This window comes from Pseudomonas caspiana, from assembly GCF_002158995.1.
GTDB classification, from domain to species: domain Bacteria; phylum Pseudomonadota; class Gammaproteobacteria; order Pseudomonadales; family Pseudomonadaceae; genus Aquipseudomonas; species Aquipseudomonas caspiana.
Map to the genome: position 1 here is coordinate 1 of NZ_LOHF01000006.1, position 57671 is coordinate 57671.

Sequence of the window (57671 nt, forward strand, 5' to 3'; positions counted from 1 at the left end):
ACATCAGTGGACGGGGCGCATGTTAAGCGTGAGTGGCAAAGCTGTCAAATTTATTTTTAACAATTTCTAAAGTTTTTTGTCGGTAATACAACCACTTACCATTCAGCCCCCGGAAAACCGGGGGACTGACAGGCACAGGCATTGCCTCAGGCGATGGCGCCCAGAAGCTTTTCCCATTCCTTGTTTTCTTTCTTCGAGACGCCGCCCAGCAAATCAAGCGCCTGACGCAAGCGGAAGCGGGTCAGGTCCGGGCCGAGAATTTCCATCGCATCAGTCACCGACACGGAATTGGCTTGCCCGGTAATCGCGGCAAACATCAACGGCATGGCATCCCGCAGCTTGAGCTCCAGATGATCGACGACCGCCTGAATGCTGCCCATGATCCGGTCCTTCTCCCACTGACGCAGAGACTCCAGCTTCCACAGAATCAACTGCATGACCTGACGAACCTGATCAGCAGACAGCTTCTTGTGCTCAAACAGTTTGGCGTCCGGTGTCACGCCACCGGCAAAGAAGAAACCGGCCAGAGGCGCGACCTGACTGAAGGTCTCCACCCTGCCCTGCACGTGCGGCGCGATCTTCATCATGTATTCAGGATTCAACGCCCAGTGCTGCAGGCGCGACGCGAACTCTTCTACCGGCAGCTCGCGCAGCCACTGTCCGTTCAGCCAGGAGAGCTTCTCGATATCGAAGATCGGACCGCCCAGAGAAACCCGCGACAGATCGAAATGCTCAACCATTTCTTCCAGGGAAAACTTCTCGCGCTCGTCAGGCATCGACCAGCCCATACGACCCAGATAGTTGAGCATTGCTTCAGGCATGAAGCCCATGCGCTCGTAGAACGTGACCGAAGTCGGGTTCTTGCGCTTGGACAGCTTGCTCTTGTCCGGGTTACGCAACAGCGGCATATAGCACAGTTGCGGCTTGTCCCAGCCGAAGTATTCATAAAGCAGGATCAGCTTGGGCGCCGATGGCAGCCACTCTTCACCGCGCAGCACGTGGGTGATGCCCATCAGGTGGTCATCGACGACGTTGGCCAGGAAGTAAGTCGGCAGGCCGTCAGTCTTCATCAACACTTGCATGTCCATGCGATCCCACGGGATCTCCACTTCGCCACGCAGCATGTCCGGCACGATGCAAACGCCCTCGGTCGGCACTTTCATGCGGATCACGTGGGGCTCGCCTGCCGCCAGACGACGGGCTACTTCTTCTTTGGATAGCAACAAGGCGCGGCCGTCATAACGCGGCGTTTCGCCACGAGCGGTTTGCTCGGCACGCATCTGATCCAGTTCTTCTGCGGTGCAGAAACACGGGAAGGCATGGCCCAACTCAACCAGCTGTTGCGCGTACTTCTGGTAGATGTCGCCCCGCTCGCTTTGCCGATACGGACCATGCGGACCACCGACATCCGGGCCTTCACTCCATTCAATACCCAGCCAGCGCAGCGCGTCGAAGATCTGCTGTTCCGACTCACGGGTCGAACGCAGTTGATCGGTATCCTCGATACGCAGGATGAACTCACCGCCGTGCTGCTTGGCAAAGCAATAGTTGAAAAGCGCGATATAAGCCGTGCCAACGTGAGGGTCGCCGGTAGGCGAAGGCGCGATGCGGGTACGAACGGTGGTCATGAAAAATCCCGAAATAGGTCAAACAAGCCGTGAATCTTAACAGGCGCCGAGGATCATGTGGGAGCAGAGCTTGGTCTGGGCGGCTCCCACATGATCCCCGTTTCAACAGGTCGAATCGTTAAACGGTCAACAACCGCTCGCGCAGCTTGCCGATTTCGTCGCGCATCTGTGCCGCGGCTTCGAACTCCAGGTCGCGGGCCAACTGGTACATTTTCTCTTCCAGTTGCCGAATACGCTTGGTGATCTCGCTCGGTGAGCGCAGTTCGTTTTCGTACTTGGCGCTTTCTTCCGCAGCCTTGGCCATGCCTTTGCGCTTCTTGCTGCGCGAACCTGGCACCGTGGCGCCTTCCATGATGTCGGCGACATCCTTGAACACGCCTTTTGGGGTAATGCCATTGGCCAGGTTGAACGCGATCTGTTTGTCACGGCGCCGCTCGGTCTCGCCGATGGCGCGTTCCATGGAGCCGGTGATGCGATCCGCATAGAGGATCGCCCGCCCATTAAGATTACGGGCCGCACGACCAATGGTCTGGATCAGCGAACGCTCGGAGCGCAGGAAGCCTTCTTTATCTGCATCGAGAATTGCCACCAGCGACACTTCGGGCATGTCCAGCCCCTCGCGCAGCAGGTTGATCCCCACCAGCACATCGAAAGTCCCCAACCGCAGATCGCGAATAATCTCTACCCGCTCGACCGTATCGATGTCCGAATGCAGATACCGAACCCGCACACCATGGTCAGCCAGGTAGTCGGTCAGGTCTTCGGACATGCGCTTGGTCAACGTCGTGACTAGCACCCGCTCCTCCAGCGCCACCCGCTTGGTGATCTCCGAGAGAAGATCATCCACCTGAGTCAGCGCCGGACGAATCTCGATTTGCGGATCTACCAGCCCGGTTGGCCGCACAACCTGCTCGACGATACGACCAGCGTGTTCTGCCTCGTAATTGCCCGGAGTCGCCGAGACAAAAATCGTCTGCGGACTGACTGCTTCCCACTCGTCGAAACGCATCGGCCGGTTATCCAGCGCCGATGGTAGACGGAAGCCGTATTCGACCAAAGTTTCTTTACGCGAGCGGTCACCTTTGTACATGGCGCCGACCTGCGGCACGCTGACGTGAGACTCGTCGATGATCAGCAGCGCATCAGGCGGCAGATAGTCGTACAGGGTTGGCGGAGGCGCACCGGAAGGACGTCCCGACAGATAGCGCGAGTAGTTTTCGATACCGTTGCAGTAACCCAGCTCGAGAATCATTTCCAGATCGAAACGGGTCCGCTGCTCGAGACGCTGAGCTTCAACCAGTTTGTTGTTGGTACGCAGATACTCAAGACGCTCCTGTAACTCGACCTTGATGCCTTCCATCGCCTCCACCAGAGTTTCCCGTGGCGTGACGTAGTGGCTCTTGGGGTAGAAGGTAAAACGCGGCAGCTTGCGGATCACCTCGCCGGTCAGCGGATCGAATGACGAAATGCTTTCCACCTCATCGTCGAACAGCTCGATGCGAATCGCTTCCAGATCCGACTCCGCAGGATAGATGTCAATTACATCGCCGCGCACCCGAAACGTCGCCCGGGCGAAGTCCATGTCATTGCGGGTGTACTGCAAATCAGCCAGACGACGCAGCAAAGCGCGTTGATCGAGTTTGTCACCGCGATCCACGTGCAACACCATGCGCAAATACGTTTCCGGGCTGCCAAGACCATAAATGCACGACACCGTGGTGACGATAATGGCGTCCTTGCGTTCCAGCAAAGCCTTGGTAGCGGATAGACGCATCTGCTCGATGTGGTCGTTGATCGACGCATCCTTCTCGATGAAGGTATCAGACGACGGTACATAGGCTTCAGGCTGGTAATAGTCGTAATAAGAGACGAAGTATTCGACGGCGTTGTTCGGAAAGAACGCCTTGAACTCACCGTACAACTGCGCAGCCAGGGTTTTGTTCGGGGCGAGCACCAAAGTCGGGCGCTGCACCTGGGAGATCACGTTGGCAATGCTGAACGTCTTGCCCGAGCCAGTTACCCCTAGCAAGGTCTGGTGAGCCAGACCGGCGTCGATCCCTTCGACCAGTTGGCGGATGGCCTCGGGCTGATCGCCAGCAGGCTCAAAGCGGGTTACGAGCTGAAACTCGGACATAACGTACCTCTAGGTGGGCTCTCGCAACGTTGCAAGCGAAAACCGTAGAACTGCTATCGGCTAATCACAAAGGATCAGTCGTACAGAATATGAAGTGATGGGACTACAAATGGAGTCGCCATCGCAACCTTTCAACCCGCCGCCTTCAACCGATTAAATTGGCCTCAGGTACACGAAGCGTGTTGCAACACGACCATTGACTGACAATAACCTCAAAAAACCTTTAAAAAATCCGTCACGGGCTGTCGCCCCGGCCAGAGATGGCCTCTATACTGACTCCCCGTTTGTGCACCGCTCTGGCGCATTCGGGTCAGAGCGGGTTTCCCCTCACCTCTCACACAGAGCCGCCACAAAAATGAGCCTGTTCTCCGCTGTCGAAATGGCACCACGCGATCCTATCCTGGGCCTCAACGAAGCATTCAACGCCGATACCCGTACCACCAAGGTCAATCTTGGCGTGGGCGTCTATTGCAACGAAGAAGGACGCATTCCCCTTCTGCGCGCCGTTGCCGAAGCAGAGAATATTCGCGTGGCTCAACACGCTCCTCGTGGCTACCTGCCGATCGACGGCATCGCGGCGTACGACGTTGCCGTACAAAAATTGCTGCTGGGTGCTGATTCGCCGTTGATCGCCTCCGGCCGCGTTCTGACCACTCAGGCCGTGGGTGGCACCGGCGCCCTCAAAATCGGTGCTGACTTCCTCAAGCAATTGCGCCCTGATGCAGTCGTGGCAATCAGCGACCCAAGCTGGGAAAACCATCGCGCCCTGTTTGAAACCGCCGGTTTCCCGGTGCAGAACTATCGTTACTATGATGCGACCAGCCATGACGTGAACCGTTCCGGCATGCTGGAAGACCTGCAGAATCTGCCATCCGGTTCTATCGTCGTGCTGCACGCCTGCTGCCACAACCCGACTGGCGTTGATCTGACGCTGGACGACTGGAAAAAAGTGCTGGAAGTGGTCAAGAGCAAAGGCCACGTGCCTTTCCTGGACATGGCGTACCAGGGCTTCGGCACCGGCATTGACGAAGACGCAGTTGCCGTCCGTCTGTTCGCAGAATCGGGCCTGACGTTCTTCGCTTCCAGCTCGTTCTCCAAGTCGTTCTCGCTGTATGGCGAACGCGTCGGCGCGCTGTCGATCATCACTGACTCTAAAGAAGAGACCGCCCGCGTCCTGTCCCAGGTCAAGCGCGTGATCCGCACCAACTACTCCAACCCGCCTACACATGGCGCAACCATCGTTGCAGCGGTACTCAACAGCCCTGAACTGCGCGCCAAATGGGAAGAAGAGCTGGGCGAAATGCGCGTCCGCATCAAGAGCATGCGCCAGGCGATGGTCGAGCGTCTGGCCAACAACCCTGCGGGCCAGGACTTCAGCTTCGTCGGTCGCCAGAGCGGCATGTTCTCTTACTCAGGCCTGACCACTGAGCAAGTGCATCGCCTGCGTAACGAGTTCGGTATTTATGCCCTCGACACCGGCCGGATCTGCGTTGCAGCGCTGAACCAGAGCAACATTGATACCGTGTGCAAGGCGATCATCCAAGTGATCTAACGGTTGCGGCGGTGAAAAAAGGGAAGCAGACGAGAGTCTGACTTCCCTTTTTTTGGCCCAGCCGTTTATCTCGGGGCCCTGCGTTGCTCAGGAGCGCCCCTCAAAAGCAACTAGCTGATTTGGGATATTTTTCTGTCGAAGCGCACGAGCATCGCGGCCGCGATAGCGTCCTGCCTGATATACCGCTATCGCGGCCTCGCGATGCTCGTGCGCTCCTACAGGTTTTGTGTTTGCCGCTAAGTCAGGCAAAAGCATCAATGCGTCAGGGCAGACAGAAACGCGCCTGAAAACACATCCAGAAACAACTTTTAAATATGTAATGAGAATTAACACTGCGGGTATTTGATTCTCATCCGTCCTAGTAATATGCAGCAGTCGCGTCGGCAAAAGCCACGACTGCTTTTTATGGATACCGTAAGCCCGAACGATTATCGGGCTGCTCCACACCGTGAATCGAGACCGTTACTCCATGTCTAAGAAGTCCCGTTCGAAAATCTGGTTTCTTGTCCACAGCTGGCTGGCCCTGCCCATCTGGTTCTTTGTCCTGATCGTCTGTTTCACCGGGACGCTGGCAGTGGTCAGCAAAGAGATCATGTGGCTGGTTAACCCAGAGATGCGCGCCAACCCGCCGTCTGCCGATGCCCCGCGCCTGAGTTTCGAGACGGTCAAGGAGACCATCCAACGTAACGATCCACAGATCAAGGTCGGCAGGATTTCCGAGCCCGACGGTGACTATTTCGCGCTTAACGTTCGGGCAACCTATCCGGGCGGGCGCGCCGTTGTCGCTTATGCCAACCCTTACACCGGAGTTCTTCAGGGTATCGCGCCATCGTTCGACTTCCCTGCATTCACCCGGGCACTGCACGGCTGGTGGCTGGTCCCGTTTACCAACGGGTTCTCCTGGGGCTGGTACATGGTGTCGCTGTTAAGCATTCCTCTGCTGGCTTCGTTGATTACCGGCCTCGTCGTTTACAAAAAGTTCTGGAAAGGCTTCTTCAAACCCACGCTGCGCTTTAACCATGGAGCACGGATTTTCTGGGGCGACTTCCACCGACTGAGCGGAATCTGGTCGATCTGGTTCATCGCCGTCATTTCCATCACCGGGATGTGGTTCCTGATTCAGGCCATTCTGTTTGATAACCAGATCAGCATTTCCAGCCAGTCGCCCATAGCTTCAGTCATACCCCATGCCAGCGTGCCTCTGACTGCAGATGGCAGCCCGGCACCGATGATCAGCCTCGATAAGGCCGTAGAAATCACCCGAGAGAAGATTCCAGGACTGGAGCCCAGCTCCATCAGCATGCCGCTCAACGCCTACAGCAACATCAGCGTCGCGGGTCGCAGTTGGTACCCACTGATGTTCCAGACCGCAGAAATCAACCCGTACAGCGGCGAAATTGCCACTTCCCACCTGCTGTCGGATCGCTCGGCACTGGAGTTCGTCACTGAATCCATGCGCCCTCTTCACACGGGTGACTTCGGGGGGATATGGATCAAGCTGATCTGGACCTTCTTCGCCCTGATTCTGAGCATGATGGTCCTCAGCGGTTTGCTTATCTGGACCAAACGGACCGCTCAGGCAACCGTCAATGCGCTCAAACGCAGTGAAAAACTCGAACGTGCCAGCGTCAGTCAGCAAACGCTCGCGCCCGTGTCCACCAAGATTCCGGAGAGCACACTGTGAGCAAGGCCGCCGTGGCAACACAACCGTCGACCCTGAGCCGTTTCTGGCATAAATGGCGCTTTCACATCAACATCTTGCTGGTGCTGATCCCGCTGGGCTTCATGCCCAAGTACTTTACCGAAGTGGCCCTGTTCCGCGGCGACAACGGTCTGGGTCAACGTGAGATAGGCGAAGTCCCGGTCGGCCCGTGGAGCATCCGCATGGCGGAGTTTCTTGATGGACCGCCACGCCTGGAAGGCGCCTCCGGCTACACCAAAAGCTTTAATGCGGCGCTGTGTGCCGAATGTGCGGACAAGGTCAAGGCGACCTACCTGCGCATTGGCAAACCCCGCAGTCTGCGTGCCGCCGGGGTCATTTTCTTCGGCTCGCCCTATCGGATGAGCGCCTTCATGCAGATTCCTGAACGCACCGCCCCTGACGCCGACCTGTGGATCACCATGGAAGGCTGGGACGGCTCGATGCATCAGGCATCCATTCCGTTATCACAGGCATCCCCGGCCACCGTTGCCTGGCTGAAAAAACAAGGAGTCAAACCATGATCGGCAGACCTAATCTGCGCTGGCTCGGCGTCAGTGCCCGCCACCTCATTGCCGTGAGCTTGCTCGGCCTGAGCACACAAGCGCTGGCACACAACCCGATGTGCGAGTGCAAACAGATCGACAATGAACAGATCCGTTGCACCGGCGGCTTTTCCGACGGCAGTGGCGCGCCGGGCGTGACACTCGACGTAATCGGCTACGACGAAACCATTTTGGTACCTGGCAAACTGGGTGAGGACTCGACCGTCACGTTCAAGAAACCGGCTTCCGAGTTTTATGTGCTGTTCGATGCCGGCCCAGGCCATGTGGTCGAAATCGACCAAGCCGACATCGAGGCCCCATGAGTACGCCAACCCATCAAGTAGTCCGTCCGGCGGGTGCGGGTCATGAAACGCTTTATGTACTGGCGTTGTGTCTGGTGATCCTGCTGGTTGCCGGGACCGTTATCGGCTGGCACGGGGAAAGCCAGGACGTGCAAAGCGTCGCTGCCCATGAGCTGGATGCCCGGCGCGATCTGACCGCTTCAGAACAAGGTATCTACGCCGATTTGCGCGTCACGCTGGACGAGATTCGCCTGCTGGCACCCGAGCAAGCCACGCCGGTAACGCCGCAACAGCTTAGCGATGAAGGTCTCGCGCCTTTCGTAGAGGACGCCAGTTCAGTCAGCCGTGGCGGCCATGGCTGGCAGATGGTCGATAAGTCCTACGTTGGGCTGAGCCAAGACCCTGCCGTCGCCGGATCGTTTCTGTTGCGCATCGGAGCGGTCGATGACGCTCAGGCCGACATCTGGATCAATCGCAGTCCCTCGCTCAGTAATGGCATTACCGATATCAGCGACAAGGCCCTGATTGCTTCGGGCTGGAAGCAGGTCGTCGCCCAGTTCGATGCAGGTGTTACTCGCCAGCACAAACACTGATCTCCACGCACTCATTTTAAAGAAGACTGCTCGCCCATGCCTATTTCTCTGAAACGCCGACCTTTGCTGCGCGCGGTACTGGTCGGCCTGCTGGCCACCCTCCTCACTCCACTGGCCAATGCCGACGCCAAACGCTTGCGGATCGGCATCACCCTGCACCCTTATTACAGCTATGTCGCCAACATCGTCGGTGACAAGGCCGAAGTAGTTCCGTTGATTCCTGCCGGTTTCAACCCGCACGCCTATGAGCCGCGCGCCGACGACATCAAGCGTATCGGTTCGCTGGACGTCGTGGTGCTCAATGGCGTAGGTCACGATGATTTTGCTGACCGGATGATTGCCGCCAGTGAAAAACCGGATATTGCGGTGATTGAAGCCAACGCCGACGTTCCATTGCTGGCCGCCACCGGCGTGGCTGCGCGGGGCGCGGGCAAAGTGGTCAACCCTCACACCTTCTTGTCGATCAGCGCGTCCATTGCCCAGGTCAACAACATTGCCCGCGAGCTGGGCAAGCTTGATCCGGACAATGCCAAGACCTACACCGCCAACGCACGCGCCTACGGTAAACGTCTGCGCCAGATGCGTGCTGATGCACTGGCCAAGCTGACCAAGGCACCCAACGCCGATTTGCGGGTGGCTACCGTACACGCCGCTTATGACTATTTGCTGCGTGAGTTTGGTCTGGAGGTCACGGCAGTGGTGGAGCCCGCACACGGTATCGAGCCGAGCCCGAGCCAACTGAAAAAAACCATCGATCAACTGCGTGAGCTGGACGTAAAAGTGATTTTCTCGGAAATGGACTTCCCGTCCACCTACGTTGAAACCATCCAGCGCGAGTCGGGGGTCAAGCTCTACCCGCTGTCGCACATTTCCTATGGCGAGTACACCGCCGACAAGTACGAGAAGGAAATGGCTGGCAATCTGGACACCGTCGTACGCGCCATTCAGGAGTCCGGGGCATGACCGCTGCTGAAAAAATCGCGATCACTGGCAACGGTCCGGGAGTTGAGTTTGCGGATGTCAGCCTGACCCTCGGCCGTACCGCGATCCTTGATCGCGTCACGTTCAAGGTCCGCCCGGGCAGCATCCATGCACTCGTCGGCCCTAACGGCGGTGGCAAAAGCTCGCTGATCAAAACCATGCTCGGCCAGATGCCCCACCAAGGGCAACTGAGCCTGCAATGGCCGGGATCACCGGGGCTGATCGGCTATGTGCCGCAAGCACTGGAATTCGACCGCGGCCTGCCGATTACCGTCGATGACTTCATGGCTGCCATGTGTCAGCGCCGCCCGGCGTTTCTTGGCCTGTCGAAGCATTACGCGGCAGCAATCGGCGAAGCATTGGAGCGCGTCGGCATGCAGGACAAACGCAAGCGCCGCATGGGCGCGCTGTCCGGTGGCGAACGCCAGCGCGTGCTATTGGCTCAAGGCTTGATCCCGGCCCCGCAGCTACTGGTGCTGGATGAACCGATGTCGGCGCTGGATGAAGCAGGTATTCAAGTATTCGAACGCCTTCTCGGGGATTGGCGCAAGGCGGGTATCACCGTGCTTTGGATCGAGCACGATCTGGAGGCCGTGAAACGTCTGGCCGATAATGTCACAGGTTTGAATCGCCGGGTGTTGTTCGATGAGCCGGCAGCCACTGCACTGACACCGGATCGTCTGTTGACCTTGTTCTCTGCCCATCCTCGCACCGCTGACACAACCCAAGGGAGCGCTGCCTGATGGACTACGAGCAGTTTCGTCTTTTCATTCAAGGCCTAGCGTCGTCCGGCTATTTGCCTGAGGCATTGGCCTACGGTTTCGTGGTCAACGCGTTGCTGGCAGGGTTACTGATCGGTCCGGTTCTTGGCGGCCTTGGGACGCTGGTGGTGGTCAAACGCTTTGCGTTTTTCTCCGAGGCCGTGGGGCATGCCGCGCTGACCGGGGTTGCCGTCGGTATCCTGCTCGGCGAACCGTACACCAGCCCCTATGGCGCGCTGTTTGGCTATTGCCTGTTGTTCGGCATTGTCCTCAACTACCTGCGCAATCGCACTGGCCTGGCGCCAGATACGCTGATCGGTGTATTCCTCTCGGTTTCCCTGGCCTTTGGCGCGAGTCTGCTATTGATTCTGGCGGGCAAGATCAACATCCACATCCTGGAAAACGTGCTGTTCGGGTCGGTGTTGACCGTCAACGGTGGTGATCTGTTGGTGTTGGCAGTGGTTGGTTCACTGGTCATGGGCCTGAGCTTGCCGCTGTATAACCGCATCATGCTGGCCAGCTTCAACCCGCAGCTTGCGGCCGTGCGCGGCGTTGCAGTCAAAGCGCTGGATTACCTGTTCGTGATCCTGGTGACGCTGATTACCGTTGCCGCCGTCAAGGTTATCGGCGCAATTCTGGTCGGTGCACTGTTGGTGATCCCCGCCGCTGCTGCACGGCTGCTCAGCCAGTCACTGAAAGGCTTCTTCTGGATATCGGTGGCCATCGCCACTGTCAGCACCCTGTGCGGCATTCTGTTACCGATCGTTTTCGACCTGCCCGTACCGTCCGGCGCGGCGATCATTCTGGTGGCAGGCATTGCTTTCGCCCTCGCAGCCATCGCTCGCGGTACCGTACCGAGCCTCAAAGGGAATATTGGATAAATGTTGCGTAAATTGACCCTGGCACTGGCCCTATCCGGCCTGTTCATCGCCACCTCCCACGCCTCAGCCACTGCGACTGAGAATCAAAAACCGGTACGGGTGCTGGCCAGCCTGCCGATCACGTTTGGCCTCGGGCAGATCCTGCTCAAAGACAGCGGCGTGGTGCTGGAGCGCGCTGCCGCAGCCAACCTGCCTGGCTCTCGCCAGACGGCTTACTTCACCGGTCGCGGTGTCGAAGCGCTACGCAAATTGTCGGTGGACGCTGACGCGGTGATCGGCCTGCGTTCAATCTGGGCCGATGACACGCTGTATCCCAATGCGCGCCGCAGCAACATTCGTATCGTCGAAATCGACGCAGCACGACCAGTGGATGGCAGCTTGCCCGGCATTGCCGTGCAGCCGGGCCAGGGCGTGGATGGCTTGAACAGCCAACCGTGGCTGTCCAGCAACAACATGGGCCGAATGGCGGATGTCATGGCTGCCGATCTGGTGCGCCTTGCCCCTGCCGCCAAACCGCGTATCGAAACCAACCTGTCGGCGCTCAAGCAGCAACTCCTGAAACTGACTGCCGACAGCGAAGCGAGCCTGGCCAGCGCTGACAACCTCACCGTGGTCAGTCTGTCCGATCATCTGAGCTATCTGATCAGCGGGCTGAATCTGGAACTGGCGGGTACGCAAGTACTGCCCGACGATCAATGGACGCCCGAGGCTCTGAAGAAGCTGACCGACACCCTCAAGGACAATGACGTTGCTCTGGTCCTGGATCATCGCCAGCCACCAGAGCCGGTAAAGGCTGCAATCACGGCCGCTGGCAGCAAGTTATTGGTGTTGGCTGTAGATGGTGAAGATCCGCTGGCTGAATTGCAGGGCAACATCGGGCAAGTGACGCAGGCACTGGCCGGGAAAAAATAGCTGTTCGACAGGAGGCGCACTTAAAGCCTTCGTGGGAGCAGAGCTTGCTCCCACAGAAATACCCTGGCCTCACCTACACCTGCAGAACTCGATCAAGCCACCTCAAACGTTTCCAGCCGCCTCAAAGCCGGGCGTTGCGCACCGGACGATGCCACCTTCGGTGACAGACACCCCACCGCCCACGATCACACATCATCTTCAACCCAACAAAATCGGGGCTGTGTTTGCTTGGCCCGGCTTTTGCCTTATGTTGTATATACAGGATGATATAACCCACTTCAGCGACAACCCGGATAATCTCCGAGCCGGTCGGCAAAACTACAACCCAAGCAGGAAAGCGCACTATGCCAGCAGCACTTCTACTCAAGCCAGGCCAATTCAACCTCGATCAATTGCGCGCTATTTATCAGCAGCAGAGCCCTTTCGAGCTTGATCCCGCAGCCCGTGAAGTGGTCGACGCCAGCACCCGCACAGTGAATGAAATCATCGCCAACCAACGTACTGTGTACGGCATCAACACGGGTTTCGGTTTGCTGGCGCGCACCTCCATCCCCACCGAGTCGTTGGCCAAACTGCAACGTAACCTGCTGCTTTCACACTGTACTGGCACTGGCCCCTTATTGGACGATGCAAGCGTGGCGCTGATCATGGCGTTGAAAGTAGGCTCGCTCGCGCGAGGTTTTTCCGGGATCCGTTGGGAAGTCATCCAGGCATTAAGCGCGCTGTACACGGCCGGGGTTTATCCGTGCATCCCCTCGCAAGGTTCGGTGGGTGCTTCAGGGGACCTGGCACCGCTGGCGCACATGTCGGCGGTACTGATCGGCGTTGGTCGGGTGCGTCATCAGGGCCGCGAAATGGACGCGGTTGAAGGTCTCGCGCTGGCAGGGCTCGAGCCCATGGTGCTGGGGCCAAAAGAAGGTCTGGCGCTGATCAATGGCACTCAGGTGTCCACCGCTCTGGCCTTGCGCGGTCTGTTTGCCGCCGAGAAGCTGTTCACCGCAGCGGTTGTCGCAGGCAGCCTGAGCGTGGAAGCCTTGAAAGGCTCTGACGTGCCGTTTGACCCACGTATTCAAGCGGTACGCGGTCAACCGGGGCAAATTGATGTGGCGGTGTTGTACCGCGAGCTGTTGGACACCAGCGAGATACGCAAGTCGCACGTCGATTGCGGTCGCGTACAAGACCCGTACTCCTTGCGCTGCCAGCCACAAGTCATGGGCGCATGCCTGGATCACATGCGTTTCGCCGCTGGCGTTTTCCTGCGCGAAGCCAACGCGGTATCAGATAACCCACTGGTATTCAGCGCGGATGGCGACGTATTGTCGGGCGGTAATTTCCATGCCGAGCCGGTCGCCATGGCATCCGATGTATTGGCGCTGGCGATTTCTGAAATCGGCGCACTCTCGGAGCGCCGTATCGCCCAACTGGTAGACCCGGCGTTGTCCGGCCTGCCAGCGTTTCTGGTCAAGGAAGGCGGTCTGAACTCGGGTTTCATGATTGCTCAGGTCACCGCCGCAGCATTGGCTTCGGAGAACAAGACGCTCGCCCACCCCGCCTCAGTCGACAGTTTGCCAACCTCTGCCAATCAGGAGGACCACGTGTCCATGGCAACGTTTGCCGCACGCCGTCTGCTGGACATGGCAGGTAACAGCAGCGCCGTCGTAGCCATCGAACTGCTCGGTGCTGCGCAAGGCGTAGACCTCCACGCTCCGCTGCAAACGTCGGAAAAGCTCAGTGAAGTACTGGCCATGATCCGTAGTGAAGTCCCTCACTACGACGAAGACCGCTATTTCGCCCCGGATATCGCAGTTGCGCGGGCTTGGGTAGAAGGTGGAGCATTCGCTCGCTGGCTACCGTTCGAACGTCTTTACGGCTGATCCCTGACCGCTGGCGACCGGGCAGCCGTTTAGCACGGCGCTCCGGCGCAACGGCGGATAGGATGCCGGTCGTCACATGGATCGAACGACCGGCAAGCACCGTCCTCAGATTTTTGTAAGCCATCGCAGCTGAACAATAATCAGAGGTGAACAATGAGCGATCAAACACAAAATCCAATCGACCGTAACGACCCGGCGATCGAACCCGACACTGCCCCCGACGCGCCAGCCCAGAAGCAACAAACTCAAGAAAGCGGCGCTCAATCCCAAGGTAAGCCACAGGGTCAGCCTGATACCCAGCTCGAGCAGAATCAGGATTCGGGCGGCAACACCTTTACACCTGATTACGAGCCTGAAGAAAAACCCGAGAAAGTGCCCAACAATCTGCATCCAACGCAAGGTCGGGATGCAGATATTGATACCGACGGGGGCTAGTCGCTCCAATCAACTTTCATTAGTTTTTTTTGCTATTTGTGCTCTCGCGGCTTTAGCCGCGAGGGCATTATTTCTGGCAAGAGACATCTGGACGAATCTGCCGCTCGCCCGCCGGTGAAAGCTGGTTCCACCAGAATCCCGCATACGCCCGCCCACAACGCCTCTCCCGCCGAAACATCCGCACACACTCGGTAAAACTTCTCACGTTGTACGACGTCTGACGTTGTGTTCGACTTGCACCGTCTCACTAAAAATAACAATGGAGATCCTCCTTATGGCGAGCACCAGCTCCGTCGATAAAAAAGCTACTGCTGCGCGTGAATCGGTCTTTGCCAAAGTCACCAAGCTCCTTGGCCCTGGCATCATCGCGGTTCTGTCATGGCTGGGTGCCGGTGACCTGATTACTTCTTCAGTGGCAGGTGCCAACTACGGCTACGCCATGATGTGGGTACTGGCAGTCTCGCTGTTGCTCAGATTCCTCATCGTTAACATCATTGCCCGCTTCCAGCTCTGCAATAACAAGGGCATGAGCATTCTCGAAGGCTACGCCCAGCTCCATCCAATCTTTGCCTGGTTCATGCTCGGCTACGCCTTGCTCATGGGCCATTTGATCAACGCCTATATGATCAAAGGCGCAGGTGAAGCACTCGCTATGCTGCTGCATATCAATCAGCCGCTGCTGTGCTCGTTCGCGGTAGTGATCGCGGTCTGGTTGCTGGTGGGACGCAACATCTACACCATGATCGAAGGTGTGATGAAGGGCCTGCTGGCGCTTATGACGCTGGCATTTCTGGCTCTGGCAGTCATGTCCAAACCGGATATGGTGGGCATCCTCAAAGGCACCATCGGCTTCAGCATTCCACCCGATGAAGGTGTACATGGCGCGCTGCTGGTGGCGGTTTCGGTGATCGGCGCGGTGGCAGGCTCCATTGCCAACTTCGTACACCCGTATGTGATGCGTGAAAAAGGCTGGATCGGTCCTCAGCACAAGCGCATGCAGCGTAACGACCTGCTGTTCGCAGTATTCGTCGGCATCATCATCAATCTTGCGATCTGGGTAGTGGGTGCGGAAATTCTGCGTCCTAACGGCATCCAGGTGACCAACTTGCAGGACTTGGGCAAAGCCCTTGAAATGTTCTTCGGCTCGGCAGGCTGGTACATCTTCTTCGTGGGTGTGTTCGCAACGCTGTTCGCCAGTATTGCGGGTAAAACCACTGCCTTCCCGATGCTGATCACTGATGCCTTGCAGCACATCCTCCCGAAACGTCGCGAGAAATACGGGAAGGAGTTCCACAAGGACCCAATGCACAAGTGGTTCATGTTGTTCATTCTGGTCACTCCACTGGTGTGGTCGCTGCCTGGCATGCCGGACTTCGTGACCCTGACCATTGGCGTGAACGCACTGAACATCATCGGTCTGCCGATTATCTCGCTGGGCCTGCTGATCATGTCCAACCAGAAAAAGCTGCTCGACAAGGAATACCGCAACAATCTGTTCGAGAACATTGCTCTGGTATTCGCGACAGGTCTGGCCTTGTGGGTGGCGTTCCAGCTGGGTGCTGATTTGCTGAGCTAATGCACGAACTTGCTCTTTTAAACTGACGCCATTTCTGTAGCAACTACCGAAGGCTGCGATTGCATCAAGCCAGACACATCGCAATCGCAGCCTTGGCGGCTCCTACAGTTAATGCACCTGCAGCCTTGAAAACATTTGCAACAAACCATTGCACAGCAGCCGCATAAAACAGCAGGATCGTTCCAGCGCCTGCTTCGAGCAGGCATTCCCTGCTCGAATATGCGGAGCCTCGCAGGTAATGGATCAAACAACTTCCCCCACCTCTACCCGGCTCACCTCCCGCGAATTTCGCGGGATGGTCGCCATCCTGTTGTCTATCGCCCTCGCCACACTTGATACCGCCATTGCCAATACGGCATTGCCCAGTATTGCGGCCGATTTGAATGCGTCGCCTGCGGCTTCGGTGTGGGTCATCAACGCTTATCAACTCGCAGCAGTCGCAACCTTGCTGCCCTTCGCAGCCCTGGGCGGCGTCATCGGGCATCGCAAGGTCTATCTGGGTGGGCTTATTTTGTTCGTGCTGTCTTCGGCCTTATGCACGTTTGCCTGGTCGTTGCCATCGCTGACCATCGCACGGGTTATCCAGGGCCTTGGGGCCAGCGCGATCATGGCTGTCAACGCTGCACTGATCAGCTCGATTTTTTCTCACGAGCGTCTGGGCCGCGGGCTTGGTATGAACGCGCTGGTGGTGGGCACTTCGTTTGCAGCCGGCCCTACCATCGCCTCGCTGGTGCTGTCCGTAGCCAGCTGGCCCTGGCTATTCGCGATCAATCTGCCTCTTGGCCTATTCGCGCTGGTCTTTGCCTGGAACTCGTTGCCCACTAGTAAGCCCGGCACCCTGACGTTTGATCGACTCACCGCAGTGCTCAGCGTGATCACCTTCGGTGCGCTGATTTATGCCCTCAGTGAAGCGGCGCAGCTGGGCTCCAGCACTGGCGTACTTATCGCGCTCGTAGCGTTTCTGATTGCCGGTGCCGCGATGCTTCGTCGCGAAGCCGGACACCCTGCGCCCATGTTTCCGCTGGATCTGCTCAAGCGACCAATGTTCGCCCTCTCCGCCCTTACCGCATTCTGTTCATTTGCCACCCAGGGCCTGGCGTTTGTCTCGTTACCGTTTTTCTTCGAAACGGTGCTGGGCCGCGATCCAATTCAGACCGGTTTCCTCATGACCCCCTGGTCAGTGGTTGTAGCCATGATTGCGCCCATTGCCGGGCGTTTGTCTGACCGCTATGCGCCAGGAATGCTGGGCGGTATCGGATTGGCGATACTGTGCGCAGGCATGATTTCTCTGACCATGATCCCTGCCGACGCCAGCGCGTGGGAAATCGGCATCCGGATGATCATCTGCGGATTAGGCTTCGGTTTCTTCCAGGCCCCCAACCAGAAAGCGCTGATGACCAGCGCGCCCAAAGCACGGGCCAGTGGCGCCAGCGGCACTATCGCTACTGCGCGCTTGATTGGTCAGGCTACGGGGGCAGCATTGGTGGCGTTGAGCTTTGGCATCAGCGGCGAGCATGGCCCGGTTCTGGCCTTGTCCATTGGTGCCGGATTTGCTGCGGTGGGCAGTATTTCCAGCGCCTTACGGCTGGTGTCCTCCAGCTCGACGGCAAGCAAAAACTGAACGGACGTCACAGTAACTGAAAAAAGTGCCGTTCGTAGGAAACCTTCTTCAACACTAACCATCCCAGCTATGATGGCACAAGGCCTCATTACCACTACTACTCTGCGGCTGTACGGAACGTTCATGCATTTATCACTACAAGCCGAAAAACAACGTCTCGCGGCGGTTCGCGCCGTTCAGTGGCTGGAAACCGCCGCAGACGAGAACTTTGACCGCATCTGCCGACTGGCCGCCGCCTACTTCAATGTTCCAACAGTGCTGGTGTCACTGGTTGAGCAGGAGCGCCAGTGGTTCGCTGCCAGAGTCGGCTTCCCGAAGCCGCAGACACCTATCAATCAGTCATTCTGCGCTCATACGATCAAACAGGACGGCGTGATGCAGGTTGTCGACGCCTGCCAAGATCCACGGTTCATGGACAATGAACTGGTTACGGCTGAAGGCGGCATTCGCTTCTACGCCGGCGCTCCTTTAGTGACGCGAGACGGGCATGCCATTGGCAGCCTGTGCCTCATTGACAAATTCCCTCATCAACTCAGCCACGCCGAAACGCTGGTCCTCCAGGACTTGGCCGAGATGGTGATTTCGCAGATTGAGCAGCGACAACAGACCAGCATGTGCCATGCCGTCAGCGGCTTGCCCAATCTGCGGCAGTTTCTGAACGACAATGCTGGCCCATGGCTTAATACCGAAGCACCGACCCGCATCTTGATGGTTGTCGAGGTTATCGACAGTCAGTGGACTCATGACTTTGCCCTAGAGCACGACTCTGGGTTGATCGGAGCGAAAGCAACCGACATCACTGAGCGTTTGAATCAGGCCCTGGGTGAAGAGCTGACGGCCTATCACATCAGCGAACGGCACTTATGTCTGTTGATGCCCGCGCGGACTCAGGATCAAAGCGAATTGATCCTCACCCTGAGCACACTCGTTTGCGAACCGTGTGCGGAGGATTCGATATCGACGCTACCCGGCATTCGCATAGGCATTGCCGTCTGCAGTGATGGAAAGCAGTCCATCGGTGACTTGCTGCGCAAGGCTCGTGGCGCTGTGGACTCTGCCGCCCGGGACGGAATGGACTGGTCGATATGGGATGAGGATCCGAATTGCGCATCGCGCCGTTCCGAGGCCTTGATCCAAGATGTGGCAGGAGCCCTGTGCAACGGCGAAATTTGTCTGGTGTTCCAGCCCCGTTTCAGACTGGAAGATGGTCGCCAGGTCAGCGCCGAAGCGTTGTTACGATGGAATCACCAGATTTTCGGACCTGTATCTCCTGCGGAGTTCATCCCGCTGATTGAACGTTCCGGGCAGATAAGCATTGTGACGCGCTGGGTCATCGACAATGCATTGGCCGCCGCGGCTGGCTGGGCCGACAACGAATCCAAAGTTTCGCTGAATCTCTCCGCGCTGGACTTTCAACACATCGACATCGCCCAGGCGCTGAGAGCCGGGTGCGAGAAACACAACATCGGCGCACATCGAGTTGAAGTGGAAATAACTGAAGGTGAATGGATCAGAGCCAGCAACACTGTGCTGGCTCAGCTAGCAGACATCCGGCAGCTTGGCGTCGATGTTGCCATTGATGACTTTGGCACGGGCTACAGCAACTTTGCATATCTGCATGAAATCCCTGCCAACGTGATCAAGCTGGATAAGTCGATCATCACCGACCTGGAAAACAAGCCACGCAATCGCATCATTGCCCAATCGGTTTTCCAGCTGGCGCATGAACTGGGCTACCGGACTGTTGCAGAAGGCATTGAAACCTTCAAATGCCTGGATCTGGTCAGAGGCTATGGCTGCCATGAAGCACAGGGCTTCTTCCTCAGTCGGCCACTCTCCAACGACCAGATCAAACAGACGACAACGGGCAGTCATTTCCTGCTGACTGCATGAAGCTATAAAAACGGGTGAGCGGGCGGTCTATTCCCCATCCTTATAGGGAGGATAGTCGTCATCACCCTTCACTCGCTTGTTCTCATCGGCGTCGCGGCCGCTATCGGGAGACCCTGCGGGCCCTACCGGATCAACTTGAGGATCTGCAACGTCGGGAGAATCAGGGTCAAAGCCCAAATCCTGCTCGGGGTCGCGCTGATTAGTGGTCATACTCACCTCCAGATAAATGCCCAACAATGTTGGGCTGTCTACCTAAGAAGAAAGCCAGCTCGCAAAGTGCAGCGTAACTGACGAGCGGATCCTCATCACTGCTGCGGCATCGCCGAGGAGTGGTGATTCAGGATGAGCCATTCGCCGTTAATTTTCTGATAAAGGTAGGTGTAGCGCGCCTGAACCTGGCGTTTGCTGCCGTCAGCTTCGGTGAGCGTGAAGGTATACACGCCGGTGTCGAGCGCCTTGTTTTCATTCAGGCGGCGAATCTCGCGGAAGTTGATCACGCCGACCGGCTTCAGTAACAGGAAATGGTCAAAGTAATCCTTGATCTCCGCATGGGTGGTACGCACCTTGTTGGACACGGTGGGTTGCAGAATCGCATTCTTCGCATAAAGCGCGGTGACCTTCTCGGAATCTCCGGTCTGCAGCGTGCGGTTCCAGCGCTCGAACAGAGCGGCAATTTCGCGATCTTTAACGTCAGTCGGCTGCCCGGCAATCGTCGTGTAGGAATACGGTTTGACCGGCGCGGTATCCACTGCATGGACCAGCGGTGTTGCCAACAGAGCAATCAGCGTCACAGCAGACATTTTCACGTTGAGCTTCATTTACGGTATTCCTATCGGCTTTTGGTGGCGCTACTGTGCCGCGTCACGAATATCCGGCCATCGGCCGACTGGAGCTATTTGCCTATGCCATTTGGCAGATAGCGACACTGCACCGGAAACGGGTCTAATAGCCCCACTTTTTGCCGAATGGATCCGGCCCCTGTGTTGGAGCAGTACATGCACAAGCCCCCCGATGATTCGGCCAGCGCATTGAACCTGCGCAGTCAATACCGCCAATGGGAAAGCCGTGCAGCGCGTTTGCGACTGCTCGTGGAGACCGGCCAGGAACTCACACGACTGTCGACGACAGCCATGCGCCAACGGGCCTTGCAGCGAGCCTGTGCATTTCTGGCCATGGACCAAGGGGTCTTGCTTGAATGGGAAGACGGTTCGGCAGCAGCAATCAGCGCCACCCATGGCAACCCACAGCGTTTTGAAACGCTGACATCGCTTCTTGACCGAACACTCCTGGTACCCGAATGGCGTGTCCAGCCCTGCGCCCAGATCCATTGCCTGCTGCATTTGCCCTTGCTGAATGCAGATGGCGAACCGTTTGCTGCCCTGCTATTGGCCAATAACGCGAACATCGCAGCCCCCGACACCGAAGATCTGCAGTCACTTCAATTGCTGGCGACGTTACTGGCCGCGCACCTGGAAAACAGTCGCCTGCTTGATACGCTGTCGGCTCGTGAGCGAGCAATGTCCGAACTGGTTCATCGCTTGTTCAACGCTCAGGAAGACGAGCGCAAGCGGGTGGCCTACGACCTCCACGACGGGCTGGCACAAACCCTGGCCGGGCTGCACCAACGCTTGCAGGGCTTTGCGAGTCGTTGCCCAGACCTTCCGGATCAGCTGAGTCATGAGCTCTCCACCATCCTGCAACTGGCGCAACGTTGCGTGGGTGAAGGCCGACAAGTCATCGGCGGCTTGCGCCCTGTTGTACTGGATGACTTCGGTCTGGTTCAGGCGATTGACAAAGAGGCCGACCGCCTACGCGAGGCGGGCTATGCCGTGCAATGGACGGCCCGGTATGCCGAGCGATTGCCCGACGTGATTGAAATCACCCTGTTCCGCATTGCACAGGAAGGCATCAACAACATCCTCAAGCATGCAGGCCCATGCAGCGTCCGGCTTGCCTTGCAAATGGGGGAATCGCAGGTATCCGTCGTGATTGAAGACCTCGGCCGGGGATTCGCTGCCCGCCCCCCTTCACAACCGGGCTCTACAGACGGGCTGGGACTCACGGCCATGCAGGAGCGCACCCATCTGGTCGGGGGACGTTTCGACTGCGTCAGCTACCCGGGCAAAGGCACACGCCTGAGCGCCGTTGTCCCGCTGACTTCCTCTGAGGTACGCACATGAGCACACCATTACGACTGGTCATGGCAGATGATCATGAGGTGACGCGCGCCGGGTTCCTGTCACTGCTGGCCGGCCATCCGGAGTTCGAAGTGGTTGGCCAGGGTGGCGACGGTCAAGAGGCGCTGGAGTTATGTGAGCGTTTGCGTCCTGATATCGCCATTCTCGACGTCCGCATGCCCATCCTTAACGGCCTCAGTGCCGCCCGCCTGCTCCAACAGCGAATGCCTGAAGTCAAAGTGGTGATGTTTACCATGGACGACAGTCCGGATCACCTTGAGGCAGCAATGGCCGCCGGAGCTGTCGGCTATCTCCTGAAAGATGCAAGTCGCGAGGAAGTCATGGATGCCTTGCGCCGCGTTGCTGCCGGAGAGGACGCACTGAACAGCGCGATGAGCGCACGTCTGCTTAGGCGCATCGCCACCCGCCGCACCTCGGGGGTAACGCCACGGGAAAGTCTGACCGAACGTGAGCGTCAAGTCCTGGGGTTGGTCGCTGGAGGGTTCAGCAATCGGGAAATCGGCGAGAAGCTGGGTATTGCCACCGGAACCGTCAAAGCCCATGTCGAGCGCGTGATCAGCAAACTCGATGCCTCTGACCGGACCCAGGCGGCGGTGCGCGGCATAGCGCTCGGACTGGTTGCACAGCCTGAAGGAAACTGGACATGAGTCGCTGGTCAAATCTACCGCTACGGGGCAAGGCGCTGGTGGCGATCGCACTGCCGCTCGTGATCCTGCTGTCATCGTTGGTGTTGATTTACCTTGCAGAAAGACAGACCGCACGAGCAGAAGAGGATGTTCGCCGGGTTCTGTTGGTACAGGGCGACATCCAGACTGTTCATACGCTGCTCGCTGAGGCCGCCGCAGGCGAGCGAGGGTATCTGCTGACCGGCCGTGAAGACTTCCTGCCCGCCTATAACAACGCAAGACCTTTGATCGACGCAGCCCTGAAACGCCTTGATAACAATGTTCGCGATCCGGAAATCCGCGACCGGCTGCAACTCATGACCCCGCTGATCAGGATCAAGCTCGGGGCTCTGGCAAAACTGCGCGAGGGCAACGGCAAGGACCCGGCGCAGGTCACCACGATCCTGATCAACAACAAACAAGTGCTCGACACCCTGCGCGAACAGATCAGCGCTATGCGCGACCGCGAAGCCACATTGCTGGCTGAACGCACTGCCGCCGCCGCAGAAACCCGTGAGCGACTGGTGTTCGCCACCTTGCTGGCCGCGTGCTGCGGGGTGTTTGCCGCCATCGCGGCAATGCTGTTGTTGTCCAGGGGTATCGTCAGCCGCGTCGAGCATGTGAAGCGTAATGCGCAGCGGCTGGCCTTGGGTCATCCGCTGTTGCCGCAACCACCGGAACAGGACGAAATTGGTCAGCTGGGCACACGTCTGGTGGAAGCCGCGCACTTGTTGGCCCAACGCGAAGGAGCACTGCGCGATAACGAAGAACGCTTGCGTCTGATCATTGATGCAGTCAAGGACTACGGTATTTTCGCCCTTGATGCCAACGGTCGTGTCACCTCATGGAACGTCGGCGCGGAGCGAATCAAGGGCTACAGCGAACAAGAAATCGTCGGCCAGCCGTTTTCGGTTTTCTATTTGCCGGAACAGTGCCCTCAACGCCCGGAAATGGCGTTACGAGAAGCCCGAAGCAAAGGCTATTTCATGGAAGAAGCCTGGCGACGCCGCAAGGATGGCAGCCGGTTCTGGGCCAGCGTGGTCATCAGCGCCCAGTACGACAGCAGTGGCACCTTGCGGGGATTTTCCAAGGTGACACGCGATATCAGCGATCGCCATGCGGCCGAAATCGCTTTGAGCGCAGCCCGAGAAGAGGCCGAACGCGCCAGCCGCGCCAAGAGTGAATTCCTGTCGCGCATGAGCCATGAACTGCGTACCCCCTTGAACGCCATTCTTGGCTTTGCTCAATTGCTGGAGATCGATCCTCAGCCAGCTCAGCGTCAGCAAATCGGACACATCCTGAGGGCTGGTCAGCATTTACTGACGCTAATCAACGAGGTGCTCGACATTACCCGCATCGAGTCAGGGCACCTGCCGGTCAATCTGGAACCCATAGCTCTGAACACCGCATTGCAGGAAGCCCTCGCCCTCGTCGCCCCCATGGCCAGTGAAGCGCGAATTCGCATCGCTCCCCTGCCGATGATCCGCCACGAAGAAGGTGTGATTGCCGACCGACAGCGCTTGATGCAGGTGCTGCTGAACCTGCTGTCCAATGCCATCAAATACAATCGTCCAGAGGGAGAAGTCGCTATTCAGGTTGCGCGAAACGAGCAACAGGTCACGGTAACAGTGTCAGACACAGGGCCAGGCATTGCCAAGGATCAGTTGCACAAGCTGTTTCGGCCGTTTGAGCGTCTGAACGCAGACCATAAGGTCGAGGGCACAGGTCTGGGACTGGCGCTAAGCAAGAACCTTCTGGAAATGATGGACGGTAGCCTTGATGTACTGAGCGCAACAGACGCAGGCTGCCGTTTCACGCTGAGTCTGCCACACACCATCATTCGCTCAGACACCGCAGTGCCAGCTTTGAAGCCAGACACGGTAATAGATGAACCAGAGAAATCGGCTGACGGGTATCGGGCCAGCGTACTGTGTATCGAAGACAATCTGGCCAGTCTGACGCTGATTGAAACCCTGCTGCAGCGACGACCAGGCATCCAGCTGCTTTCAAGCATGCAAGGGCAGATGGGGCTGGATCTGGCGACTCGACATACGCCCGATCTGATTTTGCTGGACATCAACCTGCCCGACATTTCCGGCATCAAAGTCCTGCGACGCCTGCGTAATGCGGCGCAAACTGCACATACCCCGATCCTGATGATGACCGCCGATGCCACATCGATAACCCATCGCATACTGCGCGAGGCGGGCGCGACGGCCATCCTGATCAAGCCGATCAATGTCCGGATGTTTTACGACCAGATTGATCAGTTCCTCACGGAGCCTTTATGACCCAAGATCTACGTATTCTGCTGATCGACGACCAGCGGGCCAACCTGGAGCTGATGGAACAGTTACTGGCCCGCGAAGGACTGCTTAACGTCCTGAGCACTACTCAGCCGACTCACACGCTTGAACTGTTCAACAGCTTCGAGCCGGATCTGGTGATTCTCGACCTGCACATGCCTGAATTCGATGGTTTTGCGGTGCTCGAACAACTGGGTCGACGTATCTCGCCCCATGAGTACCTGCCTGTTCTGGTGCTGACCGCCGATGCGACCCGTGACACCCGGATACGCGCATTGGCATTAGGTGCAAGGGACTTCGTCAGCAAGCCACTGGATGCCCTGGAAACCATGCTCCGGGTCTGGAACCTGCTCGAAACCCGTGTCCTCTACAAAAGCTTGCGGCAGTTGCTGCCAGCGGAGCAGATTGAGTTGCTGCAGCAGCGACGTGGAGCAAATCTGTAGAAGCCCACAAGCAACGTGAGCCAGAGATAGCGTTTTATCTGGAGCTGGGCCATCGCTGGCCTCATTACCTTCGAGGATGTCCACACGACTGCGCTGATTACGACTGCGGTTTTATCGCAGGTAACGACAGCGTCCAGATTGCAGTTTGCTCAGGCTTGGCGCTCACTGCCTTGGGCAGTGCCGGAAACAGTCGGTGTTACACGTGCGCTGATCTCATTACGCAGCAGTCGAGCCAGTGCTTCAACCGAATAGGGCTTCTGCAGGAAGGTAAATCCCTGGGAATTACCCTGAGCCAAAGCAGGACTGTAACCACTGGTCAAAACGATCGGCAGCTTCGGGTACAAACGCTGCACTTCAAGAGCCAGCTCTACGCCATTCATACCCGGCATCACAACATCGGAAAACACTGCGTCGAAGGTATCGGCTCGTTCCGCCAATACCGCCAGAGCATCAACTGCATTCCTGGCCCAGTGGATGTCGTACCCCAACTCCCGCAACGTCTGGCTGGAAAACTCACCGATCGCAGGATTGTCCTCAACCACCAGCAAGCAGGCACCCTCACCACTGGTTTGAAGCTCCACCTCCATCGCGGCATATTCGGCACTCGACGTGGCCACTGATCGCGGCAGGTAGAGCGTGAACTGGCTGCCTTTGCCCATCTCACTTTCCACCACGACTTCGCCGCCAGATTGTTTGGCAAAGCCAAACACCTGAGATAACCCAAGTCCCGTGCCTTTGCCAACGTCTTTGGTGGTGAAGAACGGATCAAAAATTCGGTCCAGTTGGTCTGGCGCAATCCCCGATCCAGTATCGATCAGCGACACCGCCACATAATCACCTACTAGCTCTGTATGGGTGCGGCGCGCAGGAATTTGCTGTACTGGCTCGACAAAAATTCTCAGCGTGCCCTCACCGTTCATGGCATCCCGTGCGTTGACCGCCATGTTAATCAGCGCCGTATCGAACTGCCCGGCATCGGCATTGATATAGCACGGCTGCGCAGGAAGCTCGACCAGCACCTTGATCCGCGCTCCGGTCAGCGAACCGATCATCTCGCCAATAGCACGAACGCTCTTGCCTACCTCAAAAACTTCAGGACGCAGGGTTTGTTGGCGGGAGAACGCCAGCAATTGCCCGGTCAATTTGCTTGCCCGGTCAACTGCATCGGAAATGGCGTCGATGTAGCGGCGACGTCGCTCCTCATCCAGATTACGCTTGAGTAGATCCGTTGATGCCTTGACTACGGTCATCAGGTTATTGAAGTCGTGAGCCACGCCACCGGTCAATTGCCCAACGGCTTCCATCTTTTGCGACTGGCGTAGTGCAGCTTCTGTGCGGCGCAAGGTTTCGGCAGCCTCACGCTCAACCTGTACATCGCGACCTACGGCATGGATGTAGGACTGATCCGGCACTGCCGCCCAGGCTATCCAGCGATATGAACCGTCTTTGTGCAAATAGCGATTCTCGAAACTGGAGAAGCTGATGCCTCGAGACAAATCGGCAGCAGCGGCAGCCGTGATCACATCGTCTTCAGGGTGCAGAAAATCCAGGAACGACTTGCCCACCAGTTCGTCGTCGGACCAGCCCAGCACCTGCGTCCACGCAGGATTGACCGCGACGATATCGCCAGCGAAACCGGCGATCAGCATCAGGTCCGTAGACAACCGCCAGATCCGGTCACGATCCTGCGTGCGGGCCTCGACCCGCTCTTCCAGCGTGGCATTGAGCTTGCGCAGATTTTCTTCGGCAGCGCGGGTTGCAGTGATATCGCGGGAAATACAGAGGATTTTTTCCACAGCACCTGCCGCATCGAACATCGGCGTAACCTGAACATCCCACCACTTCGGGGTGCCCATATAGGTATTGGCAAACCCCTGAAAGCGACCTGCCAGTCCTGCTTTGGCATTGGCGATGGCAGCCTTGGCGTCAAGATGCCCTTGATCCTGCCAGAAGTCTGGCCACGGGCAGCCACGCACGGCATTGAAATCACCGATTTCCATAACACGCATGCCGCCCTCGCTCATGAACGACAGCTTGCCTTCCAGGTCGATGACCTTGATGCAATCATTGCTGCTGGCCAGTACGCGACTGTTGAATTCTTCGGTATCACGCAATGACGACTCGATACGCCGGGCCTCAGTCACGTCCTTGAACAGCATCGCAATTCGGTTATCGGCATACTCATCGACTTTGTAGGCGTAAATTTCATACCAGCGCCTGCCCAAGGCGACGGCAGGCGCATTGAATCCTATCGGATCGCCACTCAACACCACTCGCGCATAGGCTTCAAACCATGGCACCGGGCGACCTTCGGCGATGTCCCGCATGCCATGAACGATGCGCTGTTTGAGTTCAGTCATGCCCTCAAAAGCAGCATTTACCTCAACGAAATGACAGTCCGACAACGCATCATCTGCATACGAAACCTCGAGTACGCAAAAGCCGATATCAATACTGCTGAACAGTGCGCGATAACGTTCATCGCTGGATTGGAGTTGCTGGTCTACACGCACTGAATGCGTTGTTTCGACGGTATGGCACAACACACCCAATACAGACTCTTCGCGCTCGTCGTAAACCGGCGAAAACGAGAATGTCCACCAGGTCTGCTCCTCTACCCCATACCGAGCCATGCTGATGGGCTGGTTTTCATAGCGGCTGGCCTGACCAGCGAACGCCAACTCCACCAGTGGTCGCACCTGTTCCCATGCGTCGGCCCATAGCGTGGTTATGCTTTGCCCCAAAGCACCGTCCAGTCGTGGGCCGAGAATAGGCCGGTAAGCATCGTTGAAGAAGAAGTTGAGATCCTTGCCCCAGATCAGATAAAGGCTTTCCGGCGAGTTGAGCATCACGCTCAAGGTCGAGCGAATGGTCGCAGGCCACTGCTCCATGGGTCCAAGGGGGGTCGCAGACCAATCGATGGATCGAATGGCAGCGCCCGTCTCTCCGCCGGGGAGGATGCGTGAAGCCGGGCTGATGAGAGAAGGCATGGGCATTTACTACTGGGGCGTCACAGGACGAGGATGATCGGCCGCATCAGCGGAACATGACCGCTGATTCTGGAGTGCTAGCGAACAAGTGGCAACCAGCACGAAACGTTTGTGCGTGCGATCACTTGTCGCACACCGATTGACTCCCGGGACGCCAGATCGTTCTGCGCGCTCTGCCCCGACTCACACAAGCGTTGCGACACAAGGCTGCCATATACTGACGGGCCGCACCCGCACTTAAGGAATGAATGCCAATGCGCGCCCCGTCCTCAGCCATCGTTCTCGAGCGTTTTACCGAGGCACACGCCGAAGGTGTCACTGCGCTGTACAACGTACCCGCAGTCGCCCGGCAGGTGCTGCAAATGCCTTTCCAATCCCCTGACATCTGGCGCAAACGCCTGGACGCCAGCAATGAACGCTTGGTCAGTCTTGTGGCTTTGCACGAAGGGACTGTCGTTGGGCAAGGTTCTCTCGAGCAATTTTCCCGTATTCGTCGCAGCCATTGCGGCTCGATTGGTATGGCCGTCGCCCAGGACTGGCAAGGCCGGGGGATCGGTAAACAGCTTTTGAACGCGTTACTGGATATCGCCGATAACTGGATGAAACTGCGCCGTGTCGAGTTGACGGTTTATTCGGACAATCAGGCAGCGGTGATTCTTTACGAGAAGCTGGGCTTCGAAACCGAAGGGCTGCTGCGTGACTATGCCGTGCGCGATGGTCAGTTCAGCGATGCCCTGACCATGGCGCGTATTCGTCCGTGAACGGAGCTTCTGGCTTATCTTCCGGGCGAAACCAGTGCAATTAATGGTATCCAGAGACTCGCCCGGCAATCCTTGACGCTGAAACGATTAACCTTTCATTCAATATGTTTCAGGTTTTTACGGAACTCGCCCGACTGGCCATCCCCTAAGCCTTCAAGCCAGCGGTCTGGCAGGGCGTCGTCCCGATAAGCCAATGAAGCACCGGATCCCCCTTCCCGGCCGCCCCATCGTTCAATCCAAGGATTTGCAGTTCATGTCCTCAAACACTACCTCTGCCCCTGTGCATAGCGATAAAGACGGGCAACGGGTTTCGGCTCGCAGGTTGGTATTTATCTCGGTACTCGTCGCCACTATGGGCGCTCTGGCGTTCGGCTATGACACGGGCATCATCGCCGGTGCGCTGCCCTTCATGACGCTTCCCGTTGATCAGGGTGGACTGGGGCTCAATGCCTTCACTGAAGGACTGATCACGTCCTCGCTGATTGTCGGCGCAGCGTTCGGCTCACTGGCCAGCGGTTATTTGTCTGACCGTTTCGGTCGACGCGTGACACTGCGCTTGCTGTCCCTGCTGTTCATTGCCGGTGCCCTGGGTACCGCCATCGCGCCGTCCATTCCGTTCATGGTTGCTGCACGCTTCCTGCTGGGCATCGCCGTCGGCGGCGGCTCAGCCACGGTCCCGGTGTTCATTGCGGAAATTGCCGGTCCGAAAAAACGCGGCCGACTGGTCAGTCGTAACGAATTGATGATCGTTAGCGGGCAATTGCTGGCCTACGTTCTCAGCGCGTTGATGGCGGCATTGTTGAGTTCATCGCATATCTGGCGCTACATGCTGGCCATCGCCATGCTGCCCGGCCTGTTACTGCTGATCGGCACCTTCTTTGTCCCGCCCTCCCCGCATTGGCTGGCCGCCAAAGGACGCTTTGATGATGCGCAGGATGTGCTGGAAAAGCTGCGCGATACGCCTGAGGAGGCAAAGCGCGAAGTCGAGGAGATGAAGTCGCAGAAAGAGCACGCCCGCAAGCGTCCGCCTCTCTCCGAATTATTGCGTCAGAGCTGGGTAATCAAACTTCTGCTGATCGGCATCGGCCTGGGTTTCACCGCCCAGTTCACTGGCGTGAACGCCTTCATGTACTACACGCCGATTATCCTCAAGACGACCGGCATGGGCACCAACGCAGCCCTGACGGCGACCATCGGTAACGGTGTCGTTTCGGTGATCGCCACGTTGCTGGGCATCTGGGCTATCGGCCGTTATGGGCGTCGGCATTTGCTGATGGCCGGGCTGGTCGCGGTGATTCTGGCGCAGGTTGCACTGGGCTGCGTGTTGCAGTTCATGCCGCAGAATCTGACCCAGAGTTATGCAGCCCTTGCCTGCATCCTGCTGTTCCTGCTGTTCATGCAAATGTGCATTTCGCCGGTCTACTGGCTGCTCATGTCTGAGCTGTTCCCTTCGCAGATTCGCGGTCTGCTGACTGGCACGGCGGTGTCGATGCAATGGCTGTTCAACGCCGCAGTCGCATTCCTGTTCCCGATGGCGCTGGACACGCTGGGCAACCCTACGTTTTTCGTCTTCGCGGTTATCAACGTTGGCTCTTTACTGTTCGTGTTCTTCTGCTTGCCGGAAACCAAAGGCAAATCGCTGGAGCAAATCGAGAAGCACATGAAAAAAGAGCTGTAAACGCCTCAGGCCTGCTGCTCTAATCCCGGGAGCTTGCAGGCCCAAAGGGCCCGATAGCTTGGAAATACACCCGGCGGACGCTCGAACGCTCAAGCGTCCGCCAATTTTTTTGCGAGGATTCATGAGTACCTCTGCCGACACCCAACAGACCAGCTGGATCAGTGTAGGCGCACTGGCAGTAGCGGCTTTCATCTTCATCACCACCGAGTTTGCTCCGGTGGGTCTGCTGTTTGCCATCGGCAGCAGCTTCGACATGACCGCCGCTCAAGTCGGCCCGATGCTTACGGTCTATGCCTGGACCGTTTCACTCATGTCACTGCCGATGATGTTGCTGACTCGCAACGTGGAGCGACGACTACTACTCAAGGTGGCCATTGGCACCTTGATCGTGAGCCATATCGCGCTCAGTCTGGCCCCCAACTTCACACTGGTGGTTATCAGCCGGATCGGTATCGCGCTGGCACACGCCGTATTCTGGTCGGTCACCGCTTCGCTTGCGGTTCGACTGGCACCAGGTGGCAATCGGGCACGGGCTTTGAGCCTGCTGGCGATGGGCGCTTCTCTGGCAATGGTGCTGGGGATCCCTATCGGCCGGGTACTCGGTGAAAGCATGGGCTGGCGAGCGACATTTGCGACCATCGCCGTAGTCGCCGCCCTGATCTGGTTTCTGCTGGCCAAGAAGCTGCCACTGCTTCCCAGTCAAAACAGCGGCAGCCTGAAAAGCCTGCCGATTCTGTTCAAACGCCCGGCGCTGGTTTCGCTTTATTGCGTGACGGCGTTGGTGGTGACGGCCAACTTCACCGCCTACACCTATATCGAAGCCTTTGTGCAGTCGGTAGCGGGTTTCAGCGAACAGACGACCACCTGGATGTTGTTGCTCTTCGGTCTGGCCGGTTTGATGGGGTCAATCTTTTTCAACGCGCTGTACACCCGCTTCGCGAACCACTTGACCACGCTGGCCATCGGCTCACTGTGCATTTGTCTGACCCTGATGCTCTGGGCGTCCTGGAGTGTTTACACACTGGTCGTAGTGTTCGCGCTATGGGGCCTGGCCATGTTGTGCTTCGGGATTCTGATGCAGTCACAAGTAATCCAGCTGGCACCGGACGCCACCGACGTAGCGTCCGCCATGCACTCGGCTATCTACAACGTCGGCATCGGCGCCGGTGCGTTGCTGGGCAGCATCGTGGTGCATCACCTGGGGTCGGCATGGGTCGGATTTGTCGGCGGCTTCCTGGCCCTTTGCGCACTGGTCATAAGCCGGGTGACCAGCAAACGTTATGGCGATGCGGAGCCGTTGCCAGGCAACGTGGAGATCATGCACTAAACCTGGCACGCATCGACGAACGCCTGTTTGAGCCGCTCGGTGGCAGACACCGGGGGGCCGAACAAAAAGCGAAAGCGCCTCCCGGCTCTCGGCCATGTCGCAGATGAACGACTTGTCGATCCTGATGCGGTCAAACGGGAACGAGCGCAAGTAACCCGGTGAGGAATAGCCGGCACCGAAGTCATCCAGCGGAATACCACGCCCCGCCGTCAGCTCGCGCAAGGTCCGGATATTTTCATCTTTTTCGAAGCCTCCAACGCTGCGTCTCGCAACTGCCCCCCTCCAAGGCGGCCTTGTCTCCTAAACACAGGCCGGGCTTGCCAAACCTCGTTACAACTATGAAAATGAGAGTCATTACCAATTAATTAATTTCAGGTTCCCACCATGTCCTCCGCCGACTCGTCGCTGCAACAAGCGGTGCATACGCTGTATGTGGATCACCATCGCTGGCTCTGCGCGTGGTTGCGCAAGCGTCTTGGCTGTGTCGATCATGCTGCGGACCTGGCCCAGGACACTTTTATTCGGGTCCTGACGCAACGTAAAGGGCCGGAGTTGCGAGAGCCTCGTGCCTATCTGAGCACGGTAGCGCGCAGCCTGATGATCGACAGTTTCCGGCGTCGGGCGCTGGAGCAGGCCTACCTGGAAACCCTCGCTGCGCGTCCGGAACTGCTCGATATCTCACCCGAAACCCGCTTGCTGATCATCGAAACACTGGTGGAAATCGATCGCCTGCTGGATGGTCTCGGCAGCCGTACCCGTGAGATCTTTCTCATGGCGCAGTTGGACGGTCTGAGCTACGTAGAGATCAGTCGGCAATTGAAGGTCTCGGTGAATACAGTGAAAAAGCATGCCGCTCGCGCGCTGACTCATTGTCTGCTGTCGGTCGAGGATTAAGACGTGGTCGTCGCTCGTTCGCCAGACCGCGCTACCCTTGAAGCCGCCGCTCGCTGGTATGTAGACCTGCATTGCGAGGAACTGAACGACGCTACTCGTGAGGCTCATCGTAGCTGGCTTGAGTGTGACCCCAGCCATCAGCAAGCCTGGGAACGGCTGGGGCGATTGCAGGAAAAATTTGACCTGGTCACCCCCGGCATCGCACGACCGACATTGAACCGGGCCCGCGCCAAACGGCGTGACGTGCTCAAAGTCCTGTCGATTCTGCTGGCCGCAAGTGCCGCGGGTGGAGTTGCATGGCAAACCACTCCATTGCCAAACCTGATGGCTGATCAGCGGACCGGCGCGGGAGAACGTCGACGTGTGCGCCTGGACGATGGCAGCCAGTTGCAACTGAACACCGCTACGGCCGTGGATATTCACTACAGTGCGCAGTTACGGGAGCTAAGCCTGCTTGGCGGCGAGATCCTCATCGAAACCGCCCGGGATACTCTGGCCCGGCCGTTTATCGTGCACACCCATGAAGGTAGCATCCGAGCCCTTGGCACCCGTTTTATCGTCCGGCAAGAAGACAGGCAAACCCGGGTTTGCGTGCTGGAGCATGCAGTAGAGGTGCGTCGCGCGAGCTCCACTGAGGCGGTACGCGTGGACACTGGCCAGCAGTTGAGTTTCAGCGACACCGGGCTCGGCGCGCTGCAGTCGGCGGACCTGCAGGCCGACGCGTGGACCCGTGGCATGTTGGTAGTCAATGACTGGCGGCTGGGGGATTTCATTGCCGAGCTGCAGCGTTATCGAAGCGGCCATCTCGGCTGCGATCCGGCTATCGCAGCCTTGCGAATCTCAGGCGCTTTTCACCTCGGCAATACCGATACCGTCCTGGAAAATCTGACCACTACCCTACCGGTCCGCATTCGTCATTTCACTCGCTACTGGGCGAGCGTTGAGCCCGTTTGAGACCCGTCGCAGGCGAACAACGCCACGACATAAAAAAATATCGGTCACGGGGTTGTTGATTCCTGTTCTCGTTCGACTTTGTAGATAGAGGCGCAACAGACGCCTCCATCATCGCAACAGGACGAAAAGGAACCCGCATGTCAGCGCGCACGCCAATTACTGGAATCTCTCGAATCAACACCCCGTCAATCCAGACGCCGCCCAGAGTATTGGCGCGGGCTGTCCACTTTGCATTGTTCAGCATCATGCTGGGGGTGACGTCTACGGCCGTGATGACCGCAGCGCCCGCCTGGGCCCAGACCAGCCCTGAAACTGAGTTCAACATTCCGGCAGGCTCGGTCAGCTCGGCACTGGAGCAGTTTGCCGCCACTGCGGGCGTAACCGTTTCCTTCGAACCCGGTGTAGCCCGGGGCAAAACATCTCCTGGATTGCATGGCCGCTACACCGTGGCGGCAGGTCTGCGGCAACTGCTGGTCGGCAGCAAGCTGCAGGCATTGCCTCACGCAAACGGCAGCTACTCGCTGGTGCCGGTGATCGGCGACGCCTCAACCGTGCAACTGGAGGCGACCAGTATTTCCGGCAAGGCCGCTGAAACTGCAGCAGGTCCTGTAGACAGCTACGTGGCTACCCGGACTGCTGCGGGCACCAAAACCGATACGCCGATCATCGAAGTGCCGCAATCGATCTCAGTTGTCACGCGCAAGCAGATACAGGATCAGGGCGCTCAAACGGTAACCGAAGCACTGCGCTATGTACCCGGCGTAAAAGTCGAAGGCTACGGCCTGGATCCTAAGGGTTTTGACTGGCTGTTCATTCGCGGCTTCAACGGCCAGTCCACCAGCGACTATCTCAACGGCCTGCGTCAACAGAACAACAGCTACGCGTTTTTCCGCAGCGACCCTTATGGCTATGACCGTATTGATGTCGTCAAAGGCCCCTCTTCGACCCTGTTCGGCCAAGGCGACGCGGGCGGCATCATCAACCGCGTCAGCAAAAAACCTGAAGCCAACCACGTCAACGAAGTGCAGTTATCGGCAGGCAATAATGATCGTCGCCAGGGTCAGTTCGATCTCGGCGGCGCACTGGATGACGAACAACACTTGCTCTATCGCGTGGTCGGTTCGGTGCGTGATGCCAATACTCAGGTGGATTACGCCGATGGGCACGAGTTGAAAGATGACCATCTGTACATCGCGCCATCCTTCACCTGGGCGCCAAACGAAGACACCAGCCTGACCCTGCTCAGCGATTTCATGCAGGACCGCAACGGCGGATCGCTGTTTGCTTACAGCACGCCGAACGGTCACACGACCAACACATTGATGGGCGACCACAGCTTCAACCATCTGAATCAGGATCAATACAGCTTCGGCTACGAGTTCCGCCATCGCTTCGACGACACGTGGGAATTTCGCCAGAACGCACGCTACGGTCAGGTGGATGTGATCTTTCAGAACCTGCTGCCGTTCAGCGTCGATACCACCACCGGCGAAACGATTCGCGGGGCCGATCGCTTCGATCAGCACATGAACACCTTTGCTCTGGACAACCAGTTGCAGGCGGACTTCGACACCGGGTCGCTGAGCCACAAGCTGTTGATGGGCGTCGATTACACCTGGCAGGAAGCCGACATTACCCGGTGGCGTATTCAGGGGCCGAACCTGAACATCTATAACCCGATTTATGGCCAGCCCGTTACCCGGCCAACACAAGCCAACAGCATCAACTCGATCAACTACGACCAGAACATCGAACAGATCGGTGCTTACGTTCAGGATCAGATCAAGTTTGACGATCACTGGATTCTTACCGCAGGCGGTCGCTATGACTACGTGCGTAACGATCTGGACAACCATGCCAATATCAACGGCTCATCCAACCAGAAGGACAACGCGTTCACCGGTCGCCTGGGTCTGACTTATGTCACGGAATTCGGCCTCGCGCCGTACGTCAGCTACGCCGAATCCTTCGCACCCAATACCGGTCTGGACAGCAGCAACAGAGGCTTCGATTCCAGCGAGGCGCACCAGTGGGAAGTCGGGGTGAAATACCAGCCAAGCGACGCCATCCTGATGACCCTCGCGGCCTACGACCTGACCAAGACCAACGTGTTGACCGCCGAACTGGTCAACGGCGTCAGCACCGGCTTTTCGGTCGCGACCGGTGAGCAGCAATCGCGGGGTATCGAAGCGGAAATCAGAGCCAAGCTGGACCAGAACTGGGACCTGATCGCGGCTTATACCTACACCAACGCCAAGATCACCAAGAGCAACCGGGGCGACGAAGGCAATCGTCCCGCCAATGTGCCTAAACACATGGCCTCAACCTGGCTGAGCTACACCTTCCGCGACAGTATGCTCAACGGCCTGATGCTCGGGGGTAGTGCCCGTTACACAGGTGTGTTGTATGGCGACAACGCCAATACCTTCCACATCGACAACTACACACTGTTTGATGCTGGCGTGAGTTACCCGGTCAACAAGAACGTGACCGTGTCGCTTAATGCGCAAAACCTGCTTGATGAGAAATACGTCGCCACGTGTGATGACTCCTACGAATGCTATCCGGGCCTGCGTCGTACCCTGCTTAGCAGCGTGAAGTATTCCTGGTAATACGTGAACGATCGCCTTCTGCAATGGGAGGCGCTTGACCGGGATTCTGTTGACGCCAGTCTCGCGAAACGTAACTCGAACGTGTTGGTGTAAACGCTGATAAAGCTCACCAGCACGTTGCCCGGCCATGGAAATCCTCAATGCCGCTGGGGTCACCAAACATTGAGGTGATACAGTCGCTGTTTCCCTCAATCGCCGACCAAGGAATCCCTGTGAGCAAAACTGTCCTGTTGACCGGCTTCGAACCCTTCGACGGCGAAACAATCAACCCTGCCTGGGAAGCGGTGAAGGCACTGGATGGCGTTGAGATTGCGCCTGGCTACCACATCGTCAGCCGGCAACTGCCCTGTGTTTTCCAACGATCACTGAAGGTGCTTGAGCAGACGCTACAAGCCCTGCGCCCTTCGCTGGTCATTGCTGTAGGTCAGGCGGGTGGACGCATGGATATCTCGCTGGAACGCGTGGCGATCAATCTGGATGATGCGCGTATCGCGGACAACGCCGGTCAGCAACCCATCGACACCGCAGTGGTTGAACACGCCCCGGCGGCATATTTTTCTACGCTTCCACTCAAAGCCATGTTGCTGGCTTTGCGCGAGAACGGTATCCCGGCCAGCGTGTCGCAAACCGCCGGGACATTTGTCTGCAATCACGTGTTCTACGGCCTGATGCACTTACTGCGCGACTACTCCTCGATGGTCCGCGCCGGTTTTGTGCACATCCCCTACTTGCCGCAACAAGCGGCACGTTTTCCCGGAACGCCCAGCATGAGCGCCGAGCAAGTCACCGCAGCCCTGCGGCAAATGGTGCTCACCGCACTGGATGTGAAGGAGGATGTGGCGGTCAGCGCGGGGGCGTTGCACTGAGTGGGCGATAAGGAAGAATAAACGGCGGCGTTGCGAAAACGCTGCCGATATCGCAATTGTGAGCGGCAATCCAACGGCATCACTGCTTCCAGCAGTCCGGGAAACGCTTACACACACCGTACTGCTCATCCATTTTTGCCATGCGCTCAAGATGATGGTTGATTGCCTCGACCATCAGTGCTCTTTGCGACTTGAGATAGTACGTCAGCATGGAGGTGTACTGCGCGTTAGCAGCGGCATTGGCGGGTCTGCCTGATTTGTCCTGAGGCTCTGCCCACATTTCCAGTTGCTGGTCATTTACGTACTGCAGCCGACGCCGGTATTCGCTGTCATAGCGCTGCAAGGCCTTGGGACCATTGCTGATGGTTTCGTCCTGGAAAGCGACAAGGTTTGCCCGGTAAAGCGTCCAGTAATCGTCCGGCATGATAAAGCCAAGCCTGGCCTTGCGTTCCGCGATCATCTCATCGAGCTTCTGCTCACCAACGGGTGGACGCTTCGCATACGCGGGATCGTCCTTCATGGCCGCAGGTGTTGCGTTATCCATGATCTGCTCAATCAACTGCGCCCGCAGAGGGGTCTGCGCGAAAGCTTTCGGGAACAGAGGCCCACTACCGTCACAAGCAGGCAAACCTTTGTCTTCCAGCATCACGGGCGTGCGAACCACCTTGCCACCGACGCTTTTAACTTGCTCCAGCAGCGTAGAGCACTGCCTGCCTATGGATTTGAAAGTCAGTTCATACTCGGCATTGGCTTCGGGGATCACATTGAAGCTCGCACCACAGACTGAATAACTACCCAGTGTATTGACCCGCAGGTATGCCTCTTTGCCCGGCGCGAGCTTGACCTCCAGATAGCCCTTCGCATCTGCGGGCGGCGCGAAGCTCATGCCCACCCGGCGGTCGGTGTCGCGTGAGAACAAATTGTTAAGCAGCCCGGTGTTCTGCCCCGTGCAATGCTCGCCGTCGAAGTAATCCAGCGTGGCATTTTCGGTGTTGGCGACGAATCGCAATCTGGCGGCATCAGGCGCTGTGGCGTCAGGGTAGGTGCCATGAAAACTGCAGCCCGCCAGCACGGCGGGTAGCAATGCGAGCGTCGCAAAGGCGCGAAAGAAACGGAAACGAGGCGTCAGCATGGTTTCATCCTTGATACAGACAGGCATGGAAAAGCGCGCACGATACTTAATAGCCATCACTCTGTCGAATATCAGGATCGCGCTCGCGCAAGCCTTTCTACGTGCGAGACCTCAATGCCTGATCGCTCTGCTCCACGCCTGGTCCTTACTGTGCTGCCAGTCCCGGTCGGCCTGGCTGTCGATGCCGACATGGCGCTGGAAGTCGCTAGTGGTACTGGCCTGACACTGGCGGAAGCCATCATCCCAGCCCGTGGCGTACTTGCGATCCTCCAGGTAGACGGGCACGTTCTTGCGAAACTCGCCGAGGGCTCCGGCAGCTTGCCGACCACTGCCGCAACCGTCTTCAAAGCCACTGGCATACGGCGCGGGATACCCCTGAGCAAGCAGTCGCTCGCGGGTGCTTTCACAGCCTGCCAGCACAGCGACAGACAGCAACAACGACGCCGCAACGGCACGTCCACCCGAGACTCGCATGAGCTTCATGTTCAGCCCTTCCCGCCTGCCGCTTCTATAGAGCCAGGGTTGAGCGATGTCTGTGCTTGCGGACGGTAGAGAATCCAGCGGTAGCAGAGCACACAAATCACCCAGTCAAAGAGTAAGGTCCAGATGTTATGGGAAAGGAAATGAGCCCCCTGCATCATCCGGCCTACCGATAAAATCACCCCCAACCCCAGAGCGACCCCTAAGGCGACTCGCGCCCCTTTCAGATGGCGGTCACGCAAGGCAAAGAACAAGGCCAACAACGAGAAACCGGTAGACGCATGACCGCCCGGCCAGCAGAGGCCGGGCTTTAAGGTCTCCGGACGGTGGCTGAGCAGCGGCGTGTAAGTCTCACTGCCGCCGAAATCGCTCAGGCTCCAAGGGCATTGCACTGCTGTCACCACTTTGAGCGGAGTAACAATTGCAGTGGTCAACGCCATCGCCAGAACCGTGTAGCCCAATGGACGACGCCACTCAGCGAGCTTCGACGAAAACCAGCTGCTCAGGTAAGCAATCGTCAGTAGAACAAACAGCACTATCACCGCCTGTTTAACGCGGTCATGCAGGATGTTTTCCAGCCAGTAACTTCTACGTCCGATAAAACCCTCTCCCGGCACATAGAACATCCGGGCGATGGAGAAATCCAGAGCAGTCGGGTCGAGCAGCAGCATCAAGCCCATCAACACGATCGGAATGCCAAGAGCGAGGCGAAAATTGAAAGGCCGCGATGCGCGAAGTGGTAGTGCAATAGCCATGGACAGGTTCCGTTATTGGATGACAGATGCAGTGCTTGTTATGTGATGAGGCGCCGGATTGATTGATGCCGGTTCAAGTTGAGGCTCTGGTTTGATGCGGATCTGCTGTTGCAATGCCGAGCGGCCATAGAAAAACAGCGCCACGAGGAACGTGCTCAGCCAGACAAAAATGCCCGCCCAGAATGTATGTGACAGGTAGTGCCAACCCTGCAAAACCCGCGTCGTGCCATACACGAGGCCCAACAGAATCACGCCAGCCAGCAACAGCCTGGAGTGCTGCCAACGGTAGCGCCGTGCTACGAAATACAGGGCGAACAGGCTGAAGGCGCTGGAAGCATGCCCCCCAGGCCAGCAACGGCCAGCGCCTGCTTCACGCCAGAACGTGAAGTTCTCGAACCATTCCTGATGTAATTCTTTCCCGCCATACAGCGTTGTTTCCACAGGGCAATAAATACTGGTGTGGCCTTTAAGGTAATGAATCAGGCCGGTACTCAGCGCAAAGGCGACGATGACGAAAAAGAAATCCAGACGATGGCGCTGCAGGAACCTCAGCGGGCTTGCGACTCGCGAGCGGGCGATCAATCGGCCAGGCAGTGTTTGACGGTACCGCTCAACACAGGGCCAGATGAACGACAGCAAAGCACCAACGATTGCCAGCTCACCCGTCCAGTCAGGAATAATCCGCGACCACTTGTGAGTCACCTTTTCAAAAAGATGACTTTGGCCGATGGGAAAAACCCCTGCGGCAGGGTCGTAGAACAGGTTACTGAACAGCCGGTCGAGATCCGTCAGATCAAAAGCCAGAAAGGTGAGCAACGCCAACAACAAGGGCAAGCCCAGGTAACGGGAATAGAAACCAGATCGAGCACTCAAGGCCTTCATCAATTCACCTGCCCGATGGTCATGTTTTTCCACTGCGTTGCGTCCATTGAGCCGATGATGCTCGGAGCGTGCTTACCGTCCACGTTAACGAACACAGCCTGGGCGTAATCACTGGAACGGTCCCCGGCACGCACCCCCATCTTGCGCTCGAACTGATCGATGCAACCGCTGTGAGTAATCAGCACCAGGTTTTGTGCAGGCTTTTTGTGCGCCAGAACCGAGTCTCTGAAACCACTAATACAATCGCTGACCCAGCTTTGGGTTGGCACGACCCGGCCCAGAATAAAGTCAGCAGTCTGGCGGGTGCGGGTGAGCGGGCTGGCAATGGTCTGAGAGTTCTCAAGACCCATTTGCTGCAAGCCGACGCCAACTGCACGCGCTGCCTGACTGCCTCTCACAGTAATCCCGTCAACACTGCCAAGGCATGGGTTGGCAGAGCGATCACAGCGTTCTGCATGTCGGACCATGACCACCACATCTCCCCGAATCCAGCGCTCATACAATTTCGAATTATTAAAGTTGTTATTGACACTTAGATCCACAACCGGGGTGGCACGGCAAAACCAGGTTATTAATACCACGGCGAAAATAGTCACTGCTATGGCGATGACTGAACGGCGGCTGAACATGGAGACGAAAGAGTTTTTAACGGGAATAACTGTTTCATTGATCAAGGTAGTGCTCACGCCATCGCTCCCGCAAAAAAAACCTCACGGCAACCGTCAGACGTTACGTCCTTAAGTTCGCCGTACAATGAGCAGCACCCTAAATTGAGCGACGTGGGAGAGCAGTGAAAACAATGTGAAAAATAAGTCGCAAACAGTGCGCAAAAAAAGCGGTTATTCAGCCGCCGTTCAGTTGCTAACAATTAGCATTAAGTTCTATGCCACCGCCCACTTTTTATTGGCATGCTTTTCACAAAAATTTGATGATTCCCTGCCTAGAGTCTGCGCCATTGGAGACGCCTGCTCAGCCAGCCGAGAGCCCTCCCTAATTAAGTGAAGCGCAATCACATGTTTAAAATTAAACCCCTACGGCCAGAAGTTGCGACGCTGCTTGCCAGCGCCTTCTTGTTGCTCGGATTCAACAGCACCCTGTGGCAGCACCTCGTGAGCATCACCGACCACAACGCAATGTTGCGTTTGGCGTTCGGCATCATGTTGTTTGGTGTGTTCAACATCACGCTCACGTTACTGGCCTTTCGTAAAACATTAAAACCGCTGTTAATCGCCTTATTCATGATCAGCGCGGGCGTCGCTTATTTCATGAGCCGTTACGGGGTACTGATCGACGCTGGCATGTTACGAAACTTCGCTGAGACCAACGCAACTGAGGTGTTGGATTTACTTTCACCTAAACTGTTCGTTTACATTTTGCTGCTTGGGCTGTTGCCGTCGTTCCTGTTGTGGAAAACCCCCATTAACCATCGCCCGATGCCCCGCGAGCTCATCAGCAAGACACTGGTCAGTATCGGCTGTGCTGCTGTTATCGGCGGCGTCGCATTGCTCAACTATCAAGGATTGTCATCGCTGTTTCGCAACCACCACGAGTTACGCTTGATGGTCGTGCCCAGTAATTACATCGGCGCCTCGATTGGTTACCTGCGTGAACAAGTCGTTACCGCACAAAAACCCTTTATGAAAGTGGGCGAAGACGCCACACGGGACAGTGCCTGGGCAGAGCGGCCACGCAAATCTCTTACTGTATTGGTCGTGGGTGAAAGTGCCCGCGCCGAGAACTTCGGCATCCTCGGTTATAACCGGGATACGACTCCGCAGATGCGAGCAGAACAAGGCGTGATCGCCTTCACGGACGTTCACTCCTGCGGGACTGAAACAGCCGTGTCGGTACCGTGCATGTTTTCCAATATGGGGCGCAAGAACTACGACGCCTCCACAGCCAAAACCGAAGAAGGTTTGCTGGACGTGCTCAAACGTGCCGGAATAGACGTGATCTGGCGTGACAACCAGTCTGGCTGCAAAGGCACCTGCGACCGCGTCACGCTGCAGGATGTCAGCAACCTGAAAGACCCTGGCCTGTGCGCCGACAGTGAGTGCAGGGATGAAATCCTGCTGCAGGGGCTGCAGAATTTCATTGAGCACCTGGACAAAGACACGGTGCTGGTACTGCATCAAATGGGCAGCCACGGCCCGGAATACTTCAAACGATATCCGAAGGAGTTTGAGAAATTCACCCCCGTCTGTGAAAGCAATGCGCTGGATAAGTGCAGTCGGGAAAGTATCGTGAACGGCTATGACAATACCCTGCTCTACACCGATCATGTATTGGCCAGCCTGATAGATATCCTGCGTCGTAACCAGGCCAGTGTAGACACCGCGATGATTTACCTTTCCGACCATGGTGAGTCACTGGGCGAATACAACCTGTTCTTGCACGGCACGCCTTACATGCTCGCCCCGGACCAACAAAAACATGTGCCGATGATGGTCTGGTTTTCTGATAGCTATCAGCGGTCATTTGCCCTCGATACGGGATGCCTGCAACAAACCCGTAACGCGTCCTTGAGCCAGGACAACCTGTTCCATTCAATGCTGGGTCTGTTGAAGGTGCATACTCACGTTTACGACCCGTCGCTGGATATGTTTGCCGGTTGCAGAAACGGTACTGCCGACGGCGTATTGGCCAACAAATAATAAACGTCATGTCCGGGACAGAAACACGCCAGTCCCGGTGGACCACACAATAATGTGAGCCCGATGCGCATACTTGTTATCGAAGACCACAAAGATATTCTCGCCAACGTCTCAGAGTACTTCACGCTCAAGGGCTGCGAAGTTGTTGGAGCGCTGGATGGGCTGACAGGGCTGCATCTGGCAACCACGGGCAATTTCGACGCAATCATTCTCGACCTGATGCTGCCCGGGATGGACGGCAATATGCTCTGTCGAAAGCTGCGCGAGGAGGCCCGGCAGCAGGTTCCGGTTCTGATGCTGACTGCCCGCGACCAACTGGAAGATCGTTTGACCGGTTTCCACGTCGGCGCCGACGACTACATCGTCAAACCTTTCGCGCTTTCAGAGTTGTATGCCCGGGTAGAGGCGGTCACGTGGCGCTCAACCGGCCTGAAGAAAAACGTACTCAAGATCCATGACCTGACCTATGACCTGGACTCGCTGGAAGTCCGGCGAGGCGCAGTATTGCTCAAGCTCAACCCCACCAACATGGTGCTTCTCGAATTGTTGATGCGCAAAAGCCCGATGGTGGTCAAACGCAAAGAGTTCGAGCAAGCCGTCTGGGGCAGCAATACACCTGACTCCGACAGCCTGCGCACCAGCTTGTATGTGCTGCGCAAAACCATCGATAAACCGTTCGATATCCCTTTGTTACATACCGTTCATGGCATGGGCTACAAACTGCAGGGGCCACGCTAAGGAGCGACGCTGCTTGTATTTCAGCCCGAAGCAACAGCAAACTTGATCGTTAACGTGATGTGCCTGGAGTTTGTCTTTGTCTTCCCCTGCCTTGCCGAACCCTCACGGCGCCAAACTGATCGAAGCCTGTGCACTCAGTCGCCAGGGTCAGAACGGAGTTACTGCACTGCTCCATCCCGTGAATTTCACTTTGAACGGCGGCGACCGAGTGGCGATAACCGGCTCGTCGGGCTCAGGCAAAAGTGTGTTCTTACGTACACTGGCGTTACTGGATGCGCCCGGTTCAGGTGAAGTGCTCTGGCACGACCAACCCGTTGTAGCCGCGCAAATCCCCAGCTACCGCAGCCGGGTTTGCTACATCGCCCAACGTCCATCGCTGATGGATGGCAGCGTTGAAGACAACCTTCGTTTCCCCTACAGCCTGAATGTCTTCAAACAGCAGAAGTTCGATGCAAAGAAGGTCAAAGATCTTTTACGTCAGGCTGGAAAACCAGAGAGCTTCCTGCTTAAAGCGGCGGACGATCTTTCCGGAGGTGAGGCCCAGGTAGTTGCGCTGATTCGAACCCTTCAGCTAGACCCCGAAGTGATCCTGCTCGACGAACCTACGGCCGCGCTTGACCCTCAATCGTCCCGAGACGTCGAAGTACTGGTCAATACCTGGTTCACCAATGTGCCAGCGCAGACGCGCGCCTACATCTGGGTATCACACGATCTCGACCAGGCGCAGCGGATGAGCAATATCAGACTTGAAATGCACGCTGGTGTGCTAAGCGCGGTGGGTAACCCATGAATTATCAAAGCTTGTCCGCAGCGGACATCGCCATCGCCGCGTGCCTGATCCTGATCAACGGTGCGTTGTCTCTGGGTATGAAACTGGGCCTTGAACGCCAACTGATTTGGGCCTCGATCCGCACGGTGGTTCAACTGCTTGCTATCGGTTACATCCTCGGCTGGGTATTCGAGTTTGCCTACTGGTATGTCGTCCTGCCGCTGATGTGCCTGATGACGCTTATTGCGGGGGTTTCAGCGGCCGGACGAGGCAAGCGGACCTACGCCGGGCGTCGTGTGGACAGCATCGTTTCAGTATGGGGCAGCTCGTGGCTGGTGACCGCGATTGGCCTGCTGCTGGTCATCCAGATTCGGCCATGGTACGAACCGCAGTACGCCATTCCGATTCTGGGAATGATCCTGGGCAACACCCTCACCGGCGTATCTCTGGGCATCGAGCGCATGATGCAGGAACTGTCATCGGGACGCAGCACCGTGGAGATGATCCTGGCATTGGGCGGCTCACGCTGGGAAGCGGCGCAAATGGCGGCACGACAAGCCGTTCGGGCAGGCATGACGCCGACGCTGAATCAGATGAGTGTGGTGGGTATTGTCAGTTTGCCGGGCATGATGACGGGGCAGGTTCTGGCGGGACAATCCCCCATCGAAGCCGTGCGTTACCAGATCGTGATCATGTTCCTGATCGCGGCGTCCTCGGCATTGGGTACGGTGTGTGCGGTATTGCTGACCTACCGCCGATTGTTCTCGGCGGATCATCGCTTCATGATGCATAAGCTGACCAATAGAGTCTGATGGAGACGCACCAGGCTGACAGACCGCCATCGCAGCCTTCGGCAGCTCCTACAGATAATGCGTTTACTGAACAACTCGAAGCACATGCGGACTTTCTGGCACCACGCGATTTCCTGTAAGAGCCATCGGAGGTTACGACGGTCGCGAAGCGGTGCATCGGGCAGAACACAATAACGGCCTCGCCAACAAGTTGATTTAAGCTCAGCGCCCCAACGCCTGAATGAAGCTGATAAAGGCCCTCAACGGCGCAGGCACATTTCGTCGCCCCGGGTAATAAAGCATTAACCCTGGCTCATCCTGGCACCAATCATTCAGCAACAATTGCAGTTTTCCGTCAGCCAGACTTTGCGCGACAGCCTGCTCCAGGACAAACGCCACGCCAAGGTCACCTTCGGCAGCCTCTATCATCAGGGCCATGCGGTTGACGGTCAGCGAGCCCGGAACATCCAGCTCGATTTTTTCGCCCTTGCGCTCAAATTCCCAGGCATAACGCTCGCCTCTGGGCATTCTGATCCGGATACATTTATGCGCCATCAACTCTGCCGGGTGAGCGGGACGACCGTATTGCTGGAGATAGCCCGCAGAAGCCACGGGAACGAAACGTGCCTTGCCGCCAAATGGCACGCCAATCATGTCAATCGGTACACTGCCGCCCAGCCGAATGCCCGCGTCACAGCCATCAGCGACGATGTCCACCGGCCGCTCCTCGTGGCGTAGCTCAAGCTCAATGCCCGGATGGAGCGTCATAAACTCCGGCACAACTTCCTTCAACAGATAACGTGCCGCGGCAAATGGGGTATTGATGCGCAGCTCACCGCTGATGCTGCCGTCCTGTTGGTGGTTTATCTCGTCGACGGCAATTTCAAGGTCACCCAGTAGCGGCCGAATTCGGGACAGGAACGCCTCACCTTCCAGCGTCAGCGCGACACTACGTGTGGTGCGATGAAACAGGCGCAGCTTGAGAGTGTGCTCAAGCTCGGTAATCCCGTGACTGAGGCTCGAAGGCGCCATGTGAAGCAATCGCGCGGCACTGCGGAAGCTGCCGGTTTCTGCAACGGCCAACGCCATGCGCAGGCCTTTCAGGCTAAGAGCATTGATTAGTGGCAATTTTCGATCAGCCTGTTCGTGATTGATGGACTATTCAGAACAGCATGCCCGGCCCATGCTTGATTTGGAATCCACAATCAAATGAGGACATCAACATGTCTGCGTCATGGTTTATTACCGGTGCGAACTCTGGCTTCGGCCGCCTTATGACTGAAACGCTGCTTGAACGCGGTGACCGGGTCGCTGCCACCTACCGCAGCGATGGGGCACTGGATGATCTGACGCATCGCTATCCCGAGCTGCTTGTTCCCATTCAACTGGACCTGACCGATAGCGAGCGCATCGCCCCGGCGGTCGCTGAGGCATTTCAGGCATTGGATCGTATCGACATCGTCATCAGCAACGCCGGTTACGGGACCTTCGGGGCTGTGGAAGAGCTTTCGCCGGTGCAGATCAGACGTCAGATCGAGACCAATCTGCTCGGCTCGATCTTTTTCATCCAGGCGCTGTTACCTCACCTGCGTAAACAAGAAAGCGGTCGTGTTCTTCAAGTCAGTTCCGAAGGGGGAAGGATCAGCTATCCAGGCTTCAGCCTGTACCACGCCAGCAAATGGGGACAGGAAGGTTTTATCGAAGCAGTTGCTCAGGAAGTCGCTCACTTTGGCATCGAGATGTGCCTGCTGGAGCCGGGCCCAACGGCCACGAACTTCCTTGCCGGTATTGACAGTGCGCGACCGTCCGCCGCTTATGAAAAGAGTCCGGTGGGCAAGCTGCGCAGTCGCCTTCAGAGTGGCGAGTTCAGCCCTCACATGGGCAACCCGATCAAGATCGCTCAGCAAATGATCGCTATCGCACAAGCGGATGTACTACCCCTTCGAGTGCCGTTGGGCAGTATTGCTTGGGACAATATCAACACGAAATTGTACGAGCGCCAAGCCTTGTTAAATACCCAGAAAAACGTGGCTTATCGTTGTGATGTCGACATGTAGTATGATTTTCATCAATTCCGATAATCAACGGAAGCATTTGAAATTATTAATGAAATAGCGTCCCCTTACGAACCGCAACTATCAAGTTGTCTCGCAAGTCTGGAGCTTTTGTTTTGCCCCTCATTTTTAAAGATTTAAAAAATGCTTCACTCATGTTCCTGCTCAAGCTTGCACTGACGGGCATCATTTTCGGGATGATCTGGCTGGACATCGCCGTATTTGATACGCAACTTCTAGAGGTTTCATTTACCGAAATCACTCAGGAACTGCTGCTTTTCGCCTGCGCCCTGCTCTTCTGGTTGTCACCTGCAAGCGATGGACAGAAAGGCTTCAACAACTTGGCTGCAGGCTTCTTCGCCTGTTTGTTGATGAGGGAGCTGGATGGCCTTTTCGACCCCATCAGCCACAGCGCCTGGTGTTGGCCATTTCTGCTGATCGCTATTACGTCGTTGACCATTGCCTTCAAGCCAGCGAATCGCCAAGACACTTTGCGTGCGTTGGCAGCCTTCACCCGAACACCTGCTTTCGGGACGATATCAACCGGCTTGTGCGTGTTGGTGTTTTCCAGGGTATTTGGTATGGGAGCGCTTTGGCATCTGATTCTGGATGACGGCTACGCTCGACTGGCCAAGACTGCTGTGGAAGAAGAGATCGAATTGATGACTTACGCCATGTGGCTGTCAGCGAGTGTCGGTTACTGGCTGCAACAGCGGTCTGTGGCTGCGGATGCTCCGAGCCGGGTGGAGACCTCAAAACTGCAGACGAGAACTATCTGAGGCCAAGTTAAATCACAAGCCGGATCCCTGTAGAAGCTCACCGAGGTTACGAGGCGAGCGATGGCGGAGTGTCAGACAAACCGTGATCGCTGGCCTCGTAACCTCGGTGAGCGCCTACAGGATCGGGGGGCAACTAGAAATAAGGGCCAAGTTCTGGTTCCTGCAGACCAACAATTTCACAGCCACAAGAAAACTACTGCAGCCAAAATCAAACGCTGTCTGGAACGCCCAGCAGCTGCCTGGTCGTCTTCATAGACATCTGCAGAGGCCGACCATCACGTTGCAGCTTGTTCAGCAGGCTGGCGCCCAACCACATCTGATACAGCGTTTCCGCCAACTGTTGGGCATCTTGCCCCGGCAGACAACCTTCGGTCTGGCCTTGCCTGATACACGCACTGAGCCGCAGCACGATTTGCTCGGCACCGTCACGCAAGGTGATACGCATCGACTCGGACAAGTCCGCCACTTCGGCGCTTAACTTGACCACCAGGCACTCATTGCCGCTGAACGGCTCGACGCAACGCTGCTGCCATCCAAGCCAGTAATCCATAAGCCGCTCGCGAGGCGTCAACCCTGGCAAGGCCAGGCGTCTGTCCATGTCAGCGAGATAGCCAGCGAAGTAATCTTCCAGCAAGGCTTGCCCGTACTGCTCCTTGGATTTGAAGTAGTGATAGAACGAGCCCTTGGGCACGCCCGCTACTTGCAGGAGTTCGCTGAGGCCCACGCTAGTGAAGCCCTTCCCGGCCATCATGCGGTGGCCGGTGTCGAGTAAATGCTGGCGAGTGTCGTCGTAGGTCGGTTTCATGAAACGGAAAATATCAAAAATTAGACCAGTCGTCTATTGTTTGAACCATTTAGCCGGATCCTTGACCAACCCTGAGCAAACGCATTGAAAAAAACTCTAGACGACTGGTCTATTCCTAGTCTAAGCTTTGTCCCATCGGTGACCTGAAGCGCTGACGGTTTAGCCTCGGCGTCGCTTCTCTTCATTGCCACCCCTTCACCTTCGAGGAATACTTTATGAAAATTCTGATGGTTCTGACTTCGCACGATCAATTGGGTAATACCGGCAAAAAAACCGGCTTCTGGCTAGAAGAGTTTGCGGCCCCCTACTTCGCATTCAAGGATGCCGGTGCCGAGATTACCGTCGTCTCGCCAGCCGGTGGCCAGCCACCGCTTGATCCAAAAAGTGACGAGCCGGATGCGCAAACCGCCGAGACAGATCGCTTCCGCAAAGATGCTGATGCTCAGCGCGTACTCGCCAACACCGGACTGCTGTCAGGTGTCCGCGCTGAAGATTTCGACGCCGTCTTCTATCCAGGTGGCCACGGTCCACTGTGGGATCTGGCTGTAGACAAGGATTCGATTGCGCTGATCGAAGCCTTTGACCGCAGCAACAAACCTCACGGCTTTGTCTGCCACGCACCTGGCGTCCTGATTAATGTCAAAGGCGCAGACGGCAAACCGTTGGTCAGTGGCCGCAAAGTGACTGGTTTTACCAACTCGGAAGAAGAAGCCGTTGGCCTGACTGACGTAGTGCCTTTCTTGATCGAAGACGAATTCCAGCGTCTGGGCGGGGACTACTCCAAACTTGGCGACTGGCAGGTTTATGTTGTTGAAGACGGTCAACTGGTCACAGGCCAGAACCCTGCCAGCTCGGCAGCAGTGGCTAAAGCGTTACTGAAAAAACTGGGCTGATCCCTCACTTCTACGCCCTGCGACACGATTACAGTGGGCGCCAAGCCGAACGGCAAAGCGTCCATTATTTTTAAACGATAATTAGTCGACTGGTCTAATAAAAATTGGACATTTAACGTCGACCAAGGCAGATCAATGAGCAACTCAGTAAAGAACAGCAATTTCTTCACCCCGACCCAACTGGGCCATCACAGCCTCAAAAACCGCATCGTCCTGCCGCCCCTCACCCGGCAACGCAGCAGCCAGCCTGGCAACGTCGCCAACGAGCTAATGGCGCAGTACTACAGCCAGCGCGCAGGTGCCGGGTTTCTGGTTACCGAAGGTACGCAAATCGAGCCGCGCGGTCAGGGCTACGCCTGGACCCCAGGTATCTACACACCCGAGCAAATCGCTGGCTGGCGTAAAGTCACCGAAGCGGTGCATGCCGAAGGCGGCGTCATCTTCGCCCAGCTGTGGCATGTCGGTCGGGTGTCTCATACCGCGCTGCAACCAAATGGCGACGCCCCCGTATCGGCGTCTGCCATCGCGGCGGATCAGGTGAGCGTGTTTATCGAAACCGCGCCAGGTGCTGGCGAACTGGTCAAACCTTCTGTGCCAAGGGCACTGACCACTGATGAAGTGCAAGAGCTTGTTCAGCTCTATATTCAAGCGGCACGCAATGCTATCGAAGCCGGTTTCGACGGCATCGAATTGCACTGCGCCAATGGCTATCTGGTTAACCAGTTCATCTCGGCTCACAGCAATCACCGCGAAGATCAGTACGGCGGCTCACTGGATAATCGCCTGCGCTTCCTGCGTGAAATTGTCGCCGGTGTTGCCGAGTGCATTGGCAAAGAGAGGGTCGGCGTACGTTTTGCCCCTCTGTTCACGACTACGGATGAAGACCGTACTTATCTGGGTCTGGTGGAGGAAGATCCGCACGCTACGTACATCGAAGCCATCAAGATTCTGGAAAACGCTGGTATTGCTTATCTGTCCATCGCCGAAGCTGACTGGGATAACGCGCCAGCCATGCCTGAAGCATTTCGTCGTGACGTGAGAAGCACCTTCAGCGGAGCCATCATGTATGCCGGCAAATACACAGCGCAAAGCGGCTCGGCGCTGCTGTACTCAGGATTGGCGGACCTTGTTGCGTTTGGTCGCCCGTTCATTGCCAACCCGGACCTGCCAGCCCGTATCGCCAATGACTGGCCGCTGAACCCAATCAACCCGGCCACGGTGTATGGCGGCAATGCCGAGGGCTATGTGGATTACCCGTTGTACGCTGAATGACGGCTGAAGCCTGATGTGGCGGGGGCGATCCTGTTTTGACGCCGCGCCGTCACACAGCAACAATTAACCTGTAGGAACTCACCGAGGTTACGAGTGCCAGCGATAGCGGTTTGTCTGACATTCCGCCATCGCTGGCACTCGTCACCTCGGTGTGCTCCTACAGGGCCAGGTTCAATCAGGAGTATTTCTTTTGGCTTGAAAGGTGTCGGTTTGCGCTTAGACTTCCCTCAAGCGCGCCAACAAAACCTGCAACGGATGAAGCACCGTTGCCCCCTCCTGGCGCTTGACCTGACTGCGGCAGGAATAACCGTCAGCAACGACCCGCCCGGACTGGTTGAACTTCTGGATCAACAGTTTCCAGGATTGACCGTAGATGATGTCCGACGTGGCGGCGTTTCGTGTTTCGTGCCCGTAGGTCCCCGACATCCCGCAACATCCGCTGGCCTGAACCTGGAGCTTTAGCCCTGCGCGCTCAAAAATCTTTTGCCACAAGCCGATGCTGCCCGGCTCATTGGTTTTTTCCGTGCAGTGCGGGAGGAAGTGGTAAGGCTCGGCCTCCCTCAGCGACTCGCCTTGCGGCAGCGCATTAATCAGCCACTCTTGCGCCAGCAGCACCGACGGCGCCTTGTCGGCCTCCAGCGTCTTGGCGTATTCCTGTCGGTAAACCAGGGTCATGGCTGGGTCCAGCCCCACCAATGGCACGTCGTACTGCTGAAGATTGAAAAGCGACTGGCCATTGAAGCTGGCGGCCTTTTCAAACGCTTTGAGAAAACCCTGCACTTGAAGCGGCTTGCCATTGGGTGCATAGGGTGCCAGATAAACCTTGTAGCCAAGCCTTGAGATCAGCTCTACCCAGTCAGCCAGTAACGGGGTTTCGAAGAAACGGGTAAACGCGTCCTGAACCAGGATCACACTTTTCGCCCGCTGTGCGTCCGACAGCATGGCGAGACGCTGAGGGGTCGCCACTTCTACGTTCCAGCGTCGGCAAACGGCGGTGAAGTCCATCAGGCTGAGCAATGGGCTGTCGACCATTCCCGCGATGCGCTCAAGGCCCCAACGAACCGGGCGAGCACTCATGGCGAAATTGTAGAGTCGCGGCATCCTGGCGATGTAAGGAACGGTGTATTCCAGAGAACCGATCAAGTAGTCCTTGAGTGGGCGCAGATAGCGGGTGTGATAAAGCTCAAGAAAGCGCGAGCGAAACTCGGGCACGTTCACCTTCACAGGGCATTGCCCGGCGCAGGATTTACACGCCAGGCAACCCGCCATCGCGTCATAAACCTCATGGGAAAAATCTTCCTGCCCGAGCTTTTGCCGGACGGTATTGATCGCTCGCCGGGCAATGTTCTGCGTTGCACCCGAGGCGGCCGTCAGTACATCAACGCCCTGCGCGCCCTGCAAGCGCAGCCATTCGCGGAGCAGCGAAGCGCGCCCCTTGGGCGAATGAATACGATTGCGGGTGGCCTTCCAGGACGGACACATGGCGTCATCAGGGTCGAAGTTGTAGCACGCGCCATTACCGTTGCAGTGAAGCGCGGCGTCATAGCTCTGCCAGACACGCTCATCAATCGTGCGGTCCAGCTCGCCACGCAATCGGACTTCGTCCACCAACGTCAATTTTGCGGCCGGCACCGTTGCGGGGGTCGCGATCTTGCCTGGATTGAGCTGGTCGTGCGGGTCGAACGCCGCCTTGAGTGCTTGTAATGCAGGGTAAAGCTCACCGAAGTAGTCAGGGACATATTGCGACCTCAACCCCTTGCCATGCTCGCCCCACAACAGGCCACCATGTTTTTGCGTCAGTGCCGCGACAGCATCGGAGATCGGCCGGATCAGGGCTGCTTGAACCGGATCCTTCATGTCCAGAATCGGCCGAACGTGCAGCACGCCCGCATCGACATGACCAAACATCCCGTATTGCAGGTTGTGGCTGTCCAGCAGCGCCCGGAACTCCTGAATGAAATCTGCGAGATTTTCAGGCGGCACAGCAGTGTCCTCAACGAAAGGCTGCGGCCGGGCTTCACCTTTGACGTTACCGAGCAAGCCCACCGCTCGTTTACGCATGGCATAAATACGTTTGAGCGCATCAGCGCCTATTGCGAGGGTGTGGCCCAGGCGCACAACAGATGTGTCACGCTGCAAGTGCAAGACGAAGTCGTGGACTTTTTGCTGGACGACCTCTTCGTTATCACCGCTGAACTCGATGATGTTGATGCCCAGGGTTGGCGTATCGGGATTTTCCGGGAAGTACTCTGCGACGCCATGCCAGACGATATCTTTCATCGCCAGCATCAGCACTTTCGAATCCACGGTCTCGATGGACAGCGGCTTCATTTCCATCAAGGCTTTGGCGTCGCGCAACGCATCCATGAAACCGGCGTAGCGCACATTCACCAGAATCGAATATTTGGGGATAGGCAGGACGTTGAGTTTGGCTTCAACGATAAAGCCGAGCGAGCCTTCGGAACCGCAAAGCACACTGTTCAGGTTGAAGCGCCCGTCCGCCTCGCGCAGGTGCGCCAGATCGTAGCCGGTCAAGCAGCGGTTGAGTTTCGGGAACGTGCTTTCGATCAGTTCGGCCTGGGTCTCGACGATGTCCAGCGCACAGCGATACGCCTCGCCAACACGGTCAGTCTGGTTGACCAGCGCCTGTAACTGTTCGGCGTCGATCGGCAGGCTATCGAGGCGACTGCCACCCAGCATCACCGTGGATAACTCGAGCACATGATCGCGGGTCTTGCCATAGGTGCAACTGCCCTGCCCGCTCGCATCGGTGTTGATCATGCCGCCAATGGTGGCTCGATTCGAGGTTGAAAGCTCCGGTGCGAAAAACAGCCCGTGAGGTTTGAGCGCAGCGTTGAGCTGATCCTTGACCACACCGCTCTGGACCCTGACCCAGCGCTCTTCGACGTTGATTTCAAGGATATTGTTCAAATGCCGTGACAGGTCGACGACCACACCATCCGTCAGCGATTGGCCGTTGGTGCCTGTACCGCCGCCACGAGGCGTGAGCACTACCGAACTGTGTTCAGGCTTGGCGACAAGCCGCGAAACAATCGCAACGTCCTGCTCATCCAGCGGAAACACCGCGGCCTGGGGCAGACGTTGATAAATCGAGTTGTCCGTTGCCAACACGGTCCGGCCGCCATAATCACGCGCAATCTCCCCGCGAAAGCCCGCCGCCCCAAGGGCATCAAGAAAGGCTTCATACGTCGTACTTTGGGCAACTGCCGGGGACAAACGGGCGATCATATGGAATTCCTACAGGCCAAGAAGCTAATCTATGCATTCACGTTGCGTATGCTCGGCTTGACGGGCGCAGAGCATCAGATTCTATTTTTTGTTAATTTTTACGCCTCTCAGCCTTTGTCACAAACGTAATTCCTGCTGATTTTGCATGAGCTTTATGAATGAACCCTAGAAGACTGACCCCATCGATGTCGTTGCTGATTGCTTTCGAAGCCGCAGCCCGGCATGGCAGCTTCACCAAAGCCGCGGAAGAATTGACGCTGACCCAGAGCGCGGTCAGTCGGCAGGTGCAAACGCTCGAAGCCCAACTTGAAGTCGAGCTGTTCAGACGTGACGGACGCAAGATCGAACTGACGGCCGCCGGGGCGCTTTATCAGCATGAACTGGCCGCCGCTCTGGGGCGTATTCGCAGCGCAACACTGCAGACCATTTCGTACAAAAATGAAGGTGGACCTTTGAATCTGGCGGTGCTGCCGACGCTGGGCTCAAAGTGGCTGCTGCCGCGCATGCATGAGTTCTATGCGAAGCACCCTGGAATACTGGTGCACATCCACTCAAGGATTATCCAGGCAGAAACTCAGCCCACCACGCACGACATGGACGCAATCATCTGTGTAGGTTTGGGGGAGTGGCCTGGTTATGTCTCGCACAAGCTGCTCAGCGAAAAACTCGTGGTCGTTGCCAGCCCTGCAGCACTGCCCGACTACGAGGCTATGACGCCCGCCAGCGTTGCAGGGCATGCGCTGCTCAACGTTGTGTCGAGACCCAGCGCGTGGTCTGACTGGTTTGACAGTCATGACGTTGATCATCGAAACATGAGATCCGGCCCTAGTTTCGAACTCACTGCACATCTTATTCAGGCGGTATCGGCAGGCATCGGAATCGGGCTGGTACCGGAAATCCTGGTCCAGGACGAACTCAAGAGTGGTGAGCTCGTTGCACTGTTTGACGCGATGGACAGCGGCCGCAGTTATTACCTTGTCTACGCGACCCGGTATCAGCATCTGCCATCGCTGAACGCGTTCAGTCAATGGCTTCTGTCGTTGCCATTTCCTGACAAGTAAAAACGCCGTCATTGCGTTGAATGCATTTCTTGCAGGAGTTGTCGAAGGCTGCGAAGCATTAACGCTATCTCAACCTTCGGTAGCTCCTACAAGTGAATGTTTCTCAGACTACATCCAACAAACGGTCAGCGATCAATCCCGACGCTACGCTCTCTACCGACCCGATGAGAAATACCGGCCCCATCCCATCCCAGCGAACCGTCACGGTTCCGCCATCACATTCAACCTCGACCGTATTGTCCAGCAGACCACGACGTATCCCGTTAACGGCCGCACCACACGCGCAGGAGCCCGAACCGAGGGGAATGCCACCGCCCCGCTCCCAGATGCGCAACCGGATGTGTTTGCGGCTCATAATCTGGACGAAATGCACGTTCGTCTTGAGCGGAAACAAGTCATTGGTCTCAAGCGCCGGACCTATTTTTGCGATATCAACATCGGCCAGATCATCGACAAAATAGGTACAGTGCGGATTGCCCATGCTGCAGGCTGTCGGACGACCGGCCAGTGGTAAAACAACCGAGTCCAGCTCTACGGCCAGCGGAATATCTGCCCAGCCAAATAGCGGCTTGCCCATGTCGACCGCAATATCGCCGGTCGACGTTCGCTCGCACGCCAACAAGCCACGATTAGTCCTTAACGTTACCGACGTCACATCCGCTTCACGCATCAACAGATCCGCAACACCGCGCGTCGCGCTTCCACATGCATCCAGCGCAGAGCCGTCCGCGTTCCAGAATATCAAGCGCGCCGCCGCATCATCGCAATCCAGCAGCACCGCAAGCTGATTGAAACCCAGACCTCGGTTACGGTCGCCCAATCGCCGAGCAATGGCACTGGTAAACGGATTGGCAGCGTTTCGTGTATCCACAATGACGAAGTCATCGCCATTGGCATGCATTTTATGAAAACCAAATGGCATCAATAGATCCTGCAACGAGACATGGGTGATGTTTAAAAGTACTTCAGTCCACCACAAACAACTTGGCACCGGTAGTGGTAAATGACCGATGCCCCTCGGCGTCATTGCTCACTTGGTAGCTCATACCGGCAGTGAGGATGAACTGTCGACCATCCTCCAGTTCAGTGTGCAACTCACCCTCCAGACACAGCAGGATATGGCCTCTCCAACACCAGTGATCAGCAAGATAGCCGGGGCTGTATTCCACCATACGAACGCGAACCGAACCAAACTCACAGGTGCGCCAATAAGCAGTACCGGTTTCACCGACATGTTCTACGGGTTCGATTGTCGACCAGTCGGTTGTACCGAATGGGAAAGCGCTGAGTTCGATCATGGCTGGCTCAAAACAGGAGGGATGCAAACCGTATCAGCCTGAAGGAATGGCTGATAGATACAGATTGCTTGTAGTCGCGGGATACAGCGCGCCTTAGTGACTGCGGCAAGCACCGTAAATAGGCTGCCGCGCAATACGGCCCTTCAGACAGCATTACAACACGGCGGAGTCGTACCGAAACATGAGAGCGCCCTCTTGAAGCACTAGCGACTTAGCATGGCAGCCGTATCCAGCTGAAACTCATCATCAATGGCCAGTTGCTTCATTATGACGCCGTCGGTTCTGCCCCTCCTACTCTGGTAAACTCCACCCTTCATCGCCGTGATCAGCGCCGACTGACACCGTCCAGAATTGGTACAGATACGTTGAACACCATGTCGCCCGAAGCTCTCAACAATATTCGCACTACATCCCCTGAACCCTCCCGCCGCTTCAGCGTCGCGCCGATGATGGACTGGACTGATAGACATTGCCGTTTCTTCCTGCGCCTCTTGTCAAAGAACGCTCTGCTCTACACCGAAATGGTCACCACCGGCGCTCTGCTCAACGCCGATCCGCATCGTTTCCTCCAGCACGACGAGGCGGAGCATCCGCTGGCGTTGCAGTTGGGGGGCAGCGTTCCGGCGGATCTGGCGGCGTGTGCGCGGATGGCTGAGGCGGTGGGTTATGACGAGGTCAATCTGAATGTGGGCTGCCCGAGCGATCGGGTGCAGAACAATATGATTGGTGCAGTGCTGATGGCGCATCCGCAGTTGGTGGCCGATTGCGTCAAGGCGATGCGTGACGCGGTGTCGATTCCGGTGACGGTCAAGCATCGAATCGGGATCAATGGACGCGACAGCTACGAACAGCTATGCGAGTTCGTCGGCACGGTGCGTGACGCGGGCTGCACCAGTTTTACGGTTCATGCGCGGATTGCGATTCTTGAAGGTCTGTCGCCCAAGGAAAACCGTGATATCCCGCCACTGCGCTATGACG

General features: G+C 57.0%; 51 protein-coding genes and 1 pseudogene (1 of these 52 running past the window's edge). 35 read left to right on the plus strand and 17 right to left on the minus strand.

Going from position 1 to position 57671, the window contains the following annotated elements:
• Window positions 1-146: 146 nt before the first annotated feature.
• Both gltX and uvrB read right to left on the minus strand, forming a co-directional pair.
• Complete coding sequence (gene gltX / locus AUC60_RS09310) at window positions 147-1628, minus strand: glutamate--tRNA ligase (protein WP_087266052.1); 1482 nt, start codon at window positions 1626-1628, stop codon at window positions 147-149.
• 118 nt (window positions 1629-1746) lie between these two features.
• Window positions 1747-3762 carry an excinuclease ABC subunit UvrB gene (gene uvrB / locus AUC60_RS09315; protein ID WP_087266054.1) on the minus strand — a complete coding sequence of 672 codons (2016 nt, stop codon included), beginning with the start codon at window positions 3760-3762 and terminating at the stop codon, window positions 1747-1749.
• Between the two features lie 355 nt (window positions 3763-4117).
• On the opposite strand from uvrB, the gene AUC60_RS09320 reads away from it, so the two are divergent.
• The 12 genes from AUC60_RS09320 to AUC60_RS09375 all read left to right on the plus strand — a co-directional run bounded on the left by AUC60_RS09320 (window position 4118) and on the right by AUC60_RS09375 (window position 15873).
• The gene (locus AUC60_RS09320; RefSeq protein ID WP_087266056.1) at window positions 4118-5314 is read left to right on the plus strand and encodes an amino acid aminotransferase; all 1197 of its coding nucleotides are present in this window, start codon (window positions 4118-4120) and stop codon (window positions 5312-5314) included.
• 469 nt (window positions 5315-5783) lie between these two features.
• Window positions 5784-6998 carry a PepSY-associated TM helix domain-containing protein gene (locus AUC60_RS09325; protein WP_087266058.1) on the plus strand — a complete coding sequence of 405 codons (1215 nt, stop codon included), beginning with the start codon at window positions 5784-5786 and terminating at the stop codon, window positions 6996-6998.
• Window positions 6995-7537 (plus strand): thiamine pyrophosphate-binding protein, encoded by a 543-nt coding sequence (locus AUC60_RS09330; protein ID WP_087266059.1) that lies wholly within the window; start codon window positions 6995-6997, stop codon window positions 7535-7537. Before AUC60_RS09325 ends, AUC60_RS09330 begins: the two co-directional genes overlap by 4 nt.
• On the plus strand, window positions 7534-7881 hold the full coding sequence (locus AUC60_RS09335) for a hypothetical protein (RefSeq protein WP_087266061.1): 348 nt from the start codon (window positions 7534-7536) through the stop codon (window positions 7879-7881). The genes AUC60_RS09330 and AUC60_RS09335 overlap by 4 nt, the downstream gene beginning before the upstream one ends.
• Window positions 7878-8453: a DUF6162 family protein gene (locus AUC60_RS09340; RefSeq protein ID WP_087266063.1), complete on the plus strand. Its 576-nt coding sequence runs from the start codon at window positions 7878-7880 to the stop codon at window positions 8451-8453. The genes AUC60_RS09335 and AUC60_RS09340 overlap by 4 nt, the downstream gene beginning before the upstream one ends.
• A 36-nt stretch (window positions 8454-8489) precedes the next feature.
• A complete protein-coding gene (locus AUC60_RS09345; protein ID WP_087266065.1) occupies window positions 8490-9416 on the plus strand; it encodes a metal ABC transporter substrate-binding protein in 927 nt (308 codons plus the stop codon).
• Window positions 9413-10177, plus strand: coding sequence for a metal ABC transporter ATP-binding protein (locus tag AUC60_RS09350; protein ID WP_087266067.1), 765 nt, complete (start codon window positions 9413-9415; stop codon window positions 10175-10177). Before AUC60_RS09345 ends, AUC60_RS09350 begins: the two co-directional genes overlap by 4 nt.
• Window positions 10177-11076: a metal ABC transporter permease gene (locus AUC60_RS09355; RefSeq protein WP_087266069.1), complete on the plus strand. Its 900-nt coding sequence runs from the start codon at window positions 10177-10179 to the stop codon at window positions 11074-11076. Before AUC60_RS09350 ends, AUC60_RS09355 begins: the two co-directional genes overlap by 1 nt.
• Window positions 11077-11988 carry a metal ABC transporter substrate-binding protein gene (locus AUC60_RS09360; protein WP_087266071.1) on the plus strand — a complete coding sequence of 304 codons (912 nt, stop codon included), beginning with the start codon at window positions 11077-11079 and terminating at the stop codon, window positions 11986-11988.
• Window positions 11989-12332: 344 nt separating this feature from the next.
• On the plus strand, window positions 12333-13862 hold the full coding sequence (gene hutH / locus AUC60_RS09365; RefSeq protein WP_087266073.1) for a histidine ammonia-lyase: 1530 nt from the start codon (window positions 12333-12335) through the stop codon (window positions 13860-13862).
• Between the two features lie 153 nt (window positions 13863-14015).
• Entirely contained in the window at window positions 14016-14297 is a 282-nt protein-coding gene (locus AUC60_RS09370; RefSeq protein ID WP_087266075.1) for a hypothetical protein, read from the plus strand.
• Window positions 14298-14571: 274 nt separating this feature from the next.
• Window positions 14572-15873, plus strand: coding sequence for an Nramp family divalent metal transporter (locus AUC60_RS09375; RefSeq protein ID WP_087266077.1), 1302 nt, complete (start codon window positions 14572-14574; stop codon window positions 15871-15873).
• A 64-nt stretch (window positions 15874-15937) separates the two neighbouring features.
• Here AUC60_RS09375 and AUC60_RS27620 read toward each other — a convergent pair whose 3' ends face one another.
• A complete protein-coding gene (locus tag AUC60_RS27620; protein WP_144443244.1) occupies window positions 15938-16120 on the minus strand; it encodes a hypothetical protein in 183 nt (60 codons plus the stop codon).
• A 48-nt stretch (window positions 16121-16168) separates the two neighbouring features.
• Here AUC60_RS27620 and AUC60_RS09380 point away from each other — a divergent pair, with 48 nt between their 5' ends.
• Together AUC60_RS09380 and AUC60_RS09385 are read left to right on the plus strand one after the other, a co-directional pair.
• The gene (locus AUC60_RS09380; RefSeq protein WP_087266079.1) at window positions 16169-17494 is read left to right on the plus strand and encodes an MFS transporter; all 1326 of its coding nucleotides are present in this window, start codon (window positions 16169-16171) and stop codon (window positions 17492-17494) included.
• Between the two features lie 123 nt (window positions 17495-17617).
• Window positions 17618-19387, plus strand: coding sequence for a sensor domain-containing diguanylate cyclase (locus AUC60_RS09385; RefSeq protein WP_087266378.1), 1770 nt, complete (start codon window positions 17618-17620; stop codon window positions 19385-19387).
• Window positions 19388-19414: 27 nt separating this feature from the next.
• On the opposite strand, the gene AUC60_RS09390 is transcribed toward AUC60_RS09385, so the two are convergent.
• Together AUC60_RS09390 and AUC60_RS09395 are read right to left on the minus strand one after the other, a co-directional pair.
• Window positions 19415-19597, minus strand: coding sequence for a DUF6021 family protein (locus AUC60_RS09390; protein WP_087266081.1), 183 nt, complete (start codon window positions 19595-19597; stop codon window positions 19415-19417).
• A 95-nt stretch (window positions 19598-19692) separates the two neighbouring features.
• On the minus strand, window positions 19693-20205 hold the full coding sequence (locus AUC60_RS09395) for an SgcJ/EcaC family oxidoreductase (protein ID WP_167384330.1): 513 nt from the start codon (window positions 20203-20205) through the stop codon (window positions 19693-19695).
• 177 nt (window positions 20206-20382) lie between these two features.
• Between AUC60_RS09395 and AUC60_RS09400 the strand changes: the two genes are divergently transcribed.
• From AUC60_RS09400 to AUC60_RS09415, 4 genes are read left to right on the plus strand one after another with little or no spacing between them, the layout of a single operon-like run.
• Window positions 20383-21567 carry a sensor histidine kinase gene (locus tag AUC60_RS09400; protein WP_087266382.1) on the plus strand — a complete coding sequence of 395 codons (1185 nt, stop codon included), beginning with the start codon at window positions 20383-20385 and terminating at the stop codon, window positions 21565-21567.
• Window positions 21564-22232 carry a response regulator gene (locus tag AUC60_RS09405; protein WP_087266083.1) on the plus strand — a complete coding sequence of 223 codons (669 nt, stop codon included), beginning with the start codon at window positions 21564-21566 and terminating at the stop codon, window positions 22230-22232. The genes AUC60_RS09400 and AUC60_RS09405 overlap by 4 nt, the downstream gene beginning before the upstream one ends.
• Entirely contained in the window at window positions 22229-24541 is a 2313-nt protein-coding gene (locus AUC60_RS09410; RefSeq protein WP_087266085.1) for an ATP-binding protein, read from the plus strand. Before AUC60_RS09405 ends, AUC60_RS09410 begins: the two co-directional genes overlap by 4 nt.
• Window positions 24538-24999 (plus strand): response regulator, encoded by a 462-nt coding sequence (locus AUC60_RS09415; RefSeq protein WP_087266087.1) that lies wholly within the window; start codon window positions 24538-24540, stop codon window positions 24997-24999. Before AUC60_RS09410 ends, AUC60_RS09415 begins: the two co-directional genes overlap by 4 nt.
• Before the next feature lie 149 nt (window positions 25000-25148).
• Here the strand turns inward: AUC60_RS09415 and AUC60_RS09420 are convergent, their stop codons facing one another.
• On the minus strand, window positions 25149-27989 hold the full coding sequence (locus AUC60_RS09420; RefSeq protein ID WP_238599546.1) for a PAS domain-containing protein: 2841 nt from the start codon (window positions 27987-27989) through the stop codon (window positions 25149-25151).
• A 254-nt stretch (window positions 27990-28243) separates the two neighbouring features.
• On the opposite strand from AUC60_RS09420, the gene AUC60_RS09425 reads away from it, so the two are divergent.
• From AUC60_RS09425 to AUC60_RS09435, 3 genes are all read left to right on the plus strand, one after another.
• Complete coding sequence (locus AUC60_RS09425) at window positions 28244-28750, plus strand: GNAT family N-acetyltransferase (protein ID WP_405624414.1); 507 nt, start codon at window positions 28244-28246, stop codon at window positions 28748-28750.
• A 253-nt stretch (window positions 28751-29003) separates the two neighbouring features.
• Window positions 29004-30428 (plus strand): sugar porter family MFS transporter, encoded by a 1425-nt coding sequence (locus tag AUC60_RS09430; RefSeq protein WP_087266090.1) that lies wholly within the window; start codon window positions 29004-29006, stop codon window positions 30426-30428.
• A 121-nt stretch (window positions 30429-30549) separates the two neighbouring features.
• Window positions 30550-31755 (plus strand): sugar transporter, encoded by a 1206-nt coding sequence (locus AUC60_RS09435; protein ID WP_087266092.1) that lies wholly within the window; start codon window positions 30550-30552, stop codon window positions 31753-31755.
• Between the two features lie 66 nt (window positions 31756-31821).
• On the opposite strand, the pseudogene AUC60_RS09440 reads toward AUC60_RS09435, so the two are convergent.
• Window positions 31822-31995: pseudogene (locus AUC60_RS09440) on the minus strand (EAL domain-containing protein); the annotation flags it as partial.
• Window positions 31996-32139: 144 nt separating this feature from the next.
• Between AUC60_RS09440 and AUC60_RS09445 the strand changes: the two are divergent.
• The 4 genes from AUC60_RS09445 (at window position 32140) to pcp (ending at window position 37081) form a co-directional block, all read left to right on the plus strand.
• Window positions 32140-32649 carry a sigma-70 family RNA polymerase sigma factor gene (locus tag AUC60_RS09445; RefSeq protein ID WP_087266094.1) on the plus strand — a complete coding sequence of 170 codons (510 nt, stop codon included), beginning with the start codon at window positions 32140-32142 and terminating at the stop codon, window positions 32647-32649.
• A 3-nt stretch (window positions 32650-32652) separates the two neighbouring features.
• Window positions 32653-33603 (plus strand): FecR domain-containing protein, encoded by a 951-nt coding sequence (locus tag AUC60_RS09450; RefSeq protein WP_087266096.1) that lies wholly within the window; start codon window positions 32653-32655, stop codon window positions 33601-33603.
• Between the two features lie 245 nt (window positions 33604-33848).
• On the plus strand, window positions 33849-36215 hold the full coding sequence (locus AUC60_RS09455) for a TonB-dependent siderophore receptor (protein ID WP_087266386.1): 2367 nt from the start codon (window positions 33849-33851) through the stop codon (window positions 36213-36215).
• A gap of 212 nt (window positions 36216-36427) precedes the next feature.
• A complete protein-coding gene (pcp, locus tag AUC60_RS09460; RefSeq protein WP_238599547.1) occupies window positions 36428-37081 on the plus strand; it encodes a pyroglutamyl-peptidase I in 654 nt (217 codons plus the stop codon).
• A 79-nt stretch (window positions 37082-37160) separates the two neighbouring features.
• Here pcp and AUC60_RS09465 read toward each other — a convergent pair whose 3' ends face one another.
• The 5 genes from AUC60_RS09465 to pmrG all read right to left on the minus strand — a co-directional run bounded on the left by AUC60_RS09465 (window position 37161) and on the right by pmrG (window position 41016).
• Window positions 37161-38213 (minus strand): hypothetical protein, encoded by a 1053-nt coding sequence (locus AUC60_RS09465; RefSeq protein WP_087266100.1) that lies wholly within the window; start codon window positions 38211-38213, stop codon window positions 37161-37163.
• Window positions 38214-38324: 111 nt separating this feature from the next.
• Window positions 38325-38687: a hypothetical protein gene (locus AUC60_RS09470; protein WP_087266388.1), complete on the minus strand. Its 363-nt coding sequence runs from the start codon at window positions 38685-38687 to the stop codon at window positions 38325-38327.
• 11 nt (window positions 38688-38698) lie between these two features.
• Window positions 38699-39448 (minus strand): phosphatase PAP2 family protein, encoded by a 750-nt coding sequence (locus AUC60_RS09475; protein WP_087266102.1) that lies wholly within the window; start codon window positions 39446-39448, stop codon window positions 38699-38701.
• A 12-nt stretch (window positions 39449-39460) separates the two neighbouring features.
• Window positions 39461-40330, minus strand: coding sequence for a phosphatase PAP2 family protein (locus AUC60_RS09480; RefSeq protein WP_087266104.1), 870 nt, complete (start codon window positions 40328-40330; stop codon window positions 39461-39463).
• Window positions 40330-41016, minus strand: a complete 687-nt coding sequence (gene pmrG / locus AUC60_RS09485) for a lipopolysaccharide core heptose(II)-phosphate phosphatase PmrG (protein WP_087266106.1) — start codon at window positions 41014-41016, stop codon at window positions 40330-40332. The genes AUC60_RS09480 and pmrG overlap by 1 nt, the downstream gene beginning before the upstream one ends.
• A 327-nt stretch (window positions 41017-41343) precedes the next feature.
• On the opposite strand from pmrG, the gene AUC60_RS09490 reads away from it, so the two are divergent.
• The 4 genes from AUC60_RS09490 (at window position 41344) to AUC60_RS09505 (ending at window position 45303) form a co-directional block, all read left to right on the plus strand.
• Entirely contained in the window at window positions 41344-42984 is a 1641-nt protein-coding gene (locus AUC60_RS09490) for a phosphoethanolamine transferase (RefSeq protein WP_087266108.1), read from the plus strand.
• Between the two features lie 63 nt (window positions 42985-43047).
• Window positions 43048-43722 (plus strand): response regulator transcription factor, encoded by a 675-nt coding sequence (locus AUC60_RS09495; RefSeq protein WP_087266110.1) that lies wholly within the window; start codon window positions 43048-43050, stop codon window positions 43720-43722.
• A 76-nt stretch (window positions 43723-43798) separates the two neighbouring features.
• Window positions 43799-44512: an ABC transporter ATP-binding protein gene (locus tag AUC60_RS09500; RefSeq protein ID WP_405624407.1), complete on the plus strand. Its 714-nt coding sequence runs from the start codon at window positions 43799-43801 to the stop codon at window positions 44510-44512.
• The gene (locus tag AUC60_RS09505) at window positions 44509-45303 is read left to right on the plus strand and encodes an ABC transporter permease (RefSeq protein WP_087266112.1); all 795 of its coding nucleotides are present in this window, start codon (window positions 44509-44511) and stop codon (window positions 45301-45303) included. Before AUC60_RS09500 ends, AUC60_RS09505 begins: the two co-directional genes overlap by 4 nt.
• 201 nt (window positions 45304-45504) lie before the next feature.
• Here the strand turns inward: AUC60_RS09505 and AUC60_RS09510 are convergent, their stop codons facing one another.
• A complete protein-coding gene (locus AUC60_RS09510) occupies window positions 45505-46410 on the minus strand; it encodes a LysR family transcriptional regulator (RefSeq protein WP_238599548.1) in 906 nt (301 codons plus the stop codon).
• Window positions 46411-46505: 95 nt separating this feature from the next.
• On the opposite strand from AUC60_RS09510, the gene AUC60_RS09515 reads away from it, so the two are divergent.
• Together AUC60_RS09515 and AUC60_RS09520 are read left to right on the plus strand one after the other, a co-directional pair.
• The gene (locus AUC60_RS09515; protein ID WP_087266116.1) at window positions 46506-47339 is read left to right on the plus strand and encodes an SDR family oxidoreductase; all 834 of its coding nucleotides are present in this window, start codon (window positions 46506-46508) and stop codon (window positions 47337-47339) included.
• A gap of 86 nt (window positions 47340-47425) precedes the next feature.
• Window positions 47426-48115, plus strand: a complete 690-nt coding sequence (locus tag AUC60_RS09520) for a hypothetical protein (RefSeq protein ID WP_144443245.1) — start codon at window positions 47426-47428, stop codon at window positions 48113-48115.
• Window positions 48116-48323: 208 nt separating this feature from the next.
• On the opposite strand, the gene AUC60_RS09525 is transcribed toward AUC60_RS09520, so the two are convergent.
• Window positions 48324-48920, minus strand: a complete 597-nt coding sequence (locus AUC60_RS09525; protein ID WP_087266120.1) for a TetR/AcrR family transcriptional regulator — start codon at window positions 48918-48920, stop codon at window positions 48324-48326.
• 215 nt (window positions 48921-49135) lie between these two features.
• On the opposite strand from AUC60_RS09525, the gene AUC60_RS09530 reads away from it, so the two are divergent.
• Window positions 49136-49813 (plus strand): type 1 glutamine amidotransferase domain-containing protein, encoded by a 678-nt coding sequence (locus AUC60_RS09530; RefSeq protein ID WP_087266122.1) that lies wholly within the window; start codon window positions 49136-49138, stop codon window positions 49811-49813.
• Window positions 49814-49948: 135 nt separating this feature from the next.
• On the plus strand, window positions 49949-51085 hold the full coding sequence (locus tag AUC60_RS09535; protein WP_087266124.1) for an alkene reductase: 1137 nt from the start codon (window positions 49949-49951) through the stop codon (window positions 51083-51085).
• A 216-nt stretch (window positions 51086-51301) separates the two neighbouring features.
• Here AUC60_RS09535 and ydiJ read toward each other — a convergent pair whose 3' ends face one another.
• Window positions 51302-54334 carry a D-2-hydroxyglutarate dehydrogenase YdiJ gene (gene ydiJ, locus AUC60_RS09540; RefSeq protein WP_087266126.1) on the minus strand — a complete coding sequence of 1011 codons (3033 nt, stop codon included), beginning with the start codon at window positions 54332-54334 and terminating at the stop codon, window positions 51302-51304.
• 158 nt (window positions 54335-54492) lie between these two features.
• Between ydiJ and AUC60_RS09545 the strand changes: the two genes are divergently transcribed.
• Window positions 54493-55395: a LysR substrate-binding domain-containing protein gene (locus AUC60_RS09545; protein ID WP_087266128.1), complete on the plus strand. Its 903-nt coding sequence runs from the start codon at window positions 54493-54495 to the stop codon at window positions 55393-55395.
• A gap of 103 nt (window positions 55396-55498) precedes the next feature.
• Here the strand turns inward: AUC60_RS09545 and dapF are convergent, their stop codons facing one another.
• Together dapF and AUC60_RS09555 are read right to left on the minus strand one after the other, a co-directional pair.
• Window positions 55499-56317: a diaminopimelate epimerase gene (gene dapF, locus AUC60_RS09550; protein WP_087266130.1), complete on the minus strand. Its 819-nt coding sequence runs from the start codon at window positions 56315-56317 to the stop codon at window positions 55499-55501.
• A gap of 43 nt (window positions 56318-56360) precedes the next feature.
• Window positions 56361-56690: a DHCW motif cupin fold protein gene (locus AUC60_RS09555; protein ID WP_087266392.1), complete on the minus strand. Its 330-nt coding sequence runs from the start codon at window positions 56688-56690 to the stop codon at window positions 56361-56363.
• A 377-nt stretch (window positions 56691-57067) separates the two neighbouring features.
• Here AUC60_RS09555 and dusA point away from each other — a divergent pair, with 377 nt between their 5' ends.
• Window positions 57068-57671 carry the 5' portion of a tRNA dihydrouridine(20/20a) synthase DusA gene (gene dusA / locus AUC60_RS09560; protein ID WP_087266132.1) on the plus strand. It continues 407 nt past the right edge of the window, so only the first 604 of its 1011 coding nucleotides appear in the window; the start codon lies at window positions 57068-57070; its stop codon lies beyond the right edge, outside the window.

What these genes read in the sequence shown, in the direction of transcription:
- gltX (WP_087266052.1), bottom strand. Translation starts at nt 1,628, where the DNA reads ATGACCACCGTTCGTACCCGCATCGCGCCTTCGCCTACCGGCGACCCT.
- uvrB (WP_087266054.1), bottom strand. Translation starts at nt 3,762, where the DNA reads ATGTCCGAGTTTCAGCTCGTAACCCGCTTTGAGCCTGCTGGCGATCAG.
- AUC60_RS09320 (WP_087266056.1), top strand. Translation starts at nt 4,118, where the DNA reads ATGAGCCTGTTCTCCGCTGTCGAAATGGCACCACGCGATCCTATCCTG.
- AUC60_RS09325 (WP_087266058.1), top strand. Translation starts at nt 5,784, where the DNA reads ATGTCTAAGAAGTCCCGTTCGAAAATCTGGTTTCTTGTCCACAGCTGG.
- AUC60_RS09335 (WP_087266061.1), top strand. Translation starts at nt 7,534, where the DNA reads ATGATCGGCAGACCTAATCTGCGCTGGCTCGGCGTCAGTGCCCGCCAC.
- AUC60_RS09340 (WP_087266063.1), top strand. Translation starts at nt 7,878, where the DNA reads ATGAGTACGCCAACCCATCAAGTAGTCCGTCCGGCGGGTGCGGGTCAT.
- AUC60_RS09345 (WP_087266065.1), top strand. Translation starts at nt 8,490, where the DNA reads ATGCCTATTTCTCTGAAACGCCGACCTTTGCTGCGCGCGGTACTGGTC.
- AUC60_RS09350 (WP_087266067.1), top strand. Translation starts at nt 9,413, where the DNA reads ATGACCGCTGCTGAAAAAATCGCGATCACTGGCAACGGTCCGGGAGTT.
- AUC60_RS09355 (WP_087266069.1), top strand. Translation starts at nt 10,177, where the DNA reads ATGGACTACGAGCAGTTTCGTCTTTTCATTCAAGGCCTAGCGTCGTCC.
- AUC60_RS09360 (WP_087266071.1), top strand. Translation starts at nt 11,077, where the DNA reads ATGTTGCGTAAATTGACCCTGGCACTGGCCCTATCCGGCCTGTTCATC.
- hutH (WP_087266073.1), top strand. Translation starts at nt 12,333, where the DNA reads ATGCCAGCAGCACTTCTACTCAAGCCAGGCCAATTCAACCTCGATCAA.
- AUC60_RS09370 (WP_087266075.1), top strand. Translation starts at nt 14,016, where the DNA reads ATGAGCGATCAAACACAAAATCCAATCGACCGTAACGACCCGGCGATC.
- AUC60_RS09375 (WP_087266077.1), top strand. Translation starts at nt 14,572, where the DNA reads ATGGCGAGCACCAGCTCCGTCGATAAAAAAGCTACTGCTGCGCGTGAA.
- AUC60_RS09380 (WP_087266079.1), top strand. Translation starts at nt 16,169, where the DNA reads ATGGTCGCCATCCTGTTGTCTATCGCCCTCGCCACACTTGATACCGCC.
- AUC60_RS09385 (WP_087266378.1), top strand. Translation starts at nt 17,618, where the DNA reads ATGCATTTATCACTACAAGCCGAAAAACAACGTCTCGCGGCGGTTCGC.
- AUC60_RS09390 (WP_087266081.1), bottom strand. Translation starts at nt 19,597, where the DNA reads ATGACCACTAATCAGCGCGACCCCGAGCAGGATTTGGGCTTTGACCCT.
- AUC60_RS09395 (WP_167384330.1), bottom strand. Translation starts at nt 20,205, where the DNA reads ATGAAGCTCAACGTGAAAATGTCTGCTGTGACGCTGATTGCTCTGTTG.
- AUC60_RS09400 (WP_087266382.1), top strand. Translation starts at nt 20,383, where the DNA reads ATGCACAAGCCCCCCGATGATTCGGCCAGCGCATTGAACCTGCGCAGT.
- AUC60_RS09405 (WP_087266083.1), top strand. Translation starts at nt 21,564, where the DNA reads ATGAGCACACCATTACGACTGGTCATGGCAGATGATCATGAGGTGACG.
- AUC60_RS09410 (WP_087266085.1), top strand. Translation starts at nt 22,229, where the DNA reads ATGAGTCGCTGGTCAAATCTACCGCTACGGGGCAAGGCGCTGGTGGCG.
- AUC60_RS09415 (WP_087266087.1), top strand. Translation starts at nt 24,538, where the DNA reads ATGACCCAAGATCTACGTATTCTGCTGATCGACGACCAGCGGGCCAAC.
- AUC60_RS09420 (WP_238599546.1), bottom strand. Translation starts at nt 27,989, where the DNA reads ATGCCTTCTCTCATCAGCCCGGCTTCACGCATCCTCCCCGGCGGAGAG.
- AUC60_RS09425 (WP_405624414.1), top strand. Translation starts at nt 28,244, where the DNA reads ATGCGCGCCCCGTCCTCAGCCATCGTTCTCGAGCGTTTTACCGAGGCA.
- AUC60_RS09430 (WP_087266090.1), top strand. Translation starts at nt 29,004, where the DNA reads ATGTCCTCAAACACTACCTCTGCCCCTGTGCATAGCGATAAAGACGGG.
- AUC60_RS09435 (WP_087266092.1), top strand. Translation starts at nt 30,550, where the DNA reads ATGAGTACCTCTGCCGACACCCAACAGACCAGCTGGATCAGTGTAGGC.
- AUC60_RS09445 (WP_087266094.1), top strand. Translation starts at nt 32,140, where the DNA reads ATGTCCTCCGCCGACTCGTCGCTGCAACAAGCGGTGCATACGCTGTAT.
- AUC60_RS09455 (WP_087266386.1), top strand. Translation starts at nt 33,849, where the DNA reads ATGCTGGGGGTGACGTCTACGGCCGTGATGACCGCAGCGCCCGCCTGG.
- AUC60_RS09465 (WP_087266100.1), bottom strand. Translation starts at nt 38,213, where the DNA reads ATGCTGACGCCTCGTTTCCGTTTCTTTCGCGCCTTTGCGACGCTCGCA.
- AUC60_RS09470 (WP_087266388.1), bottom strand. Translation starts at nt 38,687, where the DNA reads ATGCGAGTCTCGGGTGGACGTGCCGTTGCGGCGTCGTTGTTGCTGTCT.
- AUC60_RS09475 (WP_087266102.1), bottom strand. Translation starts at nt 39,448, where the DNA reads ATGGCTATTGCACTACCACTTCGCGCATCGCGGCCTTTCAATTTTCGC.
- AUC60_RS09480 (WP_087266104.1), bottom strand. Translation starts at nt 40,330, where the DNA reads ATGAAGGCCTTGAGTGCTCGATCTGGTTTCTATTCCCGTTACCTGGGC.
- AUC60_RS09490 (WP_087266108.1), top strand. Translation starts at nt 41,344, where the DNA reads ATGTTTAAAATTAAACCCCTACGGCCAGAAGTTGCGACGCTGCTTGCC.
- AUC60_RS09495 (WP_087266110.1), top strand. Translation starts at nt 43,048, where the DNA reads ATGCGCATACTTGTTATCGAAGACCACAAAGATATTCTCGCCAACGTC.
- AUC60_RS09505 (WP_087266112.1), top strand. Translation starts at nt 44,509, where the DNA reads ATGAATTATCAAAGCTTGTCCGCAGCGGACATCGCCATCGCCGCGTGC.
- AUC60_RS09515 (WP_087266116.1), top strand. Translation starts at nt 46,506, where the DNA reads ATGTCTGCGTCATGGTTTATTACCGGTGCGAACTCTGGCTTCGGCCGC.
- AUC60_RS09525 (WP_087266120.1), bottom strand. Translation starts at nt 48,920, where the DNA reads ATGAAACCGACCTACGACGACACTCGCCAGCATTTACTCGACACCGGC.
- AUC60_RS09530 (WP_087266122.1), top strand. Translation starts at nt 49,136, where the DNA reads ATGAAAATTCTGATGGTTCTGACTTCGCACGATCAATTGGGTAATACC.
- AUC60_RS09535 (WP_087266124.1), top strand. Translation starts at nt 49,949, where the DNA reads ATGAGCAACTCAGTAAAGAACAGCAATTTCTTCACCCCGACCCAACTG.
- ydiJ (WP_087266126.1), bottom strand. Translation starts at nt 54,334, where the DNA reads ATGATCGCCCGTTTGTCCCCGGCAGTTGCCCAAAGTACGACGTATGAA.
- AUC60_RS09545 (WP_087266128.1), top strand. Translation starts at nt 54,493, where the DNA reads ATGAACCCTAGAAGACTGACCCCATCGATGTCGTTGCTGATTGCTTTC.
- dapF (WP_087266130.1), bottom strand. Translation starts at nt 56,317, where the DNA reads ATGCCATTTGGTTTTCATAAAATGCATGCCAATGGCGATGACTTCGTC.